We start from the raw sequence: 57,178 nt of genomic DNA on the forward strand, positions 1-57,178 counted from the left end.
ATTTTTACGCACTGATTGTTCCATCAGAATTCGAACACAAAAGCCGAGAGATATCTCTCGGCTTTTGTGTTTTTAGCAGTTAAACTGCCAACCGATGAACGTAAGCGCGATCGTGGTGGCCGCCGGCTCGGGGAGCCGCGTCGGCGGCGAGTTGCCGAAAGTCTATCTGCCGCTCTGTGGCCGAGAGCTGTTGCGGCGCACGCTCGATCGCGTGTTCGCAGTGAAGAGAATCACCCGAGCGATCGTGGTCGTTGCGGCCGGCGAACTCTCCCGCGCGGAATCGATGCTGCGGCAAGATGCCAACCTGGCGGCCCGGCCCTGGGTGTTGCAAACCGGCGGCACGCTGCGCCAAGATTCGGTGCGAAACGGGTTGGCGAAACTCGACGGCGACGTCGACATCGTCGCGATCCACGACGGCGCGCGGCCGTTTGTCAGCCCGGCGCTGTTCGAGCGCTGCATCGACGCAGCGCAGAAACACGGCGCTGTGGTGCCGGGCTCGGTGCCGCGCGACACGATTAAGTTTGTGAATGCCGAAGGCCGCGTGCAGTCTACACCGCCTAGAAATACGCTGCGCGAAGTGCAAACCCCGCAGGTGTTTCGCCGGGAATTAATCGATGAAGCGCATAGCCGCGCGGCTCGCGCGGGCTTTCAGGCGACCGATGACGCGATGCTCGTCGAGTGGATGGGCCAGCCCGTCTACGTGATCGAAGGCGAGCGGCTCAATTTCAAAGTCACCCTGCCGGAAGATGTTTGGCTTGCCGAAACCTTGATTCGCGATGGCAAAGTCTAGCGTGTCGTATGCACTGACCTAGCCAACCACCAACTTCTGCGCTGCCAAACAACGCTGTAACAAACGCTGATCGCCCGATTGTTCTACCCAGGCCGTGAACTCGGCAGTGGGGCCGCGCCAGTGGAGCTCACCGATGTCGTCGACCAGCGCCGCGTCGGTTCTGAGCGTGGCGAGATTTTTGAATAGCAGTGCCAGTGCGCGGTTCTCGCCCAGGAGTGCTGCCGGAAAATCTTCGATCTTGCCGTGGGTGTTCAGGAGGCGCGCTGCTGAGACTGCGCCGATGCCAGGTATGCCTGGGTAGCCGTCGGCCGAATCGCCGACCAGTGCGAGAAAATCGGCAATCAATGCAGGCTCGACGCCAAACTTGTCGCGCACACCCGCCGCATTGCGAATCGTTTGGCTTTTGCGGTCGACTTGCACGACGCGATCGCCGCTCACGCACTGGGCCAAGTCTTTGTCGGGCGTCCAGATGCAAACTTTCTGCACTGCCGTGTTGGCCGCGGCAATGCGCGCCGCCGAGGCCAGGCCATCGTCGGCTTCCAATTCCGTCATCGGCCAAACCGCAACGCCCATGGCGTCAAGCGCGTCTTCGACCGGGTGAAACTGCGCGAGCAGCGCCGGCTCCATGCCTTGGCTGGTTTTGTAGCCCGGCCAGAGCCCGTTGCGAAAGGACTCGATGACATGATCGGTGGCCACGCCGATATGGGTGGCGCCGCCCTCGATCATTTCCAAAACCGTGTGAAGCACGCCGATCACCGCGCCGTAGCGGGAGTCTTTCCCTTTGTTGAAACGGCGCATGCCGTAGAAATGGCGGAACAACTCATAGGTGCCATCGACCAGATGAACCATCAAGCCGTTGCCCGCAGTCGTGTTGCTGATCGGTAGTTTCTTCGCTTTTGCCATTGGCGTGCAAACAGGCATGCCCGATCGCCGGGCGCTGTGCAAGCGATGGGCGCGCACCTCTGGCTTGACTCGGCGCGGCGAGCGGCTGCGATAGCGCCCGTAAACCTAGCCGTGGGCGGCCGAGCCGGAAAAAAGTTGTCCTGCCGCCGTGCTTGCTTTGTGCGTTTCCGTCGGTTCTCCGTCCGTTGGCAGCGTAAAGTAAAAAGTCGCCCCTTGGCCAATCTGGGATTCGACCCAAATCTTGCCGCCGTGGCGTTCGACGATCCGCTTGCACAAGGCCAGGCCAATGCCGGTGCCGGCATATTCTTCTTTATTGTGCAGACGTTGAAAAATGACGAAGATGTGCTCGGCAAACTTGGGGTCGATGCCGATGCCGTTGTCGCGCACGGAAAAGCGCCAGTAGTTCTCCTGGCGCTCGCAAGCGATATGGATCGAAGGACTCTGTTTGCCGCGGTATTTGATCGAGTTGCCGATCAGGTTCTGCAGCAGTTGACCCATCTGCACGTCATCTCCGGACACCGCGGGTAGCGGGTCATGGGTCACCGTTGCGCCGCTCTCGGCGATCGCGATCTGCAGCACGGCTAGCGTGCGCATGAGCTCCGACTCCATGTCCACCGGTGCAAACGCTTTACCCTTGGTGCCCACTCTTGAATAGGCCAGTAGATCGTTGATCAAGATCTGCATCCGTTTGGCGCCGTCGGTGATGTAGCCCATAAATTCTTTGGCGTCATCGTCGAAGTTAGCGGCGTACCGCTTGGCGAGGAGATTCGTGTAGCTGGTAATCATGCGCAGCGGCTCCTGCAAGTCGTGCGAAGCGACGTAGGCGAACTGTTCGAGCTCGGCATTGGAGCGATTGAGATCGTGCAGTTTCTTGCGTTGGCTGATGTCGCGGAAGCTGACCACGACGCCGGTGACGTGGCCGCGCTCGACAATGGGAGAGCTCTCGTAGTCGACCGGAATGCTTGTGCCGTCAGCCCGCCAAAACAGCCCGTCGTTGGTGCTTTGCGCCCGGCCGTGGGTGAACGGTGAAAGCAGCGTGCAGCCCGCGCCGCCGGGAACCAGCCTTTGGGCGCCGAGGCCGGGTAAGATCGCAACAATCTGCTTGCCCATGACGCGGTTTTCGGTTAGGCCCAACAATTTGCAGGCGGCGGGATTGACAAACGTCACCTGCCCGTCGCCGTCGAGGCCAAAGATCCCATTACTCGCCGCATCCAAAATCTGCCGAGTCCAAGCATAGGCGGTTTCGTTGAAGCGCCAAGCGATGACGCTGCCGAGCGCCGCCGAAAGCACAAAGGCGGCGTGGATGCCGGCCCAAGTCCAGGGCGAAGCGATCGCCGCGGCATGGTTATAGACGTCCTCCGGCCAGAGGATGCCGACCACGCCGTGGTGCAGCGCGACGAAGACGATCGCCAGACCGAAAGGAATCCAGTCTTGGTAGAGGGCGAGAAACACGATCATGACAAAGAAGTGAAAGTGAAATTCGATGTAGCCGCCGGATAGATGGACCATGATGGCCGAAGAGCTCATCAGCCCGAAGCCCACGCAGGTGGCGCGGGCGCTGCGCCCAAGGCGCTGCCAGCTTGCAAAAGCGGCGCAGACAAAGACAATCCAGCACTCAACGAAGGCGTGGAGCACGGACTCGTTGTCGAACAAGGATGCGATACTCAGTTCCCAACGCGACTGAAAGATCATGCCGGAAAGAGAGATCACTACGGCATGAAGCCAGGTGAAGCCAACGAGAAAGCGATGGCGGCTCAGCCAAACCGCCTCGGGCAGGGAGCCGCCCATCGGCAGGTAGCTGTTGAATCGTGTCAACCAGTTTTGCGCCATCGCGGACCTTTTTGATGCCTAGCAATTTGAAGCGCCATTGCTTTCCCAAAACATCATGCAGCGCTCCAATAGTGATCATCGGCATTTCCAAATTTCGCTAAATCCGACTAGTCCGCCAAGGCTCTGACGCTCAAACGGCTTGCCTGCTAAACGGAGAGCCATTAAGTTAGCGTCAAAATCTCAACACCGAGAAAAAAGAGGGAACATGAACCGAGGCCACCGAGTTGCAATGATAATATTCGCCATCGCCATGCTGATTTTTGGCGCCCGACCAGGCCTTGCGCAGCAGAAACTGAAACTCGCCTACGCCTCTGTCGACACCACCAACGCGGTTTGGTACGTCGCCAAGGAGAGAGAGTGTTATCAAAAGCACGGCCTCGAGGTTGATTTGATCTTTATTCCCAGCTCGACCACCAACATCGCGGCGCTGATTGCCGGCGACGTGCAGATCGCCAATGGCGTGGCGAGCAACGTCGCGAGCATGGCTGTTGGCGGCGTGACGCTGGTGATGCCGGCCTGTTTGCTCAGCACGTTGGCCTACGACTTTGTCGTCAACGACTCGATCAAGACCGCCGCGGATCTGCGCGGCAAAAACGTCGGCATCAGCCGCGTCGGCAGCGCCTCCGATGTCGCGGCCCAGGTTTTTCTCCGGGCGCTTGGTCTTGAGCCCAACAAGGAGAGTTCCTACCTAGGCCACTTGAAGCTGTTCGAGCGTGTGCCGCTGGTCAACCGCCAAGGAGTGGAAACGCAAATAAAAGAGCCGTGGCGCGCACGACTGGTGCGACGCTCAAACCGGTGGACATTGCCGACAACAGTATCGTTGTCGAACTGCAGAAGAATGGCTTTATCGAGCGGCTCTACCGGAACTGAGGAGTGCGTGGAGGGGTCGTGGGGACAGGTCGCGACCTGTCCCCACGGGTTATCGCGTTTTGCTACTTCACCGGGCGAAACTTGGGAATTGTAAATTCCGGGCCGTCTTCAAAGACGACTTCCACGGCCATGCCGCATTTGACGTCTTCCGGTTTGCAGTCGACGACGTTGCTGACCATGCGGCCGCCTTCGGCTAAATCGATCAACGAAACATTGTAGGGAATCTTGTCCTGATACGCTGGATGCCATGAGCGATGGTAGGCGATGTGTGAGTAGACCGTGCCCTTGCCGCTCAGCGTCTCCCACTCATGATCCATCGACAGACAATGGGGGCAGTGCGACTGCGGCGGAAATCCGTAGATCTTCTTGCACGACTTGCAGCGCTGCGCCGCCAACTGGTGCTCCTTGCAAGCGGCCCAAAACGGCTTGGCTTCCGGTTCTTCTAAAAAAGGTTGCCCTCGGCGCGTCGGGCGCCCGCGTTCATCTTTGCTCATTGTACCCCCAAGATCATGGTTGCATGCATGGCTAAACTGCCGCCGTGGCCGCTGACAATGCCGACCTTGGCGTCCTTTACTTGGCGCTCGGGTTCGACTTCGTTGCCGCGCAACTGCTTCACGGCTTCGGTGATGTGCAATTGCCCTTCGAGATGGGCCTGGGATAGTAAACCGCCGTGCGTGTTCAGTGGAATCTCACCGCCGATGGTGATGCGGCCATTTTTGACAAAATCTTTGCCTTCGCCCTTTTTGCAGAAGCCGTAGTCTTCCAGCGTGATCATCGACGTGATGGTGAAGCAATCGTAAAGCTGGGCGAAGTGCATGTCCTTCGGTTTGAGTCCGGCCATTTTATAGGCCAACTCGGAAGATTTTTTCCCGCCAAGCGTGGTCAACGTTGCCGCGTTCATCAGACTAGAATGCGGATGGTGCTGCCCCAAGCCGAGGATCAGGACCGGCTTCTTAGGAAAATCTTTGGCGTGCTCGGCGCTGGTGACGACCACGGCGCCGCCGCCGTCGGATTCCAGCGAGCAATCGAGCAGGCGCAGCGGCGCGCAGATCATGCGCGAGTTCTGGTGATCTTCCAGGGTGATCGGTTTGCGCATGGTGGCGTTTTTGTTCAAGCTCGCGTGTTTGCGCGTCGAGATGGCGATCTCGGCCAAGTCTTCGCTTTTGGTACCGAACTCGTACATGTGGCGCGACGCCGCGAAGGCGTGGCCACCGGCGGCCGAGAAGTGACCCCAGGGCTCTTCCCAATGCTCGTCGCCGCGCCGGATCGGGTGGCCGGGCGTTGGATCGGCGGTGGAGCGTTTGCGCGCGTGCACGCAGACGACTGTGGTCGCCATGCCCGCTTCGATGGCGAGGACGGCGTGCTGCACCATGGCGATGGGCGTCGCGCCGCCGAGCGCGAGGTCGGTGGCAAACAGCGGATCGATGCCCGCCATTGATGCCAGTTTGACCGCGTAGCTCCGGTGCGAGTCGTTGAGAGGTTGATTGGTCAACAGGCCGTCGACTTGCGAGGCCTTGATGCCGGCGTCGTCGAGACTAGCCTTGATCGCTTCAAGGTGAAGCGAGTTGGTCGTCGCGTCGGGCCGTTTGCCGACGACGGTCTCGCCCATGCCGACGATGGCGCATTTGCCGCTAGGGTTTCCCATGGTTAACTCCTGTTGGTGTGTACTCCGTAATTAACAAACCACGAAACAAAGGAAAATCACGAAAAAAGATTGACATAAAAATTTTTGCGTGTTGCGTGTTTTTCTTGGTTGATTCTTCTTCCAAACTCCAGATACTTTGCGTCTCAGAGGAATTCTTCCAAATCAAACGTTAAACGGATTCTCGTTGCCTAAACCTTTCATCAGGTCGGGCTGTTTGCTTTTGCCGATCGACTCAGCGAGGGCCAGCAAATACTCTTCCTGTTCGATCGCTTCGTAGCGCGCCAGCGAATTGTTGGGGCTCAGCGGCTTGCCGCCGATGAAATGAAAAGAGTGACAGTCCCAGTCGTAAAACTCGTCGCCGCGGCTGCAGATCTCTTTCCAGCGCAGGCCAACCGGGCTGCGGTGCAGTCCCGTGCGCGCGGGCAGCGCTTCTTGTTCTTGCAGCGTCAGATTGATGTCGGCCTTGTAGGCTTTCTCTTCCGGTATGCCGTTCCACATCCGGTGGTAGTTGGGAAGAAACTCCTCATCGCGCACGGTGAGCGCCGTGTGCATGTCCCACCAGGTGCCGTGGCCGGAGACGCGCTCGTCGACTTTGTCGACCAGCTTGTAAACTAAGCGCGCGCCCGCGCGCAGACGTAAAACCAGCGTGCCCTCCGCAGTCTTGGAATTTTGCTCTGCTTCGAGGCCGCAGTATTTTTCAAAGAACGCCTGGTTACGTTTGAGGTCGCGCGCGCCGTAGACACAATGGCTAATGCGGCCGACTTTTTCGTCGGTACAAATTTCCATGGCGCCTTCCGGCATCTGCGTCGGCGCCCAAAACTCCCACTGGTTGCCGTCCGGGTCGGCGAAAACAATCATGGTCCCTTCTTCGCCATCGGCTGCGGTCTTGATCGCGTTGGTATGGGGAATCTTATGCTTGTCGAGGCGGCGCAGGTGCATGTCGATGTCTTCCGGCCGGATATAAAAGCCGCAGCGCGGCAGCTCTTTGCCAAGCTCCTGCGCCGGCGGATAGATTTCCGGCTGCAAAAAAGCGCCGATGCGGCAGGAGCCGCCTTCCCACCAGAGGAAAGATGTAATTTTAATGTTGCGTTTGCGCGCTTCGGTGGTCAATCCGATAATCGGCCGGCGCGTAATCCCGGTGGCGTTTACCGCCCAATCGACCCAAGCCCCCATATTGTTGGTGCCGACGACAAAATGATCGATCCAATGCGCGGCGCCGCGTGGTTCAGGTTGACTCATAGCGTTTCTCCTGCGAGCAAACCTTTCGATTAAGCTTTCACCCCGGACACTATCTGCGATGGCGCCTTGCTGTCAACTTCGGATTGGCCCGGCAATCCAAATCGGATGACGAACGTTTACCCGCCTAAGAATGGCTAAGCCGGACTCTTTGCCGCAAGATTCTTGCGCCAGTCGGCCTGCTAGTGCACCGTGGTGGCGATTTCTATTTCTTATCGCCGAGCACTTCGTCCAACAGTTTCATCAGCGGGCCGAGATCCTTCGTGTTCGGGTCTTCGGTGTCGAAGTAGTTCAGCTTGTCGCGCCGCTGCTCGTTCGGCGGGACGTGGTCTTTCGGCACATCGATGCGGCGCGAGTTGCGCGCGTCGCCCGGCGTGGTGATGGTTTTTTGAAACAGCGTCTGGCCTTCGCGCGACAGCAGCCAATTGACAAAGACCTTCGCCGCATTGGGATGCGGTGCGCGGTTAAGAATCGACAATGAACCGAAGGCGGAAGAAAGGTTGACGCCTTCTTTGAAGTGAAACGGTTCAAACTGATCCACCGGTAGGCCTTGGTTCTTGGCTTTGAAAATCTGTCCGCCTTGGATCGGCAAGCAGAGCAGGTATTTCCCCGCGCCGAGCCAATCGACGGCTTGACGAAAGTCGGCAGTCATCGTCACGTCCATCTCGCCGAACAAACGGCGCAGATATTTGGGCCCGAGCTCGGGATGGTAATAGAGAAACTGCCAGGGAATGCCCGCGCCGCGCACTCTGCGGATGTCGCTGGAGATGATCTTGCCTTTGAGTTTGGGATTCAAAAAATCCCAGTAGGTTTTGTAGTCACGCGGGTCGACGAGCTGTGTGTTGTAGCCGGCGCCGGCACCCGCGGCGACATTGCCCTCGTAAACGAAAATGTGCTCGCCCTCTTTGTCGGCGTACTTGTGCTTGGCTTCCCACCATTTGGTCATGTCGGTCACTTCCGGGAGGATCAGTGCCGACTTGATCGAGTCGAGCGTCTTGGTTTGGTACAGCATGGTGTAGAGTGAGATACCTCCGCCGTTGTAGACATCGACCAAATACTTGCCGGCTCTTCGTTCGGCGGTGATGCGCTGGGTCAGATCGGTGCCGGCGCCGGACATGTAATTGACTTTGATCTTGGGGAAGGCTTTCTGAAACACGCCGGCATCGATGATCGGACCGTAGTTGCCGATGGAGACCGTCACCTGACCCTCTTGTTCGGCCGCGCGCACGGTGCGGTCCCATTCGGCTTTCCAATCCGGCTTGGTTTCTGCGGCGCTGACTAACGTCGCAGCGAGCAAACCGGCCAACGCACTGAAGAATGATATGAATCTCATGGAACTCCTTTAATTTGGCTAAGTGCTATTACTCGATGACGATCCCCTTTAGCGGCTGCTTGGGTTTGGGATGTTTTAGATCCAGTTTCTGCAGAGTTCGCACCAGCACTTGGGAGATCAAGAGATTGCGATTGATCTCGGAGTTGGCCGGCACGACGTACCAGGGCGCCCAATCGGTGGAGGTGGCGCTGAGCGCGGCTTCGTAGGCGCTCCGATAATCGCGCCAGAGCTTGCGCTCGGCCAGGTCGCCGACGTTGAACTTCCACTGCTTCTTGGGGTTGTCGAGCCGCTCCTGAAGGCGCTTTTTCTGCTCGTCTTTGCTGATGTGCAGGTAAAACTTGACGATGGTCGTGCCGCTGCGTGCGAGCAGCCGCTCGAATTGGTTGATCTGCTTGTAGCGCTGCTGGCAGACTTTTTCATCGATCCAATTATGCACACGGACGATCAGCACGTCTTCGTAGTGGCTGCGGTTGAAAATCGAGATCTCGCCTTTGCCGGGGACTTGGCGATGCACGCGCCAGAGAAAATCGTGATCCTTTTCTTCCTCGCTGGGCGCTTTGAAACAAACCACGCGGACCCCGAGGGGATCGACTTGATTGAAGACATGGCGCACGGTGCCGTCTTTGCCCGAGGTGTCCATGCCCTGGAGCACGATTAAAAGACTGCGCTGATGCTCCGCGTAGAGCACATCCTGCAGCTCGTCGAGCCGGGCGGAAATCTTCGAAAGATTCTCCTTGTCTATTTCTTTGGCATCGGGCGATGCCGATTTGTCGTCGGCATCCCAATCTTCGAGGCGCACCTTGCGGCCTGGCCTTACCCGGTAGTCTTTGAGCTTGATCATGAGCGTTCCCCGCGTCAACCGAGGTGTTGATTCCTACTCGGGAAATCTAATAGACATTTCTAATAATTTATCAACGCGCTTCCTGACGAAAGGGACCCTATGGACCTGAAAGAAAAACATGCGCACCGCCTCGCCATGCTGCAAGGCGTGGAATTTTCGCCGGCCGATATCGATGAAATTCTCGCCGAAGTCGACGACATCGAACGGGTGGTGGCCGAGCTCGAAGAGTTCTGCAAGAACACACCGTGGTTTTCCCAACAAACGCAGCCGGAAGGCGGGAAGGTGTGACCATGGCCGACGGCGACGTTCTCGCAATGAACCTGACCGATCTTTCCTGGCTGATCGCGAGCAAGAAAGTTTCGGCGAGCGAAGTGGTCAGCGCCGCGCTGGCACGGCTTGACCAGTTCGAACCGCAGCTCAATGCGTTCATCACGGTGGATCGCGACGGCGCACTGGCGCAGGCCAAACGAGCGGACGAAGAAATCACCCGTGGCGCTTATCGCGGGCCGCTGCACGGCGTGCCAGTGTCGATCAAAGACCTTTTTGAAACCGCCGGCATGCGCACGACCGGCGGCTCGAAAATCTTTGCCGATTGGATTCCCGAGCACGACTCGGCGCTGGCGGAAAAATTGAAAGCGGCGGGCGCGATTAATCTTGGCAAAACTAACCTCGACGAGTTCGGCCACGGCGGCACGTCGACGCTGTCGCATTTTGGCCCGGTGCACAATCCGTGGAACGTCGAGCGCATCGCCGGCGGCTCGAGCGGCGGCTCGGCGGCCGCGGTGGCTGCCGGCATTGGGCCGCTTTCCTACGGCACGGAGACCGGCTCGTCGGTGCGCCGGCCGGCGTCCTATTGCGGCGTGGTCGGCTTCAAGCCGACCTTTGGCATCATCAGCCGCACCGGATCGTTTCGCGGCGCCTGGAGCCAGGACCACGCCGGATTGTTCGCGCGATCCGTCAAAGACATTTGCCTGGGCTTGGATGTAGTTGCCGGCTTCGACCGGCGCGATCCCGCTAGCGTGCCGCAGGAGACACCGCAGTACGCCGCCCGCCTCGACAGCAACATCAAAGGGCTCAAGATCGGCGTCTTGAGAAATTTTCTCGAAAGCGTCACGCCCAATGTCAAAACTGCGTTCGAAGCGGCGCTCAAGGTTTTCGCCAGCGCGGGCGCCGAGCTCGTCGACTTCGACGTGCCGGAGCTGCGCTACGCGGCGATGACTTCCAATTTCACCAGCTCGGCCGAAAGCGGCGGCATCAATCGCATTTGGTTTCGTCAGCACGCGCACGACTACGTGCCCCATGTGGCGCGTGGCATCGCCGTCGGATTGACCATTAGCGCGTCGGAGTATCTGACCGCGCAGCGGGCGCGCCAGCGCATTCGCGAAGCGGTGCGCGCGGCCTACGATAAAGTTGCGATCATCGCCACGCCGACGACGAGCCGCATCGCGCCGTTATTGTCCGAGGGGCTCAAGGGCAACGGCGATGACGCGCGCCATGTGAGCACCAACCATTCCAACATGCTGCGCTTCCCGAGCATGCTCGGCTTGCCTGGCTGCTCGCTGCCGATTGGCATCAGCCCGGAAAACATGCCGATGGGCGTGCAGCTCGTCGGCAAATGGTTCACCGATCAGACGGTGCTCAATGCAGCGGCGGCGTATCAGAACGAGACCGACTGGCACACGAAGCGGCCGAAGATATGATGGGAGATTGGCCGCAAAAAACGCAAAAGGCGCAAAAAAGATTTTGTGTTGTGTTCGGAACCCGGAGAATTTAACCGCAAAGAACGCAAAGAACGCAAAAAAGATTTGTAGGGGCGGGTTTGAAACCCGCCCTCCGGGTTTTGATTAACCATTAAGATCACAAGATTCAAAGGAACATCGATGTCATTCTGCGCCGGAAGACGCGCCCTGACGAAAAGGTCATGGGCGCGGATATGAAGATTGCGTAGCGCGTCGTAGGGTGGGTTAGCCGGCCGCGGCGTAACCCACCCCCGGCATCGATGGGTATCGCTGCGCTCAACCCATCCTGCGGTTGCTCGAACCACGTAGGGACAGGTCGCGACCTGTCCCTACAAACAATACGGCCGTAGATAACTAGCGGTGCCCCCAGGGCATGACGAATACTTCGGTCGGAGGCGGCAGCTCCGACTTCGCGATGCGCAGGAGCGGCGTGTTGAGCATTTTTACTTTAGGCATGCCCTGCGCGTATTCATGCACCGCCTGTTCCCACCAAAAGTGTTTTGGAATCGCAATTTTCGGCTTGACGAGATAGGTCAGCTCGCGTGCTTCGCTCGGCGTGACGGTGTAGTAGCCGCCGGCGATGGGCACGAGCAGAATGTCGATTTTCCCCATCATCTTGAGCTGATCGGGCGTGAGCACATGCCCCAGGTCGCCCAAGTGGGCGATGCAAATATCGTCGACGCGAAAAACGAAAATCGCATTCTTGCCGCGCTGCATACCGCGGCTTTTGTCGTGATAGGCCGGCACGACGTAGACCGACACATCGCGAATCGTCGTGTAAACTTTTTGCCAGTTCTCGCCGCCCGTTGTCAGGCCATGCAAGATTACCGGCGTGCCGGGCGCCATGTGCACACTGCTGTGCGGTCCGTGTTGGTGGCTGGTGGTGACGATGTGCTGCGGCAGGGTCGGCCGCGGCAGGTCGAAGGCGCCGTGCGGGTCGGTGAGAATCCGCGTGCCTTTCGATGAGGTGATTTGAAACGTCGAGTGGCCGAGCCATTCGACCGTCACCGGCGCGGTTGGCGTGTTGGTCGCCGCCAGGCGCAGCTGCGGCCGCGAGACCACGTCCATCTCGTGGCAGAAGGCAAAGGCGCGCGCCTGCCCGCCGAGTGAGCTTAGCGTCGCGACGATTAGAGCGAAAATGTAGGGTTTGCAGTTCACCGTGCTGCGCGCGTTTTTGCGGTTTCGAGTTTCGGGTTGGGATCCGGACAACCAACAGCCTATTCAGCATCTTGAACCCGAAACCCGAAACCCGGAACGTATTCTAAATCAGTCCCCACTTCCGCCGCATCCACCATTCGACGCTGAGCAAGCCGAGAATGATGCCGAAGGGCCACAAGTTGTTCCACAGCTTGGTTTGGCGCTGCTCGACGATTTCCGACGGCGCGATGGTTTCGAGCTTGGCGGCGATGCGTTCGAGGGTTTTGTCGTTCCACTGGCTTAGCGGAATGAACTCGCCTTTGCTCGCTTCGGCGATTTTCTTTAACAGATCGGGGCGCGGCCGGCCGTCGTCGGTTTCACCGTAGGCGAAGGCAACGCCAAAGCTGGTTTTGTCTTTGCCGAGAACTTTGCCGCCCATGCTGGCTTCGGCTTCGACGCGGTGGGTGCCCTCGCGGGTTGGCGTGAAGTCGGCGCTGTATTCGCCTTCTTCTTGTTCGGATGTCGCCGCGAGCAACGTCGGTTCGCCCTCGGGGCCAAACACGCGGAGCTGCACCGAGGCCTGGCGCGTCGGCAAAAAGTCGTCTTTCAAGACGCGCAGTTTGATCGCGGTTTTCTCGCCCGGCTTGACCGTCGGAATGGCGCGCAATTGAACTTGTTCGAAGGACGGCTCCTGCGCCAGCCAGCGCACGGACTGGCGGATTAATTTTAAGTGGTGCTGCGGCGTCTCTTTGTTGCCGACGGAGATGAAGTTCCAGCGCCAGGCATCATCGCTCAACAACGCCAGCGTCCGCCCCTTGCCGAAGCGGCCGACGGCGAGCAGTGGCGCGCCGGCGCCGTCGCTGCCGGTGGTCAGCAAGACTTCGCCGCGCGCGGCGCGCACGGCGTTGTAGCCATTCAGCGCCGGCAGCTTGCTCCAGGCCTCTTCGTTGCTTTTCGGATCGGGCAGCAAGCGTGTCAGCGGATGGGCTTTGCCGGCCGGAGTCAAGGCCGGCCGCACGGTGGCGGTGTTTTGAAACGTGCCTTTGCCGTCGATTTCCACCGGCAACACTTCGCGCAGCGAGCTTTCGGCGAAGCCGCCGGCATCGAAAGCACGCGGGCCGCCGAACATGGCCAGCGCGCCGCCGTCGCGCACGAAGTCGCGCACGCGGTCGAGATAGACGGGGTTGAAATAGGAGCGATGGGAAAAATCGTCGAACACGACGACGTCGAAATTCTTCAGCTCTTCGTTGAACAAATCGTCGATGGGGAAGGGGATCAAGCTCAAACGATGCTCCGGCACGTCGACGGTGTCGGTGGGCGTGCGCAGAAAAACGAAGGAGACGAGCTCGATCAGCGGGTCCTGCTTTATCGCCATGCGCAGGAATCGATAGTTCCACGCCGGGGAGCCCGACAGCGTGAGCACGCGAATCTTGTCGCGCTGGGCGTCGACTTTAAATTCTTTTTGATTGTTCTGCGCGATCTGTTCGCCGGCCTGCGCCGGTATCTCGACGGAAAAACTGTGCGTGCCGAGCTCCTTGGGCGTGAAGCTGAGGGTGACTTTTTGTTCGAAAGGGTCGGCGTCGACGGCGACCATTTTGCTGGTGATCAAGTTTTTGCCGCGGTAGAAGTTCAGCGGCACGGTTTTGCCTTTGAACGCCGACGCCTGAACGATGACATCAAGCTTGAACTCGCGGCCGCGAAACGCAAACTCGGGCGCGCGCAGCTCGGCGATGCGCACGTCGGCGAAGCTCTCGCTCTCGCCGGCGCCGATGGCGAAGACCGGAACGCGCAGCGCCGGGCTGTGCTCCAGCGATTTCCTTTCGCCGTTGGTGATGCCGTCGGTGAAGAGCACGATGCCGGTCTGCGCCGCGGCGTCTTTGCTGACGCTTTCCAAGATTTCCAAGAGACGCGAGCCTTGGTCCTGGGCCTTCAATTGCGCGAGGCCGGTGGCTGCGATCGGTTCGAGACTCGCACCGAAACGAAAGAGCCGCAGATCGTAGTCGCGGCTGAGCTTTTGAATCGCCGCATCCTGTCCCTCGGTTAGCTTGGCGCGCACGAGATCGAATCGGCTCGGTCCCGATTTGCCGTCGCTGCCCGGTTTGTTGGTGGCGGGAAAGGCCATGCTCTGCGAGCTATCGATCAACACCGTCAGCGGGCGGCGCAATTTAGTCACGCGCTTATCGATGAGAGCTGGCCCGAGGAGAAAGAAAACCAGCACGGAGTAAACGCAGGCGCGCAGGAGCGTCAAGAAGATGCTTTGGCCGAGCTTGAGACGGCGCTTCAAATTGACGAACTGCAGGATCAGCAGGGCCAGCGCCGCGAGCCCTGCGGCGGCGATCATCCAGCCTGGCAGACTGCCTATGAGGTGAAGGTCCTGCATCGCTCAGCGGGTCATGCGCTTGCGGATGAACGGCACGTGGATCAAATCTTCTTTGTAGTTCTCAGTCATGGCGTAGAGAATCAAGTTGACCCCGGTGTGGAAAGCGTCGCGCCGTTGGGTTTCGCCGCCGGGCGTGCACTGGTTGCTCCATTTGCCCAACTGGTCGCGCTCCCAGGCGCCGCTGAGATCGTTGTGGCAATAGATCACCGGCGTCGAGGTGCCCAGCGTGATGCCCTCGAGCTGCGGACTGACGATGCGCACGCCGCCGACGCGGGGTACCAGGTAATAACTGCGCATCGCCGCGTGGCCCACCGGCAGTTTCTTGAATTCGCTGCCGGGCAGTACACGTTGCAGCTCGCGCCGCAGCGACTTGTCGAAGCCATAGCCCTGCTGACCGAGGGCGTCGTCGGCGAGGAGAAAGCCGCCGTAGGAAACAAAGCGGCGCAGCACCTCGACTTCGTCTTGGCTGAACGGCTCGAACTCGTACTTGCCGGCGATGTAGAGAAACGGATAGTTGAACAGATCTTTGTCCTGCAGCGTCGCCTCATGGCGCACGGTCGCCGCCTCGACGCTGGTGCGCGCCATCAACTCTTCCATCAGCGGCGTCACCGACAACGGGTGGGGATTCCAATCGCCGCCGCGATATTTCAGTTGAGCGAAGACAAACTGCAAGTGACGCTTGTCCGTCGGATGGTTCGCGAAAGCGAGCGACGGCACCGCGCTGACTGCGAGCGCACTGTTTGCGATGACTCGAAGAAATTTTCTGCGACGCATAAGAATTACGAATGGATAACGGACAATGAACAATGGATAACGGCAGAATCCAGAGAGCTCGTTCGAAGTTGGTACGGCGCCTTTAGATGCATTGCGAAATTATCCATTATCCATCCTCAATTATCCATTGCTGCTAGAAGCGCTGCGAAAGCCAACTCTCTCCCAACAACGTTACAATAAGCAACACCAGCAGCGGAAGCGCCAGGTCGGTGCGTTGGCCGCCTTCGTTCAAAGCTTCCACCGGGATCACCTCGGTGCGCACCGGGCGGAGTTTTTCTTGCAGCTCGCGCTCGCTGATTTCATCCAATCGCGACTCTAAAAAGGGCGGATTGACGGCGTAGAGCTGCGGTGCGCTGCCTTTGTCGACGCCGGGCGGCAGACTTACGCGATAAATGCCGGCGCGCTCGTTTACTTCGGCGCGCGCTACCGCGCGATCTTTTTCGGCGGCGACGGAAACTTCGGCGCCCAGCTTGTTGGGTTTGGTGACGCGTAAAGTCTTGCCGATCGCAGTGGGCGGCAGGGAGATTTCTTTGGTCTCGCCCACGGCGATGCCGCTGTCGATGGCGCCGCGCTTGCCGCCGGCGAGATGGGCGGTCAGCGATTGTAACAGTGGCAGAAAGGCGGTTTTCAGCGGCAAGTCGCTCCAGTCGCGGTCGGCGCTGGTGGTGACGAAGATCACCCGGCCATTGCCGGATTTCTGTTCGAGCATCAACGGATCGCCGTTGGCGAGCGCGATCAACGTCGATTTGCCGATGGCCGAAGCGCGCGTGTAGCCCCAGACGCGCACTGTCTTGAAAGACTCTAGCAGCAGCGAATCGGTGAAGCCTTGGAGGGCCGGGTGCGTGACGTCGACTTTGTCGATTTTTTCGCCGCTGGCCTCGGGGCCAAATTTTTTATCGCGTAGCTGCGCTGGCAGAAACGACGCGAGTTTTTGGTTGTATTGGTCGGCTGGCAACTTATCGCCGGCGAAAATCAACAAACCGCCGCCCTGGCGCACGAAGCTTTGCAATTTGGCCACCGTCGCATCGGACAGGTTGGCGACGTTGCACAGGACGACCACTTGATAGGACTCCAGCGCCGCCGCCGCCAAGCCGTCTTGAATAATGATCGTCGGCAGAAACAACGAGCTGTCTTTATCGCCGGCGGGGTTCAAAGCTCGGCTCAAGAAAAAAGTCTCGCTCTGCACCAGCGAAGTCTGCGGGTCGCCGTCGACCAGCAGGATCTTGATCTTGTCCTGCACATCGAGGGCGAAGTTGACGCGCGCGTTGCCGGCAAGGCCGTCTTTTTTCAGGGTGATTTGCCCGGTGTGGCCGCCGGCGCCGTCGACCCGGGTTTGAAAATTCACTTTGGTTTCGCCGCGCGGCGGCACGACCGTGAGTTTTTGTTCTTTGTTCTGGCCGTCGATGGTGAGCTGGACCAAAAGCTCTTTGATTTCGCTGTCGCTAAAGTTGGCGACGGTGGTTTCCAAGTTCAATGGCAAGTTGGCGCCGACGCTTTGGCTGGCGAGGCGGACCTCTTTCACCGTGGCGTTGAGCGGCTTCTGTTTGCTGCTCACGCGAATGGTTTTGAGCGGAATCGACGGATCGTAAGTCTTGAGCGACGAAATCGAAAAGCGGTCCCAGCCGGTGAGTCCCATGTCGGTGATCAGGCGGATTTCTTTCTGCCCGGCCGGTGTGTTGAGCAATTCATAGGCTTTGCCCAACGCGGCGTCGAGGTTGGCGCTGCCGTCGGCGATTTCGATCTGCTCCAGCTCTTTAAGCAGAACGTCTTTTTCGGCCTTGAGCCGCAGCGCTTCTTTGCCGGAGATGTCCGTCGCGATCAACGCGGCGCGGTCGCCCTCGTTGAGGCTCGAGATTAACAAACGCGCCGCCTCTTTGGCTTGTCTGAAACCGTCGCCGCCGCCGGCCCATTTCATGCTGAGCGAGTTGTCGAGCAAAATTACCAAGGCCACCGGGCCGCCGCCAGCGAAGAGTCCCGCACCGGTTTGAAAAATCGGATTGGCCAGCAACAGCGCGAGAAAAACCACGGCGAGGGTGCGCAGCGCCAACAGCAGCCAATGGCGCAGCCGATAGCTGCGCGAGATCCGTTTTTGCGATAGCAAGATAAACTTCACGGCGGGGAAGCGAATGCGGTTCAGCTTTCGGCGATTCAACAGATGAATCAAGATCGGCAGCGTGGCCGCGAGTAAGCCGAAGAGGTAGAGAGGCTGGAGAAAAAATACCGACATGGGCGTTTACGTCAATCCCACAGCCATCGCGACAAGTCGAGCGAGATAAAACCCTTCCGGAATGAAGGCAACAGATTTTCGCCTTGACGCCGCAACCGTAGGGGCGAACGGCTGGTCGCCCCTTTTGTGCGAATGGCACTGCGGGGGTCGAAAGCTGGTACCGTGCTCCGTGGACGCGGTCCGAGAGATTTGCGCTGATGCCTTCGCTCCTCCAGAGTTCCACCCCAATCGCTACGGTCCTGCCTCCGATGTGCATTCCGATTCTGCTGAAAATTCCCTCGGAGTCCTTCGACAAGCTCAGGACGAACGGAATCGGAGCTGAACCCTCTCAACAAGAATCCGTTCATGCTGAGCCCGTCGAAGCATTCCCAAGGTTTTTCGGCACGATCAAACACATCTCCCGCCTATCCCCGCCAACTCAAATAACTCGCCAGTGCCTGGTCGAGCGGCGTCGACGTCGAAATCAATTGATAGTCGATGATGCTGTCGTGGCACTCCTTGCGCATTTGCGTAACAAACTCCTCGACGACCTGCTTGTAAGTAGCGCGGATGGTTTTCGGATCGGCGATGACTTTGAGATTTGCTTCCTCTAAGTCCTCGAACAGAATATTGCCGTCGAAGGGCAGATCGAGCTCCGCTTGGTCGAGAATATGAAAGACAATCACGTCGTTGCCTTTGAAACGAAACAGCCGCAGTCCTTTGAGGATTTGCTCGGGTTCATCGAGCAGGTCGGAGACTAAAACCACCAGGCCGCGCCGTTTGATCTGCCCGGCGATGTCCTCGAGAATTTTCCCGATGTTGGTGTCGCCCTTGGGGCGGCGCTGCTCCAACGCGCCGACGATTTGCGTCATGTAATCGCGCTTGGCGCGCGGCGGCAAAAACGATTCTAACTTATTAGAAAAAGTCACCACGCCGGCGGCGTCTTGCTGTCGCAAAATCAAATAAGCCAGCGAGGCGATCAGGGTGCAGCCGTAGTCGAACTTGCTGATGCCGTCCGAGGCGTAGTCCATCGATGCGCTCGAATCGAGGACCAAATGGGCGCGCAGGTTGGTTTCGTCCTCGTATTCTTTGATCATGTAGCGGTCGAATTTGCCGAGCGCTTTCCAGTCGATGCGGCGGATTTCGTCGCCGGGGGAGTACTCGCGATGAGCTTCGAACTCGACGCTGAAGCCCTTGGCGCGGCTCTTGTGGATGCCCGACATGATGCCCTCGACGACCCAACGGGCGCGCAGCGACAGGTTGGAAATACCCGCCAGGACTTTGGGGTCGAAATAGTTCTTGTTGTCGGTTGCCGCGGCCATTCGAGAATTTAACCTCTACCACTGGGCCTTATGAGAATCTAGCAAGCATAGTGAGCCAAGAACGACCTCGGAATTATAGCATCTCCGCGGAATAAATGTCCGCCAAGCGATCGTCGTCGGTCCGTCTTGTTCGATGCCCTCCCAGAGTGATATGGCCTGCCCATGGATGCCGCGGGACCGCAAGCTTTGGAGCACGTCAAAGTCTTGGAACTTGCCGGCTGTGAAGGCGAGTACTGCGGCAAACTGCTCGCCGATCTGGGCGCCGATGTGATCAAAGTCGAGCCGCCGCAGGGGAGCCCGTGCCGGCGCGAGCCGCCGTTCGTTAACGATCAGCGCGGGCCGGAGCGGAGCCTGCACTTTCTCTACTTTAACGCTAATAAGCGCGGCATCACGGCCGATCTCGACACCGCACAAGGCCGCGAGAGGGTTCTCCGGCTGGCGCAAAACGTCGATGTGCTGATCGAAAGCGCACCGCCCGGAAGTCTGTCGGAAATCGGTCTGGGCTACGACGATCTTCGGCGCATCAACTCACGACTCATCTACACATCGATCACCGGCTTCGGTCAAAGCGGCCCTTATCGCGACTATCGCGCCAACAATCTGGTCGCCTTCGCCATGGGTGGGCTCATGTACGTGAGCGGCAAGCCCATGGCACCGCCGGTCAACGCACCGGGGCAACAAGCACATCTTGTCGGTGCGGCGCACGCGGCGATGGCGATCCTGATCGCGCTTTGGCATGTCCGCCACGGCGGCCAGGGGCAGCATCTCGATGTTTCGATGTTCGACTGTCTTGCGGCCATGGAAAATCTCATCTCGCGCTCAGCCAATGTCGGCGGCCATCCGCGCCGCGAGGGCAGTCAGCACCGCTTCGCCACGCCGGGGACGATCTATCGCTGCCGGGATGGCTTCGTCCATATGTTCGTGACCAACTCACAGGTGGGCAGCTGGGAGCGCTTTCTCGATTGGCTGGGAAAGCCAGAGGCGCTTGCCGGCGCAGAGTTCAAAGACTCGGTCTATCGGCGCAAACATGTCGCGGTGGTCGACCGCGTGGTCGGCGAGTTCGTCAGAGATCTGCCCAAGCAAACTGTCTTCGAGGCGTTGCAAGCGCGCCACATCCCGTGCGCGCCGGTGAACACGCCGCTGGATTTCGTGCGCGATGAGCATGTTCGCGCGCGCGGTTTCGTTATCGGCGCGGTTCATCCACAACATGGGCGCATGGAATTTCCGGGGCCGGCCTTCAAGATCGATTCCTGGCGCCTACGCAAACACGCACCGGCAATTGGCGAGGACAATGAGGCGATCTTGGGGCGCATGCACTTGAAAGAATCGGCACCCGCCCATTTCCAGAATGCACTGGTGACAATGTTGTCGCCGAGTGCGCTGCCGCTGAGTGGCATTCGCATCGCCGACTTCACCCACATGGTCGCTGGCCCCTACGGCACCATGCAGCTGGCTTACTTCGGTGCCGAGGTCATCAAAGTCGAGTCGACGGTGCGGCCCGACCTGTGGCGCATTCGCGAGGGCAACAAAGACGTCGAAGCGTCGCTGCCGTTCGCCGACCACAACAAGAACAAGCTCTCGGTGACGCTGAATCTCAAAAGCGCAGAAGGCAGAGAGCTGGCGCGCCGTTTGATCGCGCGCAGCGACGTGGTGGTGGAAAATTTCAGCGCCGGCGTGATGGAGCGCTTTGGTTTGGCCTACGATGATTTGAAGGCGATCAAACCCAACATCATCATGATCCGCCTGCAAGGCTTGGGCAGCAGCGGGCCGCGCAAGGACTACGTCAGTTGGGGGCCCAGCCTGATGCCATTTGCCGGCGTGTCGCATCTTTGGAACCACCCCGACGATGGCGCGCCGGTGGGCTCGCAAACATCTTATCCCGACTACATTGTGTCGATTCACATGGCCTACGTCCTGCTTGCGGCGCTGCATCAGCGGCAGAACACCGGCACCGGCCAGCTCATCGATATCGCCCAAAGCGAAGTCACCGCTTCGCTGATCGGCCCGGCGCTGCTCGATGCCTTGGTGCATCAGCGCGTGCCGCAGCCGCTCGGCAATCGCAGCGAGACGAGCGCACCCCATGGCTGCTACCCGTGCCTAGGCGATGATGAGTGGTGCGTGATCTCAGTCGCTGACGACGACGAATGGACGCGCTTCTGTCGCGCGACAGATAACGAAGCGCTGCGGCGCGATGGGCGGTTCGTGACGGTGTCGCTGCGCGTTACCAACCGCGACGCGTTGGATGTGCTGATCTCAAGCTGGACACGAGCCCGCGGCGCTCAAGAAGTCATGGAGATATTGCAACGAGCGGGAGTAAAAGCCGGCCGCGTGTCCAATGGCACCATGCTCGCCAAGGACGCCCATCTTCGGGCGCGCGGCTCGATCATCGAGCAAGAGCATCCGCGCCAGGGTCGCTTAACGCTCCCCGGCGTCGTCGTGAAGTTTTCGCAAACCCCGGGCGAGCTACGGCGCCATGCGCCTTTGCTCGGTCAGGACAATGATTACGTCCTGCAAGAGCTCTTGGGTTTGTCGGCGGAGGAAATCCGCCGGCTGCGCGAGGCGGGAGCTTTTTGATGCGCACCAGGATACCGTCTCACGCCGATTGTAATTTATGCCAAAGTTGTGGCTTGAGACCGGTGACGCTCCGAGGGGGTCCCGGTCAAGCGATGATCCAAGCTCCGACCACGTCTTTTCGAAGGAGGACACGAAGTACACGAAGGTAAGAAAAGAGTCTTTCCGAACTTCGTGTCGCTTCGCGATCTTCGTGGTGAAAAATAAAGGAAGCGCCATGAAAGCTGCGTTTATTAACAATCCCGGCGATCCCGACGCGCTGGTTTACGGCGATCTGCCGGAGCCGGAGATCGGCGCCGAAGATTTGCTTGTTAAAGTGCGGGCGACCTCGCTCAATCGCCGCGATGTGTTCGCCCGGGAGGCCTCGCATGGCGTCAAGCCTTCGCTGCCCTATATTCCTGGCTTGGAAGTGGCGGGTGAGGTGGCGCGCGTCGGTGCGCGGGTAAACAATTTCAAAATCGGTGACGCGGTCATCGCGCGCTCGCGTACCGGCGCCTATGCCGAGTACACGCGCGTGCCGGCGTTGGACGCTTACCCGAAACCCGAGTGGATGTCCTTCGAAGAGGCGGCCTGCATTCTGGTTGCGTTCTCCAGCGCCTGGAACATGCTGATTCGCCGCGCCGGGCTGCAGCCCGGCGAAGACTTGTTGGTCATGGCCGCCGGCAGCGGCATCGGCAGCGCTGCTTTGCAAATCGGCAAGCTCGCCGGCGCGCGCGTCATTACGACGGCGAGCACCAATGACAAATTGGCCAAGGCGAAAGAGTGGGGCGCCGACGATGGCATCAACTACCGGGAGTTCCCGCAGTTCAGCAAAAAAGTTCGCGAACTAACCCGCGGTGAGGGCGTGCATGTGCTCTTCGAACACATCGGCGCGCCGGTCTGGAAGGAATGTTTCGCCAGCCTGCGCAATGGCGGCCGCTTTGTTAACTCAGGCGTTACGGCCGGCCATTGGGTCGAGCTGCACCTCGGTCAGCTTTGGACTCGGGAACTGTCGCTGCTTGGCACTCGCATGCGCCCGCGTGAAGACATGCCGACGATCATGAAGCTCGTCAACGCTCGCAAGCTGCGCGGCGTGGTGTCGCAGGTGTTTGCCCTCGCCGAGGCGGCGCAGGCCCACCAGGTGATGGAACGGAGCGAGTTCTTCGGCAAGATTGTTCTGGTGCCGTGATCGCTGCCTTGTGTATCTTTAGTCCCAAACCGACAAATCATTTGCTTGTTGTTACGTTCCGTTGCGGAGGCAGTGTTGGCAACGACATTCCGTACGGTGTCATGCTGAGCGAAGCGAGGCATCTGCTTGTTCGTCCGGCGCAATCGGCAGATTCTTCGCCTTCGGCTCAGAATGATAATCGTGAAGGTCGCCAGCAGTGATGATTTCACCCTGCTCGAAGGCCTTGATCCGCCGCTCTCTAAATTCGTGAAGGCGTTTCCGCATCTTGTCGGTTTAGGGTTAGTTCCGCCGCGACCAACCTCATCGAAACCGCAAATTGTAGCTACCGACAAAATGTTCTGTTAGCATGAGCAACTTTTTAAAGGGTTTGACGTTTGGATATCGCGCTCGAAATTCTCCCCCAAGTCTTGGTGGATGGTTTGGTGCTGGGCTTCATGTACGCCCTGATCGCGCTGGGGTACACCATGGTCTACGGCGTGCTCGAGTTTATCAATTTCGCCCATAGTGAGATCTTTGTGCTCGGCGCGTTTGTCGGCGTCGAGATTCTTTTCATGCTGGAAAGCTCGGGGAACTTGACGGTTTTACACCCGGCGTTTGTGCTGGCTCTGATTGTGATGGCGGCCATGGCGATCAGCGGCTTGGCCGCGATGGCACTTGAACGGGTCGCTTACCGGCCGCTCATGGGCGGGCCTCGTCTGGTGGCGCTGATCTCGGCGATTGGCGCGTCGTTTTTATTGCAGGACGGGCTGCGCTTGTTCGAGAGCTTGTGGCGCAACACTTTCTACTTGACCTATCCCACCATGGCGGCGCTCGACCGCGCGGTGCCGCTGTCGGCCAATCTCACCGTGCCGGTGAAATCGCTTTTGGTCATCGGCACGGCGCTGGCGATGCTGGTCGGGCTGTATCTCTTCGTCAATCGCACGCGCATGGGCGCGGCGATCCGCGCCGTGGCGCAGGACCCCGATACCGCGTCGCTGATGGGCGTGCCGGTCAAGCGCGTGATCGCGCTGACGTTCTTCGTCGGTGGCGCCATGGGCGGTCTCGCCGGTGTCTTATTCGGACTTCATTATAGTTTGGTCAACCCTTACAGCGGTTTCTTCCCGGGGTTGAAAGCATTTACGGCCGCTGTGCTGGGCGGCATCGGCAATATTCCCGGCGCCATGTTGGGCGGGCTGCTGCTTGGCACGCTCGAAGCGTTGGCGGCGTCTTACCTGTCGATCTTCACCGACGGGGCGTTTGGCGCAGAATATAAAGACGTCGTCGCTTTCGTCGTGTTGATTCTGATTCTGATCTTTCGCCCCAAGGGGCTGCTCGGCGAAAAAGTGCGGGAGGAGCGCGCGTGAGCATACCCGTCGCTACCGCCGGCTTGCTCGTCTACATCGCCGCCACCTGCGCGCTGGTTTACGTTTTTCCGCAATCGGTGCTGGCTTTTCTGTTGTTCGAAGCTTCGCTGTTTTTCGTTTACGTCGGCGAAATTCCAACCAGAGTGAAACTCGCCCTCGGCGCGCTGCTATTGCTCGTGTTGATGCCGGCGTTGGGTGTGGTCAATCCCTACTACTTGGAAATCGCCGTGCAGGTGGGCATCTACGTCGCGCTGGCGTTGGGCTTGAACATCGTCGTCGGGTTCGTAGGCTTGCTCAATCTCGGCTTTGTCGCCTTCTTCGCCATCGGCGCTTATCTCTGGGCAATTTTCGGCTCGCCCCAGGCCAATCAATTTATCGCCGGCGGACTTTTTCCGCTGTCGGCTGGTTGGTTCTTTATTTTTCTTTTGCTCAGCGTGGTCGTCGGCGCCGCCACCGGCGTGCTGCTTGGCCTGCCGGTGCTACGTCTGCGCGGCGATTATCTCGCCGTGGTGACGCTGGGTTTTGCCGAAGTGGTGCGCGCGTTGGTCAACAACCTCGATAAGCCGATCAATCTCACCAACGGGCCGCGCGGCATCACGCCGATCACCAAACCGCCGCTGTTTTTTCAGCCATTGCTCGACGTTCTGGGAATCCAAGTCACGCCGGCGCAGCTTTATCCGCTCTATTTTTATTTTCTCGTGTTGGCGCTGGCATGCGTTATCGTCATCGTCACGCGCCGCCTCGAAGAGTCGCGCATCGGCCGCGCCTGGAAGGCGATTCGTGAAGACGAGATCGCCGCCTCGGCCATGGGGATTCCGGTGGTCAAGATGAAGCTCGTCGGCTTTGCCGTCGGTGCGTCGTTTGCTTCCGCCGTCGGTGTTTTGTTTGCCGCCAAGCAGGTGTTTATCAATCCCGAGAGCTTTACGTTCATGGAATCCATCGGCGTGCTCGCCATGGTCATCTTGGGCGGCATGGGCTCGGTGCCCGGCGCGATCCTCGGCGCCACCGGTGTGACCGTGTTGAACCTGCAGCTCTTAAAAGGTTTATCGTTGTGGCTGAACGGTTTGCGCCAGAGCGGCGCGGTGTTGTCGATTCCGCTGCTCGGCGACTTTGCCTGGAGCCAACTGCCGGCGCAATTCGAGCCGGCAAAGTATGAGCGCATGGTGTTCGGCTTGATCTTGATCGTCATGATGATCTTTCGGCCGCAGGGGTTCTTGCCGCCGCAGAGGAAGAGATGAAGAGCTGGAGTGATGGAATGTTGGAGTATTGGGTTTTGACATGGCACTTCTCGAACTGACGAACATTTCCAAGCGCTTTGGCGGCTTGCAGGCCTTGAGCCGCGTCAACCTCGCCATCGAGGAGGGGATGATCGCGTCGTTGATCGGCCCCAACGGCGCCGGCAAGACCACTTTATTCAACACCATGACCGGGCTTTACATTCCCGACGGCGGGGAGATTCGTTTCCAGAGTCGTTCGTTGATCGGTTTGAAGCCGGACAAGATCACCAGCGTCGGCATTAGCCGGACGTTTCAGAATATTCGCCTGTTCGGCCATATGACCGTACTGGAAAATATTCTGGTCGGTATGCATGCGCGCTTGCCGACCCGTTTTGCCGAAATACTGCTGCACACGCGCGGCTACCTGGCGCGCGAAGCGGAGGCGCGCCGCAAGGCCATGGCGCTGATGGAATTGACCGGTTTGAGCGGCCGCGAAGACGAATGGGCGCATCAGTTGTCCTACGGCGATCAGCGTCGCTTGGAAATCGCCCGTGCTCTAGCGGCGGAGCCTAGGCTGCTGCTGCTCGACGAGCCCACCGCCGGCATGAACACGACGGAAGCGCAGTCGTTGATGGCGCTATTTAAAGAATTGCTGGCGCGCCACGTGCGCGCGATTCTTTTGATCGAGCACAACATGCGCGTCGTCATGGGAGTTTCCGACAACGTGCATGTGCTCGACTACGGCGAAAAAATTGCCGAGGGCGTCCCCGAAGAAGTGCAGAAGAATCCCCGAGTCATTGAAGCCTACCTCGGCGCCTGGGCGGAGCCTCCTCGCTGACGCTCGAATTCCAAATTACAGATTGCAGAGTTCAGGATTCGATGCTGAAAGTTAATAACGTCCACGTCTATTACGATGCGATTCACGCGCTCAAGGGTGTGTCCTTCGCCATCGAAAAAGGCGAGCTGGTCACATTGCTCGGCGCCAATGGCGCCGGCAAAACCACGACGTTGAAGACTTTGTCGGGATTGCTCCGGCCGCGCGCAGGCAGTGTCGAGCTCGAAGAGAGATCGTTGGCGGGGGTGGAGCCCCACGAAATCGTCCGGCGCGGCGTCGCGCATGTGCCGGAAGGTAGGAAAGTCTTTCCGAGATTTACGGTCTTGGAAAATTTGCAGATCGGCGGCTACACGCGGGCGAAAAATAGTCTTGGGCCGGAACTCGACTTTGTTTTCCAGATGTTTCCGCGTCTCAAAGAACGGCAGAAACAATACGCCGGCACACTGTCCGGCGGCGAGCAGCAGATGCTCGCCATCGGCCGGGCGCTAATGGCCAAGCCGCGGCTGCTGCTGCTCGACGAACCGTCCATGGGACTGGCACCAAAAATCGTCGAGCAGATCTTGGAGAACATCAAAGCCATCAATCGTGCCGGTGTGACGGTCTTATTGGTCGAGCAAAACGCCGCCATGGCGCTGGCAATCTCGCATCGCGGCTATGTCTTGGAAACCGGCTCGGTAATCCTGGAAGGGACGGCGGCGGAGTTGGCGGGCAATGATTTGGTGCGGCAAGCGTATCTCGGGGGCTAAAAAATCTTCACCACGAAGACACTAAGGGCGCGCAGCGCCTTTTGTGTTTCCTTGTGATCTTTGTGGTTCGACTCTCTTATCCGAGGTCGGTTGCGGCTCCACCACACTGGGCTCTTTGTGGTTAAATCCCGTGCCCGATTCGGTTGCGGCTGCCGCGTTGAGTCCTTGGTGGTGAATCCCAATGGCTTCCAAATTCACGACGCTCGGGGTAGGCTAACCCAACATGCAATATCGCACACAACAATTTAGCTTCGGTGGCGGCGAGCTGACGCCGGCAGTCAAGTTCTTGTTGATCGCCAATGTTGCGGTGTTTGTCGCGCAACTGGTGTTGCCCGACTGGGTGATTTCGCTATTTGGCCTGGTGCCGGCGTTGGTTTGGGACAGGGCTTATCTGTGGCAATTGTTTACCTATCAGTTCTTCCACGGCGGGCTGTCCCACATTCTGTTCAACATGCTGGCGCTCTGGATGTTCGGCGGGACTTTGGAAAATCGCTGGGGCAGCGAGTTTTTTCTCAAATATTATTTCGTCTCGGTGTTGGGCGGTGGCATTTTGAATACACTGCTTTTGCCGGGCCAAGTGGCGCCGAGCATCGGCGCGTCGGCGGGCATCTATGGCCTGCTCATGGCTTTTGCGCTGATCTACCCCAATCAGATTATCTATTTTTATTTCTTGTTCCCGATGAAGATGAAGCACTTCGTTTGTATCATCGGCGGCATTGCGCTCTATTCAGCCATTAGCTCGGGCCAGAGCGGCATCGCTCACTTGGCGCATCTGGGCGGCATGGCGTTCGGCTATCTCTATCTGCGCGGCGGCAAAGGCTTCAACATCAGTGAAAAGATCAAAGACTATCAAGATCGTCGACGCCTGGCGCGGCTCAAGAAGAAATTTCAAGTCATCCCCGGCGGCAAGGACGACGACTCCAAGCCGACGCTTCACTAGGCGGGAACACCGTTCAACCCCTCGATACGAGACCTGCGGTCTCTACTCGGGGCATCGGATGTTTCTATCGATTTGTAGTTGTGCGCCCCGCGAAATTGGCCCTGCTTGCCAGGTCGCGACCCATGCGCAGAGCGCTTTCTTTGCCTTGATAATAACCGGGTAGCTTGGTCAGTGGGCGATATCCTAACCGTTCATAAAAACTCTGCGCAGCGATGTTGTCGGTGCGCACCTCCAACTCGATATTAAACGTGCCTGCCACCAGAGCGCATTTTTCTAACCATTGTAATAGCTGACCGCCGATGCCAGTGCGCTGAAACTCCGGTTTGACGGCGAGCAGGTCTAAGTGGGCATCGTTGGCGCCGTAGCGCATGATGGCAAAGCCGATGATCTTTTCCTCGGCGCAAGCGACCAACACGTTGACGTTCTTGGCGTGAATGCTGGCGGAGACGCGCGGCGAACGCCAGCGCCAATCGAGGCCGTACTCGATCAAATCGCGCGACATGGCGGCGATGGTTGCGGCGTCCGCTTGGCGCGCCAGGCGAAGAGAGATGTCTGTGTTTGTCATCGGCTTTCACCGTAGCGCCGGTCGTTCGGGTTAATCAAGAGGGTTCCCCGAGATCAACAGAGAAGGAACCACGAAACACCCAGCGCGGAGAGCCGCAACCAAAGAAAAGAATAGCCGCAAAAAACGCAAAAGGCGCAAGAAAGAATTTCGACGCAGGGGGCGGGTTTTAAACCCGCCCTTCCGACCTACACAATTTGTCCTCTCCGATCTTATTTTCCTTCACCGAACTCGGTGTCCTCCGTGCCTCTGTGGTGAGTCTGAATTCGGTTTGACAGTTTTCACTGCAAAATAGTACGTAGCGGCTGGGCTTGCTCCGATCGATGCGACTCAAGAGAGGAATATCCATGGCCAACACCAGCGCCGATTTGGTTTTCAAAAACGGTCTTGTCGTCACGCCTTCGAGCACTATCGAAGGCGGCGTCGCCGTTGTCGGCGGCAAGATCGCTGCCGTGGGTGCCGACGCTTTTCTGCCACCGGCCGAGCGCGTGATCGATCTCAACGGCAAGCATCTGATCCCCGGCGTGATCGATCCCGAGTGTCATCTGGGCAGCCACCGGCCCCTGGCTGATGATTTTCAGAGTGAGACGCGTGCTGCCGCCGCGGCGGGTGTGACGAGCTGGGGGATGATGCTGCTCAGCGTCATGATGACCGGCGGTGCCGACAAGATAAAAGGTCCGGGGGACATTCCGAGCTTCACCAAGGCGCTGCCGTATTATTATGAAGCGTCGGGCAGCGCCGCCATCGATTTTTTTCTCAGTCCGATCATCAGCACCGACGAGCAGGTCGCGGAAATTCCTTGCCTCGCCAAAGAGCACGGCATGAGCTCATTCAAACTGCATTTGCAGATGCAAGGTCCTTGGAAGCCATCGTGGCCGGGTTATGCGTTTGACGACGGCAGTATTTTCTCGGTCTTTCAACACGTCGCCAAATTGGGCGCGCCGGCGATTGCGCTTTTGCATTGTGAAAATTGGGAGATAGCTCAGCTTTTACAGAAACAATTGATCGCCGCCGGCCGTACCGAAATGGGCGCCTGGGACGATCGCTCGCCGGCGTTTACCGAAGCGGGGCACGCGCGGACTTATCTATACTATGCAAACGTCGCGCGCTGCCCAGTTTATGTCGTTCACTGCACCTGTGTGGAAACAGTCGCAGAAATCGAAAAAGCCCGGGCCGAAGGCTTGACGGTTTACAGCCAGATCGGCAGCCACTATCTGGTGCTGCACAAAGACGCCTGGAAGATCAACGTGCCGCTGCGCGATCGTTCGACGCATGACGCGCTCTGGCGCGCGCTCGCGTCCGGCTCCATCGATTGCACCGGCAGCGATCACGTGGCGCATACGCGCACGCGCGAGTCGATGACGACCGACAGCGTTTTCACGACGATCAGCGGCTTTCCATCACGCGTGGAAGGCATGCTGCCAATGTTGTTGAGCGAGGGTGTCAACAAAGGGCGCTTAACGATGGAACGATTGGTGCAAGTGTCGAGCGAAAATACCGCGCGCGTATTTGGCTTGTATCCGAAGAAAGGTGCGATCATTCCCGGCGCCGATGCCGATCTTGTTGTCGTCGATCTCAAGCGGCGCGCAACGATCACCAAGCAATTGCTACACACGATTACACCCTGGTCGGTTTACGAGGGTTGGGATGTGACCGGTTGGCCGGTGATGACGGTGGTCCGCGGCCATGTCGTATCGGAATGGCCGGACGGTGCGGCGCGCGCCAACGTGACTAAGGAATCCATCGGGCAGTATCTCAAGCGGCGAGTGCCTGGCGCGGTTTAATCAAGAACCAAACTGCAGATAGCCGCTCACGTCATTCGCTTCGCTCGGCAACGAGTAAGCACTTAAAGTCAATCGAGCGGAAATCGCATCGCCTCATTGCAAACACGATCATGGAACAGCTTTCCAGCACACCCGAAGCCGAAACGAGAAACCGTAAACCCCTAGAACAGCTTCGTAGATCCCAAACGACTACTTAGTGTAGACAGGCAAATATGAAAGGAGGTCGTCCCATGCGATTTATGGTCATCGTCAAAGCGACTAAAGATTCCGAAGCGGGAGTGATGCCCAGCGAAACACTTCTCGCCGGCATGGGCAACTACAACGAGGAGTTGGTTAAAGCCGGCATCATGCTGGCAGGTGAGGGCCTTCAGCCAAGCTCTAAAGGTGCGCGCGTGCGCTTTTCCGGCAACAAGCGCACCGTGATCGACGGGCCGTTTACTGAGACGAAAGAGCTGATCGCCGGCTTCTGGATCTGGCAAGTAAAGTCCAAAGAAGAAGCCATTGAATGGGTCAGGCGCTGTCCCAATCCCCACGATGAAGAATGCGAGATCGAAATCCGGCAAATCTTCGAAGCGGACGATTTCGGCACCGAGTTCACGCCGGAGTTGCGCAAGCGAGAAGCGGTGATTCGCGCTCAGACGATGGGGCTGGGAACGCCGCGATTTGAGCAAGGCAGAGCGATGAGCATCACCGGTTTAAATGAAAGCTACTCGTTCGAGAGCCGCGTCAAGATTCCGGTGCAGTGGGAGCGCTTTGTGCAGCATCTCGGCAAAGTGCCGGGACAAGTGGGGAAGAATTCTTACGGCGTGTGCTGGAACTTTTCCCCCGGAAAAGGATTTGATTATCTCACTGGTGTCGAAGTCAAGGAAGACAGCAAGTTGCCCACCGACTTTCGAGCTGTGCGTCTCGCTGCCCAGGAATATGCCGTCTTCACACACAGCGAGCACGTTTCTGCCATCGGAAACACCATTGACAAAATCTGGAATAGCTGGGTGCCCCAATCGGGCTTGAAGCCGGCAAACGCGCCGGCCTTCGAGCGCTACACCGAGGGATTCAATCCGCAGACCGGCATGGGCGGCATGGAGATCTGGATTCCGCTCGAAGCATGATCTAATCAGTAAACAGGCAGGTCCATCATGAATATCGCGCTGTGGATCATACAAGCATTGCTCGCCGCGCTGTTTATTTTCGCCGGCGCTTCGAAATTCACCATGCCGATGGAGGAAATGACCAAACAGATGCCGATGCCCGCCTGGTTTCTCTATTTCATCGGCATTTGCGAGATCCTTGGCGGGCTTGGTTTGGTTCTGCCGTGGTGGTTGCGCATCAAGCCTGGGCTCACGCCGCTGGCGGCTGCAGGTTTGCTGATCATCATGAGCGGTGGCGTGGCGGTTACGCTTATGACACCAGACCGCGCGATGGCAGTCATACCGGCGGTGGTTGGAATTTTCTTAGCGTTTGTTGCCTGGGGGCGAGGCATTAAGGGCGTGAGGTAAGACTGATCGAATTAGGGGAGGATCCTATGAACTACGTCGATGGTTTTGTGCTGCCGGTGCCAAAGAAGAACCTGGCTGCGTACCGCCGTATGGCGCAAATAGCTGCGAAGGTCTGGCGTGAGCATGGCGCGCTTGAATACGTCGAGTGCCTCGCCGACGACGTGAAGGCCGGCACGTACACGTCGTTTCCGCAGAGTGTAAAGTTAAAACCCGGTGAAACGGTTATCTTCGCCTACGTCGTCTACAAGTCGCGCGCCCATCGGGATAAAGTCAATGCGAAGGTGATGAAAGATCCGCGCATCGTGAAAATGATGGGCGAAAAGCACCCCTTCGAGAAAGACTTTATGAAAAAGGCGTTTCACCTACTCATGGACATAGACAAGATGGTTGGCGGTGATTTCGAGAAAGGTCTAGCGCAACTAAAAACAGTCACAGAATCTTCCCCGAAGCCGTAGGGGCGACCGGCTGGTCGCCCTCCTCACGTTCAATGAATCCATCGTTGGAGTCTGCCGATTCAGAACCCTACATCTACGTTCAACAAGCCGCACAACTGAACGCGCTGGTGGCGCGCCTTGCCAAAGTCGAGCGAGTTGCGCTCGACACCGAGGCCGACAGCCTGCACAACTATTATGAGAAAGTTTGCCTGATCCAGCTTTCGCTGAACGGCGATCACTACCTGGTCGATCCGCTCTGCGGCCTGGATCTAACTGAATTCGCCGAAGCGCTTGCCGACAAGCCGCTGGTCTTGCATGGCGCGGATTACGATCTGCGCATGCTGCGGATTAATTTTAACTTTCGCCCACGCGCCGAAGTCTTCGACACCATGATTGCAGCGCAGCTCTTGGGCTTCGAGCAAATAGGCTTGGCGGCGCTGATCGAGAAGTATTTTCAAGTTATCATCGGCAAAGAGGGACAGAAGTCCGATTGGTCGCAGCGGCCCTTGAGCGAGAAGCAGCTACGCTATGCGGTGAACGACACCCGCTATCTCATCCAACTCGCCGAGATTCTCACGACTGAACTGAACGAGCGCGGCCGACTAGCGTGGCACAAGGAGAGTTGTGCCGCGATGGTGGAAACCAGCGGACGCGATCGCGTGCGCGATCCCGACGACGTTTGGCGGCTCAAAGGCTCGGGAAAATTCACGCATCGGCAGCTCGCTTACCTGCGCGAGATCTGGCAATGGCGCGAGGGCCGTGCGCAGCGTGCCAATCGGCCGCCGTTCAAGATATTTGGCAACGAGCAAATATTTCAACTCGTCCAATGGGCCGATGCCAACCCTGGTGCGCCGCTCGATCAGGGACCGAAGCTGCCGCGCAATATCCGCGACCATTTGCTACGCACCCTGGATGAGGCGGTGGCGCGTGTTGCAGCGCTGGCACCGGAGCAGTGGCCCGAGCGGAAAAAGTTCGAACGGCCGGAACCGCCGAGCGCGGAAGTCACAAAGAGAATCGAGCTGCTGCGCACCACGTGTGGCGAAATTGCCAAAGAGTTAGGAATCGCCGCAGCCACTCTGGCGCCACGCGCCGCCCTGGAAGCGATCGCGCGCAAGCCATCGCGATCGATTGAAGAGACGATGGCGACGGGCAATCTTTTGCGTTGGCAGGCGGAGCTGATACAAGGCGCGGTGGGAAAATGTATTGCGAAGGTTTGATTACCCGCCCAAAATTAACACTCCCACTTCTTATCCTCGGTGCACCGGCCGCACCGGATCTTTAAACTCACCGTTGAACGTGTAGAACGCCTTCGGTCGCTCGTGCGGTTGGACCCCTTGTATCATCGGCTCGTTCTTCGCCGCATCTCGGATGACGCCATCGGATCTGCGCCGCGCTCGGCGCGTGTCATGTTCTCTTCGAGCAACCGGCGCTGGTAAAAACCTTTTTGGAAATTGAAGGCACGGCGAATTTTTCGTGGAACAGAGTCGCCGACGCAAGTTTGGTGCAGGAGGTCTTGCAAAGAGGACGGTAGATCGCCTCACGCCTAAACCGGTTAGCAAGGCCATTCTCTAGCAGCCCGCGGTTCGTGATATAAGGTTTCTCGATGGATCAGAAAGAACGCTCAGCCCTAACAAGTTGGATCACGCAGGCCGGGTTGGCAGGGCTGAGCGAAGCGGCCATGCTGACCGAGTTTTGCGAACGGGTGTCTGCGCTCGGTGTGCCACTGGCGCGCGCCAACATCGTCATCGACACGCTCCATCCCGTTTATCGTGGCCGCGCGTTCACTTGGAAGCAGCAGACGCGTCATACAGCGTTGACCGAGTACGGCCGTGAGGACAAACTGCGTTGGGAGTGCAGTCCCTTCTACGTTCTAGAGCTTTACGAAGAACCCTTGCTGCGGCGCCGGGTCAACGCAGAGACAGCCAAGGAGTTCCCGATACTTGCCGATCTTTTGCGCGATGGCATGACCGACTATCTCGCTATCGCCAATCGTTTTGCCGCTGCGGGAGTGATTGGCAACATGGACTGCATCTACTCTTCCTGGGCGACCGATGCGCCGGGCGGCTTCGCCGATGCACACATTGACGACCTGACGCGGCTGGTGCCGTTGGTTGCATTGACCATGAAAGCGGCGTCGCTGACGCGCATTGCCGGGACGCTGGTGGAGACTTATCTTGGCCGCGATGCCGGGCGAAAAGTCTTGCAGGGACGCATAGAACGGGGCGTTGCCGAGCGGATTCAAACGGTGCTCTGGTTCAGCGATCTACGCAACTACGCCCGCGTCAGCGATACGGCGGCGCCGGAGCAGATTATTCCGTTGTTGAATGAGTATGCGGATGTGATTCTTTCTGCGATTCATCAATTCGGCGGCGACGTGCTCAAACTCATCGGCGATGGCACGCTGGCGATATTTCCCGTTGGCGAGCGTGCCAACGCCAGCCGTGCGGCGCTCGATGCGGCGGCACAGGCACGCCGGGCGCTCGCGGTGTTGAATCATCGGCGTGCTGCCGAAGGACTGCCAATCACTGAAATGTATCTGGGGCTGCACGTGGGCGAAGTGTTCTACGGCAATATTGGCAGCCGCGAGCGGCTTGATTTCACAGTTGTTGGACCCGCGGTCAACGAAGTCAGCCGGATTGCGAACATGTGCCGCTCGCTCGATCAGCCAATGCTCGTCTCGGCGCCTTTCGCCAGCGCGCTCGGCGAGCGTAGTGGTTCGTTGGTGTCGGTCGGTCGCTACGCGCTGCGAGGTGTGGCGAAACCGCAGGAGCTTTTTACGCTCGATCAACAGGCGGAGTGATGCATTACAACGCTGCTTCGATCTCCGCCAGGCCTTTGCGGCCGCCGAAGGTGGTTGGGCCGGCGACGAAGTCGATTTCTTTTTCCTGCTTGGCGGCGGCAACCAGTTGTTGAATGGTTTGCGCAACAAGCGAGCCTGGCGTGAGAAGTAGGCAACTTAGGATGATGAGGAGCAATTTGATTCTTATCATGTGCATAGAACTCTAGATTCCTTCCCCCGCCTCTGGAGAAGGTTAGGATGGGGGCCGTTCTTACAGCGTTGCCCCCACCTTGATACTCCCTCCAGACGGGTGTGAGGAATAAGAGACCACCGAACTTAGGTCTCGAAGATCACCGCAAGATCTTGGTGATCTCTTCCTCAAAGGGCGCGTCATCGTTGGCGAAGACCGCTGCCAGCTCTTTCGGGTCTTGCAGCTTGAGTTTATTGCCGCGGACGTATTTATGCATGAGGGTGCCTTCGACCAGATAGGAGCTGCGGTGGTCTTGCTTCTCCAACACCGATTGCGCTTCTCGCGTGGTCATGTAGGCGATGAACAGCCGCGCCGAGTTTGGCCGCGCCGAGTTTCTTGGAATCGCAAGTTGATAATACGAGGAAGTCGGCGGGTTCGATCCCGGCAGGCCGACGAGCGGCGCGCCTTTGGCTTGCCACTTCCACATCGCTTCGAGCGGCCCACCGGTGCTGCCCATGATTGGGAACTCGCCGCTGACAATCCGCTCTTCTTCACCTTGGCGCAGCTTGCCGCCGACCAGCGGCGCGAGCTTGCGCGCGAAGGAGAGCACTTTCTCTTTGCCCCACACCGACGAGAGGCGAATTAGCCAGTGGTAGTAGGTTGGAATTGCCAGCTTGCCGGCCCAGGTCGGCGAAAGTTTCGGATCGACGAGATCTTCATAGCTCTTGGGAGCTTTGTCTTTGGGAATCGCTTGCGAGTTGTAGATGATGCCGTGAAACGAGGCGTAAACAAGCAAGGTCTCTTGCGGAAACATTTCCATTTCCTTGGTGACCCAGGGGAAGGTTCCAGCAAAGCTTACCGTTTGTAGCGCTTTCGCTTGGTGCATATCCGCCATGGTGCCGTCGGAACCGAGATACATATCCGTCGAGGCTTTGGCGCCGGCTTTGATCTCCGACATCACCCGCGCCGCCACTTGGGGGAAGCTCGGGCCGCCGACTAAATTGACTTTGTGATTGAGGCCGAAGCGTTTGTTGAAGCCGGCTTCTAATTCGGTGAAGCCTTTTTTGCCGCCGAAGGTTGACGAGCTGGCGACCAGGGTGACTTCGCCTTCTTTTTTGGCTTCGGCGATGATTTGCTCCATCGTTTGGGAGTGAGAAGTATCCGGCGCAATCAGAGCAACGCCCGCTGCTAGAAATAATAGAGCGCCGCTGGTGCGCGCCCTCACCCGAAGCCTCTCCCAGAGGGCGAGGGAACTCCGATGGCCTACATGGATTCGGTTAAGCATTAGTTTCTCTCCTTAAACTCCGCGCACTCCGCGCCTCTGTGGTGAATCTTTTTTTAACTCAGCGCTTCCACCGCATCGCGGCTTGAATCGAACGTGATCGGTCCATTCTTTTGCGGATCGCGGATGACGGCGAAGGGGTCTTTGCCCTGCTGCACGGCATCGATCGACTCGCGGATCATTTTGCGCAGCAGCAAGATCCCTTGGTCGCCCGTCGCCAAATGTTCCTTGGTGCGATCGGCGATGGGGCCTTGGGTTTCCTGGGCAACGCGATCTTGTTCGCGGTTGGGCAGGTTCCACCAGCCGTCTTTGACGCGCTCATAGACACCGGGCACGGCGTAGTCGAATTTGCCGGTCTTGAGTGCCACCGGCCGCGTCGGCTTGCCATCTTTGTGCGGGTAAAAATCGATGTGATACGTGGTGGTCTTGTAGTCGTCGGTGGGCACGCGGAAGCGAATCACCTGGCGCGGATCTTCGCCAACGCGCGCGGCCGAGTGGCGCACGTGCGCGGGAAAAACAAAATGCGAGATGCGCGGCTTGGAGACACCTTCGACGTAGGTGGTTTCTTTGATGCCAAAAGGGCTGGGCTCCCATTTAATATTCGGCCGCTTCATCGCCATGTTCGGGTAGCCGGGTGCGTGCAGCGCGATCGAATGGGTGCCATCGGCGGAGTTCTCGGCGCGCTGCAGCCAGTTGCAATGCTCCTCGCCGCCGCCCACCACGCGGCAGCCATCTTGCCGCACCAGCAAGTCAAACGCCGGCAAAAGCGGCGCCGGCTCCGGACCGATGTAGGCCATGACTAAACCACCGGCATCTTGGGCGTGAAACGCCGGATGCTGGATGCGGTTTTTGAAGGTGCTGTCGGCCGGCTCGGCCGGCTGGTCCAAACATTTGCCGCGGGCGTTGTACAACCAACCATGATAGCAGCAGCGAATACCATTTTCCTCGACGCGGCCAAATTCCAACGACGTGCCGCGATGCGAACAGTGCAATTCCAACAGTCCCAATTGGCCGCTGCCGTCGCGAAACAAAACGAAATCTTCGCCGAGCAGGCGCACCTTGCGCGGGCCGTTCTCTTGGGTCACTTCTTCGCTAAACGCCACCGGCCACCAGTAGCGCCGCAACATTTCGCCCGCCGGCGTGCCCGGTCCGACGCGGGTCATCAAATCATTCTCTTCCTTAGTCAGCATTGTCTCAGCTCATTCAACTGGTTAAGTTGCAGTGTGCCCAAAATACAGCGATTCAGCTACGAATTTCAATGAAGCTACCCCGGCCGGTGGGGATTGGTTGACAGCCTCCCGCTGCTATGGTTCGTTAAACCCGCTTTCTTGTGAGTGCTTCATGGTCCATCCGAGAATTCTAACCGTTATCGGCACCCGGCCCGAGGTTATCAAGATGGCGCCGGTGATTCAGGCAATCCAGCGCGCAGGCACTTTCGAGCATAGTTTGGTCGTTACCGCCCAGCATCGTGAGCTACTCGATCCCTTTCTCTCGAGTTTTGCCATCACACCGGACCTCGATCTCAACCTCATGCAAAGCAATCAAAGTCTGGCCGATTTCGCTACGCGCGCTCTCGCGGCATTGTCGGAGACGATTCGCGCGCGGCAACCTAATGCGATTCTCGTGCAGGGTGATACTGCGACGGTTCCAATGGCGAGCCTGGCGGCTTTCTATTCCGGAGTTAGTGTATGTCATGTGGAGGCAGGCCTGCGCTCCTTTCATCGCAACAATCCATATCCCGAAGAGGTCAATCGGCGCGTGACCTCCTGTCTGGCAAACTTGCACTTCGCACCGACGGAGCGAGCTCAAAACAATTTACTAAACGAGGGGATATCTCCAGACGATGTGTTTGTTACGGGGAATACAATCGTCGACGCGCTGCGCTTGATGCCTGTGAACGGCAATTTCACATACGCGAATCTGAACCGGCTTGATTTTGCTGAGAAGCGCGTGGTTCTGGTGACCGCTCATCGGCGCGAAAGTCATGGTGCTCCACTGCTTTCAATTTGTGATGCGATCAGGCGCTTAGCGCGTCGCTTTGCCGGGGTTGAGTTCGTCTATCCGGTACATCCTAACCCTCACGTAGAGCCGGTTGTCCGCAAAGAGCTAGCGTCGCTTCCCAATGTGCATCTGTTAGAGCCGATTCCCTACCAGGACATGTTGCGTATTTTGCGCCTGTGCTACCTGGTGTTGACCGATTCCGGAGGCGTGCAGGAAGAAGCGCCTTCTTTCAATAAGCCGGTGTTGGTACTGCGTGAGGTTACCGAGCGACCGGAGCTTATCGAGGCTGGTGCCGGACGCTTGGTCGGTACCAGCTCTGATCGGATTGTCACCGCCGCCAGTGAGCTGTTGCTGGACGACACCGTGTATCATTCCATGCAGGCTGCAAAGAACCCGTTTGGCGACGGACATGCTGCTGAAAGAATCGTTCGAATCCTTGCCGAGCGCTTGGCGCCGTAGTCGTTCAAAAGTCGATTTAGACGGTCAGCCCATGGAGGGACACCCACAGAAGGCTGTAGCACGAAGCTATGCCGGTGATTTTTTCACTCAAAATCTTATAACGATGGAGCCAGGTGTTACGCCGCGCCAAATCGATTCTCGCGTTTACTTTCTCGGCTGAGCGCTCACCGAGAGCCGCTTCGATCTGTGGCACGAACTCTTCGCGAGATCGCACCGGATAGAAGTACTCCTGATAGGGTTCAAGCTCCGGTAATTGCACCGAGACCACTGGCTTACCGGCACTCAAATATTCGTAGAATTTGACAGGGTTTGTTGCTCGAGTGAGAGAGGTGTGGAGAAAGGGAATACAGGCAACATCGAAGTCTTTGAGATAGCTCGACAGGGTGATGTAGGGCTGTTCGCCGAGCATATGTACATTGGCCAGCCGACTGAGCGGCCCGACTTTGGCACCGGCGGTGTCGCCGATCAAGACAAATTGCCAGTCGGGTCGGTGCTTCGCAGCCTGCTCGATCATGGTTACATCGAACCAGTGGGAAATCGCGCCATAGTAGCCAATAATGGGCCGGCCAATTTTGTCGAGCAGGCGGAGCGGAGCAGGGTGGTGAAAATAATCGAAATCCACCGCGTTTGGCAGCAATAGAGCGGCACGTTCGGTACCGGAGATCTTGTCATGCAGAATTCTACTGGTGGCAACGACTAAGTCGCTATGCTGGATTAAGTCCTGTTCCGGTAAGAGCGCGGTGCGCCGGACGTTGGCGAAGCCGCTGTGCTCGTCCATGCAGTCGTAGACGAGCTTCCAACCCCAATGCGCGCGAGCCGAAAAAGCCAGCGGCGCCCAGAACGGCACGTGGACTAAACTTACGGCTTGAGCAATCGCTGCGCGGTTGCGAAACTCAGCGAGGGCGTTGATGAGTTTTTCCAGCGTTGCTTTGCTCAGGCCGTGCAAATTGGCGCCGACATGGGACGGCCCCGGGAGCTGCAGCTCGAAAATGTTTTCCCCAAGGCGTCGCGCTAGAACTTGGGGGTTCGATTGCTGAAACGAACAACTTATATAAAAAACGCGGTGGCCGTCCTTGGCGAACAACGTTAGCAATTGTTGTGGTCGTTGAAAGCGAAAATTCCAATCAATGATCGGGAAGCAAATCACGTCGTATTTAACCGGCGGCGGAAACGCCAACTCCGCTTCTGCGTTTGCGCCGCCCGTGGTCGTTGCACTGACTTCGTGGTCGAATAGTTTGGCGAACCAACCAAAGACCGGCCCAAGATAATATTTCAACCATGAGTAGCGGTTGACGACCTGCCACCCAAGCGATCCGGTAATTTCGTTAAGCCGCGCCTCTTTCGCAGCTAATTGGGCTGACAAGATCTGGATGCTTAGCTCTTGCTCTTTGAGTTGCCGTGACAAGGTGGCAACGAGTCTCTCGTTGTCCGTTTGCTCTTGCAGGTCCTGCTTATTGTCACCGGTTAGCATAGTGGTGGTTCACCCGACGCTTCCGGCAGTCGACGAAGCCAAAACGATCCGGCTTTATCCCAGCGCGGCAAAAAAGGAAACGTTCTTTGCAGCGCAGTCAGGTGTTCGCGCAATAGGTAATGATTCGCCAAGAGCGGTTTGAAGACATCGTTAAACATCAGAAAAGCGAGTAGCAAATACTGCTCGTTCCAGAAAATTTTCAGGTCTTTGACCCACTGGCGCGGATACTCCCAGGGAAGAAAAATGTCGTGGAAGTGAATCAACACGCCGGGTTTCAAGCGCGGCAGGATTTCGAAAAAAATCCGGTGCACTTCCGAGCCGATTCGACTCACATGGCAGCTATCGACAAACAGGATATCGTTGTTGTCCAGCGATTCAAAAAGATCGCGGGGCACGTCTTGTGCCTTCGAGACCAAGAGGCGGCTTAACCCCGGTAGCTTTGCGGTAAAAAATTTCGGCGGTGCCGGCTCAATGCAATCCACCCGGGTCGTGCCGTTGCGCAGCGCGGCGCGAGTTGAGAGTAGCGTGGAATAGCCACCGCCGATCTCGACAACACGCTGCAGTCTGAATTCGCGGATCATCGAATAATAGATCACGCCATCCACCGGATTGAACGCCGGGTTATACCAGAAATACTACCCCGTTTGGGCGTCGGTTTCAGTGGTTGGAGTATTCGCCAACTCGGCCCCCCCAGGATGCAAGCCGCGCAAGCAGCTCGATCTGTGCCGGCGCATCAAGTCGCAATGCTGTCGTAAAATCCCGCGTCCAAATCGTTTCGGGCAACGCCTGCGTGTCAGGGACCGGGTGATAATAGTTCAACGGTGCAATGTGCATGCGCTGCTTCTCAGCACGATCGTAGAGCTTTAGCCAGGTCTCTCCGTCCTTAAAGCCGACGTTGCCCACCGGCGTGAGCAACGAGCTCAACATGTCGCTCAGCGGCTCACCGCTTAGATGCCGGCTCAAACTGGCAGCGAACTCGGCTTGGCGTTGGTCCATCAGCACACGGAAATTCTGCCATGCTAACGCCGCCGTTCGTTCGTCGGTCAACGCATTGAAAAACTCACTCACGGCTTTACTCGATGGCTCGGAGGAGTGTGTCACGCGCCACTGACGCAAACGTTTTTTGACCTGGTTGATCAACGGTCAATAAACCCCATCGCATCTTCGGTGTGCCGCGCGCCGGCGACGGCGCCCGGCGGCACCGCCGCTTCGATGCGTTTTAACTCTTCGGCAGTGATTTCGATGGCGGCCGCGCCGACGTTTTCTTCCAGGTGGCTGCGTCGGTTTGCACCCGGGATCGGTACTAGATTATCCCCTTTCCCAAGCATCCAGGCCAAAGCTAGCTGCGCGGGCTGACACTCTTTTGCCGCCGCGATCCGTTGCAAGGCACCGGCCAACTGGAGATTGCGTTGAAGATTGTCCTTTTGGAAACGCGGCAACAGAGTCCGTGGATCATGCGCGGCGAACGGTTCGTTGTTTTTAATCTGTCCAGTCAACAGGCCCCGTCCAAGCGGGCAGAACGGCACGAAAGCTATGCCAAGCTCGCGGCACGCGGGAAATATTTCCGTCTCTGGATCCCGCGTGACCAATGAATACTCCGATTGCACGGCGCTGATCGCATGCACTCGATGGGCGCGCCGGATCGTCGCCGCCGAGACTTCGGACAAGCCAAGGAAACGCACCTTTCCACTGCGCACAAGCTCAGCCATGGCGCCCACGGTTTCTTCGATGGGAACGTGAGGGTCTAGCCGTTGCAGATAGAATAGGTCAATGACGTCGACGCCTAAACGGCGCAAGCTGGCTTCGCAGGCTTGGTGCACATACTCTGGCCGGCCGTCGACCGCCGTCTTGCCGCCGCGGCTGACAAAGCCGAATTTGGTGGCCAAGATGACTTCGCTGCGCCGCCTACGCACAAACGCGCCGATCAATTGTTCGTTGTGACCTGCACCGTAGACATCGGCGGTGTCGAGAAAGTTCACACCGAGATCGAGCGCCAGGTGAAGTGTTTTCGCCGACTCCCGATCGTCGCGGTCGCCGTAGGACCGTGACATCCCCATGCAGCCGAGACCCAGGCACGACACCATGGGCCCATGGAGCCCCAGCGCGCGCATGGCGATCGTCGCCCGTGGTTTTTTCCAGAAACGTACACTCAAGGTACAAAGATCTCTTAGCTTGCAGGCCGTTGGGCGGTGACGGAGCGCCAAGCTTTATACAAGGCGATGATCGGTCCCAGCCAAGTCTTTTCGCTCATTTCACCCAGGCTTGCTTTGAGGTTTTCGTTTTCTTGCCGTAGCCGGTCGATCTCCGCCACTGACGCGCGCAACTGATCGGCATTGCGACTATCCACCTGGCGGAAGGCTTCCACCAAAGCTCCCTCGGCGCTTGCAATGGAAGCGGGCGTCTCGGCAGGCGCCTGCATGATTTGCTCAAGCTTGTCGAGATCAAGCGTCGGGTCGGTCGCTAGCACCATCAAATAGCGATAGCAGGGCTCCTTGTAATCATAAGGGCCGATCCGTTCATTGTAGATGCGATTGACCGATTCGTAAAATTCGCTGAACGGATTTTGATATTGGGTATCGAAGAATATCAGTATCTGGTGGATGAACCGGTAAAGATAGTTATCCGGCAATACGACAACGCGCGATGCGCCCTGCGCTTTGATCGTGGCAACGACTTCTTCAACCGGTTGCAGTCCGTATCGAACATGCTGCATGGCCGGTTCGAATTCGTGCGCATACTTACCCCAGACAAAATCAAACACCAGCCGGTCGATGTGATTGACAATGTCACGCTTCACCGGACTGCCGATCACAACTAATCCCCGGGTCACTCGCATCATTTCGGCGACTAGCCCGGGCCGCTGCTCCTGCGGGATATGCTCGTAAACGTCGGTGACGAAACAGGCGTCGAATGCTTTGTCCGGAAACGGAATCGCGACCGGCATCGGCAGCGTTGGAACTTCCTTTTCGTCGTGGGTCGGATAGCGTGTGATGCGCGACTCCGGGAGATACTCACGCAGGTTGGTTGGATAACGCGATAGTTCAAGCACGCGAGGCTCGGTAAGCGATTTTTGTCGTGCCCCCTCGCGAATACAACGGGCGATCTGCATCATGTTTTGATACTGATCGAAGACGTTGCCGAGAAATGTTTGCGTGCGCGCTGATTGCTTGCTCAAGGGACCGCCTCCTTGGGTGCTCAAATGGTTATAACAAGGCGGGTTGGTTGTTCAACCGTTAGGATCGCGCAGCGATAGCATGTTTTTCCCGGCGTAAAGAACCGGATCGATGGGGTTGCCACTGAAGGTTCCATTTTTTCTCAAAGCGCTCCCGGTTTTGGGCGAAAATGCTGTTGTACTCTCCGGTCGCCTCGAGCTTTTCGAAGGCCGCGCGGCCGAAGTGATGGACGAACACGCCGGGTGCGCAAACCACCCGGTAGCCGGCACGCTTGATCCGCAACGAATAGTCGTCATCCTCGAACATGCCGACGCCAAATTGTTCATCGAGTGGTCCGATCGCATCGTAAATTTCGCGGCGGAATGCCACACAGAACATTGCGAGCATATGGATATCCGCGATGGTTCGAGCGTTTCTCCGCATGGTGTAGCGCGCGAAGCTCTCCATTTCCTCCCAAGTGCGGTAGTAAACTTCGACTCTCGCCTCGTTGCCGACGAAATTGCTAACCGGGCCGACCAAACCAATGGCGCGGTCTTGCAGATGCCACAGCAGGCCCTCAAGCCAGCCAGGAGGAACTATCGTGTCGTTATTGAGTAGTACCAAGAAGTCACCGCGTGCGCGGGCGATTCCCTGGTTGTTGGCGCGGGCGAATCCTTCGTTGCGATCGTTCAGCAAGAAGGTGATCCATTTGCATTCGTGGGCGACTCGTTGCAGGTAAGCCGGTGTGTTATCGGTCGACCGATTGTCGACAACGATCACTTCGGAATTTGCGTATTCGGTGTTGCGCGCGATGCTTTCCAGACAAAGTTTGGTCAGAGGTAAGTTGTTATAGGTAACAATGATGATGCTAACGCGCGGTGGCTTGGATTCGTGGCGATGGTTAGCAGTTTCCTTGAGAGGGCGATAGGTGAGAATCCTGTTAAGCGCATCCGGGTCGAGATGGGGCAACAGCGTTAGCCCGTCGTGGAAACCTGCCGCCGTCAGTGCTGCGTTCTTTGCGGCACCGACAAAGCGCTGGATCACTCCCCAGCGATGCAGCGTGCGCCATGTTGCTGCGCGGAGGCTGTAGGGCATGCAGTGCATTATTTGCGGGAACCACTCATGACACAGCTAGCCCGACATCTACCGAAAGACGGGGCTATTGTTTCAAAATCTTCGCCAACTCGGCTTTGAATTGCAGCCCTTCGTCGCTTTCGCCCTTGAGATAGTAGTCAATGGATTCTTTGGGCGATTGGAGAGACAACTTCGACTCACGCAAGTGTTTGTTCATCAGCGTGCCTTCGACCAGATGTGAGCTGCGCGACTCGTGCTTCTGCAAAACCTCCTGCGCTTCTTTGGTTGTCATGAAGGCAACGAATAGTTTGGCGAGGTTTGGGTGCGGCGCGTTGCGCGGCACGCTGAGTTGGAAATAGTCGGTATTGATCGGCGTCGTGCCCGGCACCGCCATGATCGGTGCGCCTTTGGCCTTCCACTTCCACATGGCGCTCAGCGAGTCGCCGAGGTTGGCCATGATCGGATACTCGCCGCTGACGATGCGTTCTTCCTCGCTGTAGCGCAGGCGCCCGGCGCTGATGGCGACCAACTTGCGGGCGAAGTCTTTTACTTTCTCCGTGCCCCAATTGAGCGACAGCTCGGCCAGCCAGGCAACATAGGGAGGAATAGCGATTTTCCCGGCCCAGGTCGGGCTCAATTTCGGGTCTACTAAATCGAGGTAGCTCTTCGGCGCTTTGTCCTTGGGGATCAAATTGACGTTATAGATGATGCCGTTGGGCGAGGTGTAGGTGAGCACGGTTTCGCTGGGATAGATTTCCATTTGCTTGGTGACCCACGGAAAGATGCCGGCGTAGTTGACTTTTTCGAGGGCGTTCTCGACGTGCATCAATGCCTGGTGCGACTGCGAGCCCAAGAAAATATCGGAAGATACTTTGTTGCCGGATTTGATCTCGGCAATATGGCGTGCGGCGCGCGCGTTCATGTCTGGCCCGGCGGCAAAGGCGATTTTCATTTTCGTACCAAAGCGCTTGTTGAACGCCGCTTCGAGATCGCTCTGTCCCTTTCTGCCGCCGAAGGTGCCGGCGCCGGCGATAAAGACGAGCTCTTCCTCTTTTCTTGCCGCAGCGACCAAAGACTCCACGGTGTCGGCCGCAAAAGCTTTTGCGGAGTGGACCAGCTGCGCCCCCAGCAATGCTGCTCCAGCCAAGAATAAATTCAGTTTCGTCATGATCGCGATTCGCCTTTCTGCGTTTAATGGGTTGCCGCGTAGCAACCGTCCATGAACATTTTATTCAAGTCCGCCGGTGTCACAGCGCAATACTCAGCCGGGTAGCCGGGCCGCTCGTTGATGCCTTCTTGCAGCATGCGGACGAGCACATGTTGGGTCACCGCGCCATGGGCCATGCGATCTAGATGATCCTGCGTATCCGCTTCATGGTGCTTGGAGAAATAGCTCGCCTGGGCGGTGGTGAGGCCGTAGTATTTCGTCAGCGCTTTGAAGAAATCCAAACAGGACTCGCCGAAGGGGTGTTCCCACAAAACCGAGAACCAATATTCTTGAATCTGCCCGTCGTTGATCAGCGTGCGGTGAAAATCCGGCAGGGCGCGGCACTCGGGCAGCATGGGTGTGAGCAGCACTTCTTCTTTGGTTAAGCCCAATGCTTCGCCGGTGCTCATGAGAATCTGAATGTGCCCCGGAGGCGAGGGGTGACCAAATTCATCGAGAACTTTCTGGGTATAGACGTTCATCAAGTCGACGTTCTTCACGAAGAACCAAAGATGCTTGTAGAACGCCGAGGTGTACACCGAATTGATCACCGGCACGAAGGCGCCCCAATTTTTGTAAAAGAGTTGGATGGTCTCTTTTTTGAGCTTGCCTGCTTTGAGCTCATCCATGAAACGGGTCTTGTCGACCGTTTGCTTCCAGCGCTTGTCACATTTAGCCGCCAGCTCGGCAATGAATTCCTTGGCTTGCGACTCGTTGAGTTTCAACATTGCGCATCTGCTCCTAATAAATCTCTAGGGAAGGTATTTGAGGATTGGCGCTGCGTCAAGGTCCGCTACCGCCTGAGTTAGAGTGTATTCGGTGGCTCGCGGCGTGTCGTGATCGCATGGTATATGTTGATTCGAGGAAGCTCACAGATGCACAACAATTCAGGGATTGCTCGATTTCCTTTCGACAACACCTTCGCGCGCGAGCTGGAGGGGTTCTACGTCTCGTGGCAGGCGACGCAGGTGGCGCGGCCGGAGTTGGTGCGGTTCAATCACGATCTGGCGCAAGAATTGGGTTTGGATGGCGCGGCTCTCGCGTCCGAATTCGGGGCGAGGGTCTTTGCCGGCAACGAGACCCCGCAGGGCGCGGCGCCGTTGGCGCAAGCTTATGCCGGGCATCAGTTTGGCGGCTTTTCACCGAGGCTCGGCGATGGGCGGGCGCTGCTGCTTGGCGAAGTGATCGATCGGCATGGACGCCGTCGCGACATTCAGCTAAAAGGCTCCGGGCCGACGCCGTTCTCGCGCGCCGGCGACGGCAAGGCCGCGCTCGGGCCAGTGCTGCGCGAGTATCTGATCGGCGAGGCGATGCATGCGCTGGGCATTCCCACCACTCGGGCGCTGGCCGCGGTGACTACGGGCGAAGCGATCTATCGCGAGACCGCGCTGCCGGGCGCGGTTTTGACGCGCGTTGCCGCCAGCCATATTCGCGTCGGCACCTTTCAATTCTTCGCGGCGCGCGGCGAATGGGACAAGGTGCGCCGCCTGGCCGACTATGTGATCGGCCGCCACTATCCCGAATTGCTGGGCCACGCGCAGCCGTATCTTAAATTGCTCGAAAGCGTCTGCGACCGGCAAGCCGCGCTCGTCGCTCGTTGGATGAACGTCAGTTTCATTCACGGCGTGATGAATACCGATAACATGACAGTCTCCGGCGAGACCATCGACTATGGCCCTTGTGCGTTTATGGATCACTATGATCCGGCGACCTGTTTTAGTTCCATCGATGCGCGCGGCCGCTACGCCTATGGCAATCAGCCGACGATTGCGCAGTGGAACTTGGCGCGCTTTGCCGAGACTTTGCTGCCGCTGCTCGATGGCGATGAGAAGCGCGCCATCGAGATCGCCCGGGGAGTGATCAACCGTTTCCCATCTCTCTACGAACGGTACTGGCTAAACGGCATGCGCGCCAAGCTCGGTTTGCTGAGCGAAGACGAAGCCGATTTGCACCTCGCCGAAGGATTTCTCACGGCAATGGCGGGCAGCCACGTCGACTACACGTTGGCGTTTCGTTGCCTCGCCGATGCCGCTTTGGGCGACGAGCAGCGGATTCGCGCGCTGTTTGCCGATCCGGCTGCGTACGATCAATGGAGCAAAGGCTGGCGCGCCCGGCTCATGCGTGAAGAGCTATCTCCCGCGGAGCGAGCGCAGTCGATGCGCAGAGCGAGCCCGGCATTCATACCGCGCAATCACCGGGTCGAGGAAGCGTTGAGCGCCGCCGTCGAGCGCGGCGACTATGGTCCGTTCGATTCAATGCTCAAGATTCTGGCGCGCCCGTTCGACGATCAGCCGGAATTTTCGGCCTACGCGGAACCTCTCCACGATGGAAATCCGGGCTACCGAACTTTTTGCGGCACCTGACATGCTAGCCTCGATTTGACTTGCGCGCGCCACCTGCGCTACAGGGCGGCGATGAAAAACCTACTCGGTGCGCTCTTTTTCGTTGCGTTGACTTGCGGTGCGGCTAACGCCCAGACTCCCTAGTATCAAGGCCAAACGATTCGCTTCGTCATCGGCTATCCGGCCGGGAGCGCGCATGACTTGTGGGCGCGCTTGGTGGCGCCCTGCATGACTTAGCAAATCGCCGGCAACCCGCACATCATCGTGCGAAACATGCCGGGCGCCGGTTCGGCGGTGGCGGCGAACTATGCTTACAGCATCGCCAAGCCCGACGGCTTGACGACCGCGGTCACCAATGCTGGACTCTACTTCGATCAAATTCTCGGCCGCAAATAGGCGCAGTGCGATTGGGCCAAGTTCGGCTGGATCGGCAGCACGACGCGCACCTACCCGCTGCTTTACATGGCGGCGAAAAGTCCTTACGGGAGCACTCACGAGTTGCGCAGCGCCGCGGCGCCGCCCAAGTGCGGCAGCACCGGCACCGGCAACAGCGGCTACTACATTGCCAAGCTGCTCGAAGAATCCATCGGGGCCAAGTTTCAAATCGTCTCTGGCTCAACGGAGCAAGTGCGGCGGGCACCATGATCCATAACAACGAAGTGAAAGAAGGCGGCGCTCGATAGCGGGCCAACGCCAGGCCGGTGCAGAGCAGCAAGGAAATAAACAAAGGCTCCGACCAAACCATGGTGTGAGTCGTCAGTATCGTTGGCGCGGTCAAGGTGAGCAGCGCGGCGATGAAGCCCGCCAGCCCGACGCCGGTGGCGCGATAAAGCGCTTAATTGATGCTAAGGCGGGCGAAGGCTTCGCTCCGCGCGGTGGGTGTGTCGGCGGGGCCGAGGAACTCGATGCGTACGAAGCCGGGTTCTTTGCCTTCTAGTTGGATCTTGGCCCAGGAGTTTTTCACACCGATTACCTGCACCAGCGTGCCTTCGGAAAATTTCTCAACTGTCGGGGCGGCGAATCTGGCTGCTTGTCTGATGGCGATTGGGCGGCGGGCGCGCAGGTAAAGTGGGTTGGCCGCTGAGGCGTAGTGCTCTTTGGCCGGTCGCGAGGCGACGGCCGGTGCTTCATCGACGCCATCGCCTTCGGCTTTGGCGCGGTGGCTCCCTTTCGGCTTCTTCTTCTTGGCTTTAGCAATCGCCGTCCCGGACGGCTTTGTGCCCGCTTCAGACCGATTGGTGGCGGCAATTTTTGGCGCATTGTCACCGCCGGCAACTGGTTGGGGAGGCGCGCTGTTTTCTACCGCAGTTGACGCCGTGCCGAGCGGCGGGCTTTCGACGGCCGCTATCGTTGCCGCGCGCTGTTCGAGGTTGGCGGGCGTTTGCGTCGATGCGGTCAAGCGCCGGCCTTTCCCCAGGAGGAGGTCGGTGCCAAGCACCGTGACAATCGAGGCCATGCTCAAGACCGAAGCGGTGAGCGCAAAGCGAAATCCCCAATCGTGGGCTGTGCCGCGGGTTAGACCGAAGCGCCGACGTTTGCGCGCCGATGTTGGGTTGGGCGCCGTGTTCGATGCGCGCTCGTTCTCCCACTGCTTGAAATCGGCGTGGGCGTCCGGTCGTTCGCGTTGATTTTGGCAGAACTCGCGCAATGCAACGATGCGCGTTACCAGCGATCGGTAAAGGTAAGCGTCGCTATCCTGAGGCGTCGTAGCGATGATCTGATTGAGCAGCTCGATGCTCTCTTCATAGCGGCGCTGCTTAATCAGCGATTCGAGCCGGTCGTACCGGGCCGCGTCGCGAAGTATCCCATCCATGTTGTCCTCCACCTGTGCGGTCCCTTCCTTGGGCTGTCGCGGCAGGCGCCACTCGAAGAATCGAAGCTAATTGCATACCAAATAAGGAGGGCAAAAGTCAAGAAAAATATAACTACATTATATAAATGGCAATTTCTGGCCTTTCATACCAAGTGCGTGCGCCGCTGTGGCGCGCCATTTCGATCGCTTGCCGAAGCTTGGCGCTCTGAGCTACAGTGTGTGAAAATCGCTGGAGGTAAACCCTGTGGATTGCATCAACCTGAAAGATGAGATGGGTAAGGCGCAGCGCAAAGTCGATTTGTTCGGCACGGACAATTTTCGTTCCTGGCTGCTTTACTTCGTGCCTGGCGACGGCACCGACATGCATTATCATGCCAACCCGGAGACATTTTTAGTTTTTTCCGGCAACGGCATCGTCAAGGGCATCAAGGGCGAAGAGCGGCCGATCAAGAAAGACGATGTGCTCTGTTTAGCGGCCAAAGATTATTACCAGATCGTCAATACCGGCAGCGAGCCGCTGGTGCTGTTTGGCAATCGCTCGGAAGCGTTCGGTGGACCCCATATCAAGGCGGACGGCAGCGACCGCAATGCGCGGGTGTGAGACATCGTTTTCCGGAAGAAAAATTGACATCCCCTAGCCAAGTGATTAAGTTCCAGCGCAAACGCGCGTAAGGTGAGGATTTGCCATGCCTGTTTACGAGTACCATTGCCAAAAATGCGGTGAGTTCGAGGTCACCCAACGAATCACGGAAAAGCCTTTGGGCAAATGTCCGACGTGCAAAGGCAAAGTGAAAAAGCTGATCTCCAATACCTCGTTCCAATTGAAAGGCACCGGCTGGTACATCACCGATTACGCCCGCAAAGGCCAGAACGGCGATTCGAAAGCAACGAGCAGCACCACGTCGGAAACCAAATCCGAGACCAAGAGCGAATCGAAGAAGAGCGAAAGCTCGTCCAGCTCAAGTAAGAGTGAGAAATCTTCATCGTCGAGCTCAACTTCGAGCCCGGCATCGACGACGTGAGACAGCGTTAGGCCAGTGACTGCAGCAAACGGCGGGTTTCCCGCCGTTTGCATTTCTAGGCTTGGCGGCTATTGCGGGCGAAGCCTTTTTGAGCTTTTTAGCCGAATCAAACGTTTAAGTCTGGACGCCCAATCCATTTTTCGCTATAGCTGGGGCAGCCAATAACTACAAATTTAGGAGGTTCAAAATGGCTCAGACGATTGAGAATATTGTCGATCCGAACGATTCCGGTTTGGCATCGGAAATGGTGAAATTCACCAGCCCGGGTGGCAGCATTAATGCCTACATCGCGCGGCCGAAGGATGGCAAGAACTTGGGAACGGTGATCGTGATTCACGAGAACCGCGGCTTGGTGGGGCATATCAAAGACGTGGCGCGCCGTTTCGCAAAGGACGGCTTTGCGGCAATCGCAGTGGATTGCATGAGCCGCATCGGCGGCAGCGACACCTGGAACGGCAGCGATGAAGCGACCAAGGAGATCGGCAAGATCAACGGCGGCATGGTCGTTGAAGACCTGACCGCGGCGGTCGCGCACATGAAAAAGCAGGGCTATATCAACGGCAAGTTCGGCGTGGTCGGCTATTGCTGGGGCGGCGGGCAATCGCTCAATTTCGCCACCAAGTGCAAGGATCTAAACGCGGCTGTGGTGTATTATGGCCGCAACCCCGATCCGCTCGATTCCGTCGCCAACATTCCGTGCAACGTCATGGGCAACTACGCAGCAGACGATGCCAACATCATGCCGGGCGTGGAGCCTTTGAAAGCCGCCATGGCGAAGGCCGGCAAGAGCTTTGACGTCAAGGTCTACGACGGCGCCAAGCATGCGTTCAACAACAATACCAACGCCGACCGCTATCATCCCGATGCGGCCAAGGACGCCTGGGCGAGAACGTCGAGCTTCTTCAAAGCCAACTTGGCGTAGTAGGATTTAGTTTAGGCAGGTAGTGATGGGCGGCACGTGGAGCAATCCCGTGCCGCCTATTTTTTTTCGGGGCGCTCGCCGATGGCCTGCTTGGCTAGCTCGGGGGTGATGTAGTACGGGCCGGTTTGAGTGTCGCGCCAAACTTGTTGGGCGACTTCGGGGTCGCCGCCGGTGACGACATAGGAGAGCGCACCGGCAAGCGCGCCAATGAAAACCGAAACCAATTTGGCCGGGACATAGACCAGGTTGCCGACGCCCATGCCGAGGGCAACGCCGCTCTTCTCAATGAGATCCTCCGCGGTCGATTTGGCGGGCATGGCCGCGACCAGCAACGCCGCAATGACCATCCCAGGGATAAGTTTTTTCATTTGCAGTGGCATGAGCTAACCTCGCATGAACAGTTTCGACCGAATCGCGTCGACGCCGTGGGTCGGGTTCCAAAAACGGCGCACGCCGAAATAGTAGCAGCACGCCTCGTTATCCAAATCGTTGTTGAAGCAGCGCAGTTGGCCGTCTTGAAAACGCACGCGCGCCAAACAGGTGCCGCCAGGAACGGAGGAGGTCATCACTTCCATGACCACACCCAGCCCCCATTCTTCGTAGCGGAGATGGTTGACTTCATCGCCGACGCGCAGATAAAGCCGTTTGCCTTCGCTGACAGCGAGGGAGCGTTCGCGGCGATGCTGAAAATGTTTGATGGTGAGGGCGACGTTGGAATTGGTGGCCGGCACAAGCGCCACGCCGCCGCGCTCCGGCGGCTTATCTTCGACCGTCGACTCGTGCCGGCTGGACGGCGGCACGCTCTTTTTTCGCGGTGACTTTGTCTTGGCCACAACCGTTTCTATTTTTGAAAATTCTCAATGAACCTTTCTGGTCGATCGATCAGCCTCGATACAGGCATAATCCCAGATATCGAGTTGACTAGTCAAGCTCTCGCGAGTGGCCACGCAGTGACGACCCGTGCCATGCGCCGCGCGTTAATCTTACAACTGCAAAAATGGCACAACCACCTCCGCCAGACCGACTGGATTGTCCTGATGCACCATGTGACCGGCGTTGGCGATAACCGTTTGTCGGCGGTTGGCGATGGCAGCGTAGCGCTGCCGTTTGTCAGTGCGCTTGCTCTGGTGGCTCTCCTTGCCGTCGACGATCAGCACGGCGCACTCGATGCGGCGCAGAAACTCGATGGCTTGAGCGGTGTAAAACGGCTGCGGCGCGGCGGTGCGATGGAGCGGGTCGAACTTCCACACCCATTTGCCTTTTTCATTCTGGCGCATGCCGGCATCGGCCAAGGCCAGGGCAAATTTTTCGTTCAAGCGCGGGTTGGTTTGCTGCAGTTGGCTGGCGCCGGCGGCGACACTGGTGTATTCGCGAAAATGATCGCGGCCGCGGTGGTGCACTTCGCCTATCCACTGTTCCATGCGGACCGGTGCGTCGGAGAAATGCATGCCCACCGGACCGACGCCTTCGATCAGAACCAGCCGCAAGATTTGTTTAGGAAACGCGCCGCCGTAGAGCAACGAAATGGTGCCGCCCATGGAGTGGCCGACGAGGTTGAACTGGCTCAGCCCAAGCGCGCGCACAACACAGGAGAGGTCGAAGACGTAATCCGGAAAATGGTAGTAGCCGCCGGCGCCGATCCAGTCACTGTCACCGTGGCCGCGGCCGTCCGGCGCGATGATCCAAAGCGGTTGGTTCGCGCGGCGCATCAGCACGTCGACGAAGGGGCTCCAGCTAAACGCCTGGTCGAGAAAACCGTGAATCAACAAAAGCGGCGTTCCCGTCGGCTCGCCCCATTCGAGACAATGAATGGCCAAGCCGCGTGCGTCGACAATTCTGTGGCGAGGTTCGGGCATGCTCAGGCCTTGTGCACCGGGATTTCGACGAAATCTTGCGCCGCCGCGGACCACGCGAAGGCGCGAATGATTTTCACGGTCCGCGCGTAGATCGAAACAACCAGCTGCGTGGTATCGGGAAACGTCGGCTCGCCAAACGGCATGGCAAAGGCTTTGTCTTCGGCAGAAAAGTAGGCATCGTGATCCGGGTGTGAATGGTAAAACGCCTTAAGCGCGGCGCCGGCTTTTGCCGCAGCCGCGATGGCGTTTTCCAGCTCCATCGGGTCCATGGCATAGGCGATTGTGGCAGTGCGCGGATAGGTTTGCGGGTCGAGCGCATGCAGTTGATTCTGCATGTTGCGCAGGCGTTGGACGCGATCGACCTTGCCGTCGGAAAAAATAACGCCGCAGCACTCGTCGGGAAACTCATCTTCGGCGTGGCGTGAAATCTCCTGCCAGCAGGCGCTGCTGAGAGAGAACGGTGCGTTCATCAAGTCGGTTATTTAACATGACCCACGGTCGATTTTCCATCGACGTAGGCGAGCATGTCCGGAGTCGCTGCGCAGGGGATGCGCGCCGCTTGGAAGGCTCTAATCCAACTGTGGATCTGTTCCATCATGACACAATCAGAAACCTCCAGCGGGCCAATCAACGTCGGCCCATGCGACCCATCGATGCTCACATGCGCGGGCGCCGTCAGGGTGGCGCTGAAGCCGAGCCGCGCGCCAAGCGTTTGCTCGGCGCCGAAACCGGCGGCAATGGTGTCGAGGGTGCGCAAGTCGTCGGACAATGCCAGTGCCAAACCCTCGGCTGGTGCGTAGGAGCGCAGTTGCGCGACTTGATGGGTTTCGACTAGGAGCATCAGCGAATAAGCGCCGGTCAATTCATCGATGGTGTTTGCGTGCTGAAAGCCTTCGGCATCGTAGGCGCCCCAAAGACCACGTAACCGCAGACCTTGCGCTGGCTGCCATGCGGCGCCGAGCAGCGCGACGTCATAGCCCGCGTGGCGCAGCAAACAAGCGAAGACGCACGCGTCGGCGTTATGTCCGGCAATGAGCACTCGCGAAGGCGCGGACATGATGGAATATTTTCCGTGTAGTTAGAAAGTTGGCAGTTTGGCTTTTCGATATTTCTGATAGGCCGTCATGACCAGGTTCGCGTAGCCATCGGGCAGCTGCTCGTTGTTGTCGAGGCGGGTCTGAATTTCCGTCGGTCCCCTGTTGTAGGCAATCAGCGCCAGGTTTAGGTTGCGAAAGTGGCGCTTCAAATCATGCAGATAAAAGACGCCAAGCTTGATGTTGAGAATCGGGTCGTCGAGCAGTTCGGTGCGAAACGTTTCGGCGCTCAGACCCTGTCGCCGGCCGATATCGAGGGTGGAAAGAAACTTTCCCGTGTCGGGCATGATCTGCATAATGCCGCGGGCCCCCACCGGAGAAATCGCCTTGTATTGAAAACGGCTTTCGACTTCGATGACAGCTAAGACCAACATTGGGTCGAAAGCGTGCTTCGCACTCTCCTGCAAGATCACCTCGGAAACTTGCCACGCCTCGGTATCGCTAATATCAGGACGGTTGGATCGCACAATCGAATAGATTTTAACCAGATCTTTGGGCTTCGGTTTTTCGATAAATTGCACCACTTTTTTCAGTGGCGAGAATCTCTTGGTTTCTGCTTGGGGCTCAAGCGTTTGTTCGGCGCGGACGAGATATTGCGCCGAGAGCCAGGCCGGTAAAAAAAGCAGCGCGACTAGACTCAGTTTTGCAAAAAAGCTGCTGAGCCATCGCAAAGTACGAGCGAGCGCGTTGGTGTGACGTTTCTCCATTACTTTAGCCTTTGAATTGGGGTTAGCTGAAAGAGAGGATTTCTTGCGAGCTACAAAATCGCTATCAGGCGAGTTGCGCGATGTCAACGCGCGCAACGGAAATAATTGTACCCGTTGACCGCGAAAAATTACAAGCGCAGCGGCGGAAAAAGAGATTTTTTCAGTCAAAACATCGTCAGGTGCGCTGAAAAAACAAAGGCGGCAGGATCGAGGATCCTGCCGCCTTTGTGTAGAAGAACTTCTGGGAGCTTATCGGCCGGTGCGCGCCAAGGAATGCACCCAGCCCTGCATGCGCGACTTGGCGTTTTGGATGTCCTTGTCGGCAAACCATTTTTTTAGATCGATGCGATCGACCGGATAGACCGGGCGCATGAAGTCGCTCTCATAGCCGAAGGGCACGGTGGCGTCGATGCCCATGCCGCCTTCGAAGCTGGTGTTTGAGGCGGTCCATTCTTTTTCACCGGCGGTCATGCGTTCCGCGGGCATGAAGGTCTGGCCGCGGCCGCCGGGGAGCGGATTGATTATGTCGGTCTTCGGATTGACGCGCGTGGTCAGGTTCCACATGACGTCGTCCATGTCGTAAATATCGCAATCTTCACTGAGTGCGACGACTAGGCGAGACCCTTGCGAGGTGGCCAGGATCGCCGCCATGAAGTTACGCTGCCAGCCTTCTTCGATGCGGTTGCGTTTTTTAACCTGGATGATCGCGCCGCCCCAATCGGTCATGCAGTAGGGGATGTTCACGTCCATGATGATGCCGGGCTGCATTCTCTCGCAGAGCTCCCACATCGCCGCTTCACGCACGGTCGTGTCGATATTGTGATCGTCCAGTGTGTGCACGCCGAGCGGGAAGATGATGGGCTTGCCTTCACGCTTTCTTGTCGTTACAGCGGTGACGTGAAAGGTCGGCGCTTTATAAGCTTTGCCCATATAGCCGGCCCATTCCGGATGGAAATGGAAGCGGCCTTGGATGCCGGCTTTTTCCGACTCCGCGGTTTCGAAACGGCGGTCGCGCGGATTGACGTAGCCTTCAAGCACGACTTCGGCGTCGGCAAGTGACATCGCGTCCACGGTGCGCGCTTTCACCAAACGCATCGGCGCGCCTTGCACGGCACCGGCGACGCCGACTTCGTCGCAGCCTTGCGGCAAGATGACATAATCGAAACCCGCGCCGGCGAGCAGCGAGCCCGCGACCGGCAACCCGAAGTTCATCGTGATTGGCACCGGCTTGTTGTCTTTGTAGTACTTGCTAACGACTTGCCACATGTGTGAGCCGGGCGAGATCTGAAACGTGCCGACGTTGCCCCAGCGAAAGTTCATGCGGTTGTAGCCCAAGTCGGTGCCGCCGTTGAATTGTTCGCCCGAGATGAGCCGGTTCCCGGAACCGACGGTCAGCTCAGGTTCGACGTCGGTATGGCGGATCGGCACGACGAAGTCGTTGGCTTCGGCCGGCTTCTCATAAACTTCCTCTTGGACGGGCGCGCTCTTTTGGTCGATAACGATAGGAGCAATGGGATGATTGATGGCGTAGGCAAGCTTTCGGGTGCGATCGGCGTGGTCCTTCCAGCCGAACAGCTTGTTGATGACGTTCATGTCGCCGAACAAATTGGTAATGCAGCGGTGCTGCGGTTTGCCTTTAATATTGTTAAAAAGGATGGGGCAGCCGCCGTCGAGCTGCTTCTGAATGCCGGTGATCTCGAGGTTA

General features: G+C 58.0%; 55 protein-coding genes and 1 pseudogene (2 of these 56 only partly in view). 24 read left to right on the forward strand and 32 right to left on the reverse strand.

Going from position 1 to position 57,178, the window contains the following annotated elements; all coding sequences use genetic code 11:
• Both FJ145_06840 and ispD read left to right on the forward strand, forming a co-directional pair.
• On the forward strand, window positions 1-15 hold the 3' end of the coding sequence (locus tag FJ145_06840; GenBank protein ID MBM4261145.1) for a CarD family transcriptional regulator. Its footprint begins 468 nt before the window's first position; only the last 15 of its 483 coding nucleotides appear in the window; its start codon lies beyond the left edge, outside the window; the stop codon is at window positions 13-15.
• Between the two features lie 79 nt (window positions 16-94).
• Window positions 95-790, forward strand: a complete 696-nt coding sequence (gene ispD, locus FJ145_06845; protein MBM4261146.1) for a 2-C-methyl-D-erythritol 4-phosphate cytidylyltransferase — start codon at window positions 95-97, stop codon at window positions 788-790.
• Between the two features lie 18 nt (window positions 791-808).
• On the opposite strand, the gene FJ145_06850 is transcribed toward ispD, so the two are convergent.
• On the reverse strand, window positions 809-1,642 hold the full coding sequence (locus tag FJ145_06850) for a flap endonuclease (protein MBM4261147.1): 834 nt from the start codon (window positions 1,640-1,642) through the stop codon (window positions 809-811).
• Window positions 1,643-1,798: 156 nt separating this feature from the next.
• Window positions 1,799-3,385 carry a PAS domain S-box protein gene (locus FJ145_06855; protein ID MBM4261148.1) on the reverse strand — a complete coding sequence of 529 codons (1,587 nt, stop codon included), beginning with the start codon at window positions 3,383-3,385 and terminating at the stop codon, window positions 1,799-1,801.
• 343 nt (window positions 3,386-3,728) lie between these two features.
• Between FJ145_06855 and FJ145_06860 the strand changes: the two genes are divergently transcribed.
• The gene (locus FJ145_06860) at window positions 3,729-4,487 is read left to right on the forward strand and encodes an ABC transporter substrate-binding protein (protein ID MBM4261149.1); all 759 of its coding nucleotides are present in this window, start codon (window positions 3,729-3,731) and stop codon (window positions 4,485-4,487) included.
• On the opposite strand, the gene FJ145_06865 is transcribed toward FJ145_06860, so the two are convergent.
• The 5 genes from FJ145_06865 to FJ145_06885 all read right to left on the reverse strand — a co-directional run bounded on the left by FJ145_06865 (window position 4,456) and on the right by FJ145_06885 (window position 9,448).
• Window positions 4,456-4,887, reverse strand: a complete 432-nt coding sequence (locus FJ145_06865) for a Zn-ribbon domain-containing OB-fold protein (protein MBM4261150.1) — start codon at window positions 4,885-4,887, stop codon at window positions 4,456-4,458. The two genes, FJ145_06860 and FJ145_06865, sit on opposite strands and share 32 nt — an antisense overlap.
• The gene (locus FJ145_06870; GenBank protein ID MBM4261151.1) at window positions 4,884-6,038 is read right to left on the reverse strand and encodes a thiolase family protein; all 1,155 of its coding nucleotides are present in this window, start codon (window positions 6,036-6,038) and stop codon (window positions 4,884-4,886) included. The genes FJ145_06865 and FJ145_06870 overlap by 4 nt, the downstream gene beginning before the upstream one ends.
• A gap of 162 nt (window positions 6,039-6,200) precedes the next feature.
• Window positions 6,201-7,277, reverse strand: a complete 1,077-nt coding sequence (locus tag FJ145_06875; protein ID MBM4261152.1) for a VOC family protein — start codon at window positions 7,275-7,277, stop codon at window positions 6,201-6,203.
• Window positions 7,278-7,479: 202 nt separating this feature from the next.
• Window positions 7,480-8,607, reverse strand: a complete 1,128-nt coding sequence (locus tag FJ145_06880) for an extracellular solute-binding protein (GenBank protein ID MBM4261153.1) — start codon at window positions 8,605-8,607, stop codon at window positions 7,480-7,482.
• Between the two features lie 28 nt (window positions 8,608-8,635).
• Window positions 8,636-9,448, reverse strand: coding sequence for a polyphosphate kinase 2 family protein (locus FJ145_06885; protein MBM4261154.1), 813 nt, complete (start codon window positions 9,446-9,448; stop codon window positions 8,636-8,638).
• 99 nt (window positions 9,449-9,547) lie between these two features.
• Here FJ145_06885 and FJ145_06890 point away from each other — a divergent pair, with 99 nt between their 5' ends.
• Window positions 9,548-9,736, forward strand: a complete 189-nt coding sequence (locus FJ145_06890; protein ID MBM4261155.1) for a hypothetical protein — start codon at window positions 9,548-9,550, stop codon at window positions 9,734-9,736.
• Between the two features lie 2 nt (window positions 9,737-9,738).
• A complete protein-coding gene (locus FJ145_06895; GenBank protein ID MBM4261156.1) occupies window positions 9,739-11,148 on the forward strand; it encodes an amidase in 1,410 nt (469 codons plus the stop codon).
• 393 nt (window positions 11,149-11,541) lie between these two features.
• Here FJ145_06895 and FJ145_06900 read toward each other — a convergent pair whose 3' ends face one another.
• From FJ145_06900 to FJ145_06920, 5 genes are all read right to left on the reverse strand, one after another.
• Complete coding sequence (locus FJ145_06900) at window positions 11,542-12,345, reverse strand: MBL fold metallo-hydrolase (protein ID MBM4261157.1); 804 nt, start codon at window positions 12,343-12,345, stop codon at window positions 11,542-11,544.
• A 103-nt stretch (window positions 12,346-12,448) separates the two neighbouring features.
• On the reverse strand, window positions 12,449-14,704 hold the full coding sequence (locus FJ145_06905) for a hypothetical protein (protein ID MBM4261158.1): 2,256 nt from the start codon (window positions 14,702-14,704) through the stop codon (window positions 12,449-12,451).
• Between the two features lie 3 nt (window positions 14,705-14,707).
• Entirely contained in the window at window positions 14,708-15,478 is a 771-nt protein-coding gene (locus tag FJ145_06910) for a DUF4159 domain-containing protein (GenBank protein ID MBM4261159.1), read from the reverse strand.
• A 133-nt stretch (window positions 15,479-15,611) separates the two neighbouring features.
• Window positions 15,612-17,705 carry a VWA domain-containing protein gene (locus tag FJ145_06915; protein ID MBM4261160.1) on the reverse strand — a complete coding sequence of 698 codons (2,094 nt, stop codon included), beginning with the start codon at window positions 17,703-17,705 and terminating at the stop codon, window positions 15,612-15,614.
• Between the two features lie 404 nt (window positions 17,706-18,109).
• Window positions 18,110-19,006: a DUF58 domain-containing protein gene (locus FJ145_06920; protein ID MBM4261161.1), complete on the reverse strand. Its 897-nt coding sequence runs from the start codon at window positions 19,004-19,006 to the stop codon at window positions 18,110-18,112.
• A gap of 162 nt (window positions 19,007-19,168) precedes the next feature.
• Between FJ145_06920 and FJ145_06925 the strand changes: the two genes are divergently transcribed.
• From FJ145_06925 to FJ145_06955, 7 genes are all read left to right on the forward strand, one after another.
• Entirely contained in the window at window positions 19,169-21,580 is a 2,412-nt protein-coding gene (locus tag FJ145_06925; GenBank protein MBM4261162.1) for a CoA transferase, read from the forward strand.
• A gap of 37 nt (window positions 21,581-21,617) precedes the next feature.
• Window positions 21,618-22,745, forward strand: a complete 1,128-nt coding sequence (locus tag FJ145_06930; protein ID MBM4261163.1) for a zinc-binding dehydrogenase — start codon at window positions 21,618-21,620, stop codon at window positions 22,743-22,745.
• Window positions 22,746-23,125: 380 nt separating this feature from the next.
• The gene (locus FJ145_06935; GenBank protein MBM4261164.1) at window positions 23,126-24,088 is read left to right on the forward strand and encodes a branched-chain amino acid ABC transporter permease; all 963 of its coding nucleotides are present in this window, start codon (window positions 23,126-23,128) and stop codon (window positions 24,086-24,088) included.
• Window positions 24,089-24,270: 182 nt separating this feature from the next.
• Window positions 24,271-25,326, forward strand: a complete 1,056-nt coding sequence (locus tag FJ145_06940) for a branched-chain amino acid ABC transporter permease (GenBank protein MBM4261165.1) — start codon at window positions 24,271-24,273, stop codon at window positions 25,324-25,326.
• Between the two features lie 40 nt (window positions 25,327-25,366).
• Complete coding sequence (locus FJ145_06945; GenBank protein ID MBM4261166.1) at window positions 25,367-26,143, forward strand: ABC transporter ATP-binding protein; 777 nt, start codon at window positions 25,367-25,369, stop codon at window positions 26,141-26,143.
• A 41-nt stretch (window positions 26,144-26,184) separates the two neighbouring features.
• Window positions 26,185-26,886, forward strand: a complete 702-nt coding sequence (locus FJ145_06950) for an ABC transporter ATP-binding protein (GenBank protein MBM4261167.1) — start codon at window positions 26,185-26,187, stop codon at window positions 26,884-26,886.
• Between the two features lie 223 nt (window positions 26,887-27,109).
• Window positions 27,110-27,826 (forward strand): rhomboid family intramembrane serine protease, encoded by a 717-nt coding sequence (locus FJ145_06955; GenBank protein ID MBM4261168.1) that lies wholly within the window; start codon window positions 27,110-27,112, stop codon window positions 27,824-27,826.
• Between the two features lie 64 nt (window positions 27,827-27,890).
• On the opposite strand, the gene FJ145_06960 is transcribed toward FJ145_06955, so the two are convergent.
• Window positions 27,891-28,391, reverse strand: a complete 501-nt coding sequence (locus FJ145_06960) for a GNAT family N-acetyltransferase (protein ID MBM4261169.1) — start codon at window positions 28,389-28,391, stop codon at window positions 27,891-27,893.
• A 320-nt stretch (window positions 28,392-28,711) separates the two neighbouring features.
• On the opposite strand from FJ145_06960, the gene FJ145_06965 reads away from it, so the two are divergent.
• From FJ145_06965 to FJ145_06990, 6 genes are all read left to right on the forward strand, one after another.
• A complete protein-coding gene (locus FJ145_06965) occupies window positions 28,712-30,172 on the forward strand; it encodes an amidohydrolase family protein (protein MBM4261170.1) in 1,461 nt (486 codons plus the stop codon).
• Between the two features lie 230 nt (window positions 30,173-30,402).
• Window positions 30,403-31,281, forward strand: a complete 879-nt coding sequence (locus tag FJ145_06970) for a hypothetical protein (GenBank protein MBM4261171.1) — start codon at window positions 30,403-30,405, stop codon at window positions 31,279-31,281.
• 27 nt (window positions 31,282-31,308) lie between these two features.
• A complete protein-coding gene (locus FJ145_06975; GenBank protein MBM4261172.1) occupies window positions 31,309-31,668 on the forward strand; it encodes a DoxX family protein in 360 nt (119 codons plus the stop codon).
• 26 nt (window positions 31,669-31,694) lie between these two features.
• The gene (locus tag FJ145_06980) at window positions 31,695-32,123 is read left to right on the forward strand and encodes a DUF1428 family protein (protein MBM4261173.1); all 429 of its coding nucleotides are present in this window, start codon (window positions 31,695-31,697) and stop codon (window positions 32,121-32,123) included.
• A gap of 32 nt (window positions 32,124-32,155) precedes the next feature.
• Window positions 32,156-33,319, forward strand: a complete 1,164-nt coding sequence (locus FJ145_06985) for a hypothetical protein (GenBank protein MBM4261174.1) — start codon at window positions 32,156-32,158, stop codon at window positions 33,317-33,319.
• Window positions 33,320-33,705: 386 nt separating this feature from the next.
• Window positions 33,706-34,902: an adenylate/guanylate cyclase domain-containing protein gene (locus FJ145_06990; protein ID MBM4261175.1), complete on the forward strand. Its 1,197-nt coding sequence runs from the start codon at window positions 33,706-33,708 to the stop codon at window positions 34,900-34,902.
• A 4-nt stretch (window positions 34,903-34,906) separates the two neighbouring features.
• On the opposite strand, the gene FJ145_06995 is transcribed toward FJ145_06990, so the two are convergent.
• The 3 genes from FJ145_06995 to FJ145_07005 form a co-directional block, all read right to left on the reverse strand.
• Window positions 34,907-35,092: a hypothetical protein gene (locus tag FJ145_06995; protein ID MBM4261176.1), complete on the reverse strand. Its 186-nt coding sequence runs from the start codon at window positions 35,090-35,092 to the stop codon at window positions 34,907-34,909.
• 139 nt (window positions 35,093-35,231) lie between these two features.
• Window positions 35,232-36,356: an ABC transporter substrate-binding protein gene (locus FJ145_07000; GenBank protein MBM4261177.1), complete on the reverse strand. Its 1,125-nt coding sequence runs from the start codon at window positions 36,354-36,356 to the stop codon at window positions 35,232-35,234.
• 53 nt (window positions 36,357-36,409) lie between these two features.
• Window positions 36,410-37,543 (reverse strand): Rieske 2Fe-2S domain-containing protein, encoded by a 1,134-nt coding sequence (locus tag FJ145_07005; GenBank protein ID MBM4261178.1) that lies wholly within the window; start codon window positions 37,541-37,543, stop codon window positions 36,410-36,412.
• A gap of 151 nt (window positions 37,544-37,694) precedes the next feature.
• On the opposite strand from FJ145_07005, the gene FJ145_07010 reads away from it, so the two are divergent.
• A complete protein-coding gene (locus FJ145_07010; GenBank protein MBM4261179.1) occupies window positions 37,695-38,813 on the forward strand; it encodes a UDP-N-acetylglucosamine 2-epimerase (non-hydrolyzing) in 1,119 nt (372 codons plus the stop codon).
• 16 nt (window positions 38,814-38,829) lie between these two features.
• Here FJ145_07010 and FJ145_07015 read toward each other — a convergent pair whose 3' ends face one another.
• The 8 genes from FJ145_07015 to FJ145_07050 form a co-directional block, all read right to left on the reverse strand.
• Window positions 38,830-40,284, reverse strand: a complete 1,455-nt coding sequence (locus FJ145_07015) for a glycosyltransferase family 1 protein (GenBank protein MBM4261180.1) — start codon at window positions 40,282-40,284, stop codon at window positions 38,830-38,832.
• Window positions 40,278-40,880: a class I SAM-dependent methyltransferase gene (locus tag FJ145_07020; GenBank protein MBM4261181.1), complete on the reverse strand. Its 603-nt coding sequence runs from the start codon at window positions 40,878-40,880 to the stop codon at window positions 40,278-40,280. Before FJ145_07020 ends, FJ145_07015 begins: the two co-directional genes overlap by 7 nt.
• 61 nt (window positions 40,881-40,941) lie before the next feature.
• The gene (locus tag FJ145_07025) at window positions 40,942-41,352 is read right to left on the reverse strand and encodes a hypothetical protein (GenBank protein MBM4261182.1); all 411 of its coding nucleotides are present in this window, start codon (window positions 41,350-41,352) and stop codon (window positions 40,942-40,944) included.
• 68 nt (window positions 41,353-41,420) lie between these two features.
• Entirely contained in the window at window positions 41,421-42,401 is a 981-nt protein-coding gene (locus tag FJ145_07030; protein MBM4261183.1) for an aldo/keto reductase, read from the reverse strand.
• A gap of 50 nt (window positions 42,402-42,451) precedes the next feature.
• A complete protein-coding gene (locus tag FJ145_07035) occupies window positions 42,452-43,459 on the reverse strand; it encodes a methyltransferase domain-containing protein (GenBank protein ID MBM4261184.1) in 1,008 nt (335 codons plus the stop codon).
• Window positions 43,460-43,517: 58 nt separating this feature from the next.
• Entirely contained in the window at window positions 43,518-44,540 is a 1,023-nt protein-coding gene (locus tag FJ145_07040) for a glycosyltransferase family 2 protein (protein ID MBM4261185.1), read from the reverse strand.
• A gap of 55 nt (window positions 44,541-44,595) precedes the next feature.
• Complete coding sequence (locus FJ145_07045) at window positions 44,596-45,678, reverse strand: extracellular solute-binding protein (GenBank protein ID MBM4261186.1); 1,083 nt, start codon at window positions 45,676-45,678, stop codon at window positions 44,596-44,598.
• A gap of 23 nt (window positions 45,679-45,701) precedes the next feature.
• Entirely contained in the window at window positions 45,702-46,445 is a 744-nt protein-coding gene (locus tag FJ145_07050; GenBank protein MBM4261187.1) for a hypothetical protein, read from the reverse strand.
• A 147-nt stretch (window positions 46,446-46,592) separates the two neighbouring features.
• On the opposite strand from FJ145_07050, the gene FJ145_07055 reads away from it, so the two are divergent.
• Window positions 46,593-48,080: a YdiU family protein gene (locus FJ145_07055; GenBank protein ID MBM4261188.1), complete on the forward strand. Its 1,488-nt coding sequence runs from the start codon at window positions 46,593-46,595 to the stop codon at window positions 48,078-48,080.
• A gap of 441 nt (window positions 48,081-48,521) precedes the next feature.
• Window positions 48,522-48,704: a hypothetical protein gene (locus FJ145_07060; protein MBM4261189.1), complete on the forward strand. Its 183-nt coding sequence runs from the start codon at window positions 48,522-48,524 to the stop codon at window positions 48,702-48,704.
• Window positions 48,705-48,894: 190 nt separating this feature from the next.
• On the opposite strand, the gene FJ145_07065 is transcribed toward FJ145_07060, so the two are convergent.
• The gene (locus FJ145_07065; GenBank protein MBM4261190.1) at window positions 48,895-49,872 is read right to left on the reverse strand and encodes a hypothetical protein; all 978 of its coding nucleotides are present in this window, start codon (window positions 49,870-49,872) and stop codon (window positions 48,895-48,897) included.
• A gap of 244 nt (window positions 49,873-50,116) precedes the next feature.
• Between FJ145_07065 and FJ145_07070 the strand changes: the two genes are divergently transcribed.
• From FJ145_07070 to FJ145_07080, 3 genes are all read left to right on the forward strand, one after another.
• Entirely contained in the window at window positions 50,117-50,473 is a 357-nt protein-coding gene (locus FJ145_07070; GenBank protein ID MBM4261191.1) for a cupin domain-containing protein, read from the forward strand.
• Between the two features lie 85 nt (window positions 50,474-50,558).
• On the forward strand, window positions 50,559-50,894 hold the full coding sequence (locus FJ145_07075; protein ID MBM4261192.1) for a hypothetical protein: 336 nt from the start codon (window positions 50,559-50,561) through the stop codon (window positions 50,892-50,894).
• Window positions 50,895-51,081: 187 nt separating this feature from the next.
• Window positions 51,082-51,816 carry a dienelactone hydrolase family protein gene (locus tag FJ145_07080; GenBank protein ID MBM4261193.1) on the forward strand — a complete coding sequence of 245 codons (735 nt, stop codon included), beginning with the start codon at window positions 51,082-51,084 and terminating at the stop codon, window positions 51,814-51,816.
• Between the two features lie 56 nt (window positions 51,817-51,872).
• On the opposite strand, the gene FJ145_07085 is transcribed toward FJ145_07080, so the two are convergent.
• From FJ145_07085 to FJ145_07115, 7 genes and pseudogenes are all read right to left on the reverse strand, one after another.
• Entirely contained in the window at window positions 51,873-52,196 is a 324-nt protein-coding gene (locus FJ145_07085; protein MBM4261194.1) for a hypothetical protein, read from the reverse strand.
• Window positions 52,197-52,262: 66 nt separating this feature from the next.
• Window positions 52,263-52,514, reverse strand: a pseudogene (locus FJ145_07090) (hypothetical protein).
• 285 nt (window positions 52,515-52,799) lie between these two features.
• Window positions 52,800-53,672, reverse strand: a complete 873-nt coding sequence (locus FJ145_07095; GenBank protein MBM4261195.1) for an alpha/beta hydrolase — start codon at window positions 53,670-53,672, stop codon at window positions 52,800-52,802.
• Between the two features lie 2 nt (window positions 53,673-53,674).
• Window positions 53,675-54,142, reverse strand: coding sequence for a hypothetical protein (locus tag FJ145_07100; protein ID MBM4261196.1), 468 nt, complete (start codon window positions 54,140-54,142; stop codon window positions 53,675-53,677).
• Between the two features lie 8 nt (window positions 54,143-54,150).
• Window positions 54,151-54,729, reverse strand: coding sequence for a hypothetical protein (locus tag FJ145_07105; GenBank protein ID MBM4261197.1), 579 nt, complete (start codon window positions 54,727-54,729; stop codon window positions 54,151-54,153).
• Between the two features lie 21 nt (window positions 54,730-54,750).
• Window positions 54,751-55,473, reverse strand: a complete 723-nt coding sequence (locus FJ145_07110; protein MBM4261198.1) for a lytic transglycosylase domain-containing protein — start codon at window positions 55,471-55,473, stop codon at window positions 54,751-54,753.
• Between the two features lie 249 nt (window positions 55,474-55,722).
• Window positions 55,723-57,178, reverse strand: the 3' portion of a protein-coding gene (locus FJ145_07115) for a UbiD family decarboxylase (protein ID MBM4261199.1). 116 nt of this gene lie beyond the right edge of the window; 1,456 of the gene's 1,572 nt are visible here — the last part of the coding sequence; its start codon lies off the right edge, out of view; its stop codon occupies window positions 55,723-55,725.

This window comes from Deltaproteobacteria bacterium, assembly GCA_016874755.1.
Lineage (GTDB): Bacteria > Desulfobacterota > Binatia > UBA9968 > UBA9968 > DP-20.

Coding starts and splice junctions, on each gene's coding strand:
- ispD (MBM4261146.1), top strand. CDS start 95: ATGAACGTAAGCGCGATCGTGGTGGCCGCCGGCTCGGGGAGCCGCGTC.
- FJ145_06960 (MBM4261169.1), bottom strand. CDS start 28,391: ATGACAAACACAGACATCTCTCTTCGCCTGGCGCGCCAAGCGGACGCC.
- FJ145_06945 (MBM4261166.1), top strand. CDS start 25,367: ATGGCACTTCTCGAACTGACGAACATTTCCAAGCGCTTTGGCGGCTTG.
- FJ145_06980 (MBM4261173.1), top strand. CDS start 31,695: ATGAACTACGTCGATGGTTTTGTGCTGCCGGTGCCAAAGAAGAACCTG.
- FJ145_06950 (MBM4261167.1), top strand. CDS start 26,185: ATGCTGAAAGTTAATAACGTCCACGTCTATTACGATGCGATTCACGCG.
- FJ145_06925 (MBM4261162.1), top strand. CDS start 19,169: ATGGATGCCGCGGGACCGCAAGCTTTGGAGCACGTCAAAGTCTTGGAA.
- FJ145_06895 (MBM4261156.1), top strand. CDS start 9,739: ATGGCCGACGGCGACGTTCTCGCAATGAACCTGACCGATCTTTCCTGG.
- FJ145_07055 (MBM4261188.1), top strand. CDS start 46,593: ATGCACAACAATTCAGGGATTGCTCGATTTCCTTTCGACAACACCTTC.
- FJ145_06920 (MBM4261161.1), bottom strand. CDS start 19,006: ATGGCCGCGGCAACCGACAACAAGAACTATTTCGACCCCAAAGTCCTG.
- FJ145_07095 (MBM4261195.1), bottom strand. CDS start 53,672: ATGCCCGAACCTCGCCACAGAATTGTCGACGCACGCGGCTTGGCCATT.
- FJ145_06880 (MBM4261153.1), bottom strand. CDS start 8,607: ATGAGATTCATATCATTCTTCAGTGCGTTGGCCGGTTTGCTCGCTGCG.
- FJ145_07005 (MBM4261178.1), bottom strand. CDS start 37,543: ATGCTGACTAAGGAAGAGAATGATTTGATGACCCGCGTCGGACCGGGC.
- FJ145_06910 (MBM4261159.1), bottom strand. CDS start 15,478: ATGCGTCGCAGAAAATTTCTTCGAGTCATCGCAAACAGTGCGCTCGCA.
- FJ145_07010 (MBM4261179.1), top strand. CDS start 37,695: ATGGTCCATCCGAGAATTCTAACCGTTATCGGCACCCGGCCCGAGGTT.
- FJ145_06995 (MBM4261176.1), bottom strand. CDS start 35,092: ATGATAAGAATCAAATTGCTCCTCATCATCCTAAGTTGCCTACTTCTC.
- FJ145_07045 (MBM4261186.1), bottom strand. CDS start 45,678: ATGACGAAACTGAATTTATTCTTGGCTGGAGCAGCATTGCTGGGGGCG.
- FJ145_07075 (MBM4261192.1), top strand. CDS start 50,559: ATGCCTGTTTACGAGTACCATTGCCAAAAATGCGGTGAGTTCGAGGTC.
- FJ145_06975 (MBM4261172.1), top strand. CDS start 31,309: ATGAATATCGCGCTGTGGATCATACAAGCATTGCTCGCCGCGCTGTTT.
- FJ145_06905 (MBM4261158.1), bottom strand. CDS start 14,704: ATGCAGGACCTTCACCTCATAGGCAGTCTGCCAGGCTGGATGATCGCC.
- FJ145_07105 (MBM4261197.1), bottom strand. CDS start 54,729: ATGTCCGCGCCTTCGCGAGTGCTCATTGCCGGACATAACGCCGACGCG.
- FJ145_06940 (MBM4261165.1), top strand. CDS start 24,271: ATGCCGGCGTTGGGTGTGGTCAATCCCTACTACTTGGAAATCGCCGTG.
- FJ145_07015 (MBM4261180.1), bottom strand. CDS start 40,284: ATGCTAACCGGTGACAATAAGCAGGACCTGCAAGAGCAAACGGACAAC.
- FJ145_06915 (MBM4261160.1), bottom strand. CDS start 17,705: ATGTCGGTATTTTTTCTCCAGCCTCTCTACCTCTTCGGCTTACTCGCG.
- FJ145_06860 (MBM4261149.1), top strand. CDS start 3,729: ATGAACCGAGGCCACCGAGTTGCAATGATAATATTCGCCATCGCCATG.
- FJ145_06955 (MBM4261168.1), top strand. CDS start 27,110: ATGCAATATCGCACACAACAATTTAGCTTCGGTGGCGGCGAGCTGACG.
- FJ145_06965 (MBM4261170.1), top strand. CDS start 28,712: ATGCGACTCAAGAGAGGAATATCCATGGCCAACACCAGCGCCGATTTG.
- FJ145_07000 (MBM4261177.1), bottom strand. CDS start 36,356: ATGCTTAACCGAATCCATGTAGGCCATCGGAGTTCCCTCGCCCTCTGG.
- FJ145_06970 (MBM4261171.1), top strand. CDS start 30,403: ATGCGATTTATGGTCATCGTCAAAGCGACTAAAGATTCCGAAGCGGGA.
- FJ145_06985 (MBM4261174.1), top strand. CDS start 32,156: ATGAATCCATCGTTGGAGTCTGCCGATTCAGAACCCTACATCTACGTT.
- FJ145_06930 (MBM4261163.1), top strand. CDS start 21,618: ATGCCAAAGTTGTGGCTTGAGACCGGTGACGCTCCGAGGGGGTCCCGG.
- FJ145_07060 (MBM4261189.1), top strand. CDS start 48,522: ATGGCGGCGAAAAGTCCTTACGGGAGCACTCACGAGTTGCGCAGCGCC.
- FJ145_07040 (MBM4261185.1), bottom strand. CDS start 44,540: ATGCACTGCATGCCCTACAGCCTCCGCGCAGCAACATGGCGCACGCTG.
- FJ145_06865 (MBM4261150.1), bottom strand. CDS start 4,887: ATGAGCAAAGATGAACGCGGGCGCCCGACGCGCCGAGGGCAACCTTTT.
- FJ145_07085 (MBM4261194.1), bottom strand. CDS start 52,196: ATGCCACTGCAAATGAAAAAACTTATCCCTGGGATGGTCATTGCGGCG.
- FJ145_06870 (MBM4261151.1), bottom strand. CDS start 6,038: ATGGGAAACCCTAGCGGCAAATGCGCCATCGTCGGCATGGGCGAGACC.
- FJ145_07080 (MBM4261193.1), top strand. CDS start 51,082: ATGGCTCAGACGATTGAGAATATTGTCGATCCGAACGATTCCGGTTTG.
- FJ145_07110 (MBM4261198.1), bottom strand. CDS start 55,473: ATGGAGAAACGTCACACCAACGCGCTCGCTCGTACTTTGCGATGGCTC.
- FJ145_07065 (MBM4261190.1), bottom strand. CDS start 49,872: ATGGATGGGATACTTCGCGACGCGGCCCGGTACGACCGGCTCGAATCG.
- FJ145_06885 (MBM4261154.1), bottom strand. CDS start 9,448: ATGATCAAGCTCAAAGACTACCGGGTAAGGCCAGGCCGCAAGGTGCGC.
- FJ145_06990 (MBM4261175.1), top strand. CDS start 33,706: ATGGATCAGAAAGAACGCTCAGCCCTAACAAGTTGGATCACGCAGGCC.
- FJ145_06890 (MBM4261155.1), top strand. CDS start 9,548: ATGGACCTGAAAGAAAAACATGCGCACCGCCTCGCCATGCTGCAAGGC.
- FJ145_06875 (MBM4261152.1), bottom strand. CDS start 7,277: ATGAGTCAACCTGAACCACGCGGCGCCGCGCATTGGATCGATCATTTT.
- FJ145_07100 (MBM4261196.1), bottom strand. CDS start 54,142: ATGAACGCACCGTTCTCTCTCAGCAGCGCCTGCTGGCAGGAGATTTCA.
- FJ145_06855 (MBM4261148.1), bottom strand. CDS start 3,385: ATGATCTTTCAGTCGCGTTGGGAACTGAGTATCGCATCCTTGTTCGAC.
- FJ145_07050 (MBM4261187.1), bottom strand. CDS start 46,445: ATGTTGAAACTCAACGAGTCGCAAGCCAAGGAATTCATTGCCGAGCTG.